General features: G+C 67.1%; 52 protein-coding genes, 3 tRNA genes, 1 pseudogene and 2 riboswitches (2 of these 58 running past the window's edge). Of the genes and pseudogenes, 31 read left to right on the top strand and 25 right to left on the bottom strand.

All coding sequences use genetic code 11. The features are described 5' to 3' along the window. Together FHR21_RS16745 and FHR21_RS16740 are read right to left on the bottom strand one after the other, a co-directional pair. A protein-coding gene (locus FHR21_RS16745; RefSeq protein WP_184100374.1) for an autotransporter outer membrane beta-barrel domain-containing protein crosses the window boundary here: on the bottom strand, window positions 1-2,566 show its 5' portion. It extends 638 nt beyond the left edge of the window; the window shows 2,566 of its 3,204 coding nt (coding positions 1-2,566); it begins with the start codon at window positions 2,564-2,566; its stop codon lies beyond the left edge, outside the window. 146 nt (window positions 2,567-2,712) lie between these two features. Beyond that, a tRNA-Ser gene (locus FHR21_RS16740) sits at window positions 2,713-2,802 on the bottom strand. 200 nt (window positions 2,803-3,002) lie between these two features. Here FHR21_RS16740 and FHR21_RS16735 point away from each other — a divergent pair. The 10 genes from FHR21_RS16735 (at window position 3,003) to mazG (ending at window position 12,456) form a co-directional block, all read left to right on the top strand. Further along, window positions 3,003-4,016 carry a lytic murein transglycosylase gene (locus tag FHR21_RS16735; protein ID WP_184100419.1) on the top strand — a complete coding sequence of 338 codons (1,014 nt, stop codon included), beginning with the start codon at window positions 3,003-3,005 and terminating at the stop codon, window positions 4,014-4,016. Then, a complete protein-coding gene (locus tag FHR21_RS16730; protein WP_184100373.1) occupies window positions 4,000-5,004 on the top strand; it encodes a septal ring lytic transglycosylase RlpA family protein in 1,005 nt (334 codons plus the stop codon). Before FHR21_RS16735 ends, FHR21_RS16730 begins: the two co-directional genes overlap by 17 nt. Window positions 5,005-5,096: 92 nt before the next feature. Then, window positions 5,097-6,281: a serine hydrolase gene (locus FHR21_RS16725; RefSeq protein WP_184100371.1), complete on the top strand. Its 1,185-nt coding sequence runs from the start codon at window positions 5,097-5,099 to the stop codon at window positions 6,279-6,281. Beyond that, window positions 6,275-6,904 (top strand): dTMP kinase, encoded by a 630-nt coding sequence (gene tmk, locus FHR21_RS16720; RefSeq protein WP_184100417.1) that lies wholly within the window; start codon window positions 6,275-6,277, stop codon window positions 6,902-6,904. Before FHR21_RS16725 ends, tmk begins: the two co-directional genes overlap by 7 nt. Further along, window positions 6,892-7,881: a DNA polymerase III subunit delta' gene (locus tag FHR21_RS16715; protein ID WP_184100369.1), complete on the top strand. Its 990-nt coding sequence runs from the start codon at window positions 6,892-6,894 to the stop codon at window positions 7,879-7,881. The genes tmk and FHR21_RS16715 overlap by 13 nt, the downstream gene beginning before the upstream one ends. 303 nt (window positions 7,882-8,184) lie before the next feature. Further along, window positions 8,185-9,768, top strand: a complete 1,584-nt coding sequence (gene metG, locus FHR21_RS16710; RefSeq protein ID WP_184100367.1) for a methionine--tRNA ligase — start codon at window positions 8,185-8,187, stop codon at window positions 9,766-9,768. A 109-nt stretch (window positions 9,769-9,877) separates the two neighbouring features. Next, window positions 9,878-10,654, top strand: coding sequence for a TatD family hydrolase (locus FHR21_RS16705; RefSeq protein WP_184100365.1), 777 nt, complete (start codon window positions 9,878-9,880; stop codon window positions 10,652-10,654). A gap of 13 nt (window positions 10,655-10,667) precedes the next feature. After that, a complete protein-coding gene (locus FHR21_RS16700; RefSeq protein ID WP_184100363.1) occupies window positions 10,668-11,435 on the top strand; it encodes an MBL fold metallo-hydrolase in 768 nt (255 codons plus the stop codon). After that, window positions 11,432-11,611, top strand: coding sequence for a hypothetical protein (locus tag FHR21_RS16695; protein ID WP_184100422.1), 180 nt, complete (start codon window positions 11,432-11,434; stop codon window positions 11,609-11,611). Before FHR21_RS16700 ends, FHR21_RS16695 begins: the two co-directional genes overlap by 4 nt. A gap of 62 nt (window positions 11,612-11,673) precedes the next feature. Further along, window positions 11,674-12,456 carry a nucleoside triphosphate pyrophosphohydrolase gene (mazG, locus tag FHR21_RS16690; protein WP_184100361.1) on the top strand — a complete coding sequence of 261 codons (783 nt, stop codon included), beginning with the start codon at window positions 11,674-11,676 and terminating at the stop codon, window positions 12,454-12,456. Window positions 12,457-12,574: 118 nt separating this feature from the next. On the opposite strand, the gene hflX is transcribed toward mazG, so the two are convergent. From hflX to dusB, 7 genes and pseudogenes are all read right to left on the bottom strand, one after another. After that, a complete protein-coding gene (gene hflX / locus FHR21_RS16685) occupies window positions 12,575-13,900 on the bottom strand; it encodes a GTPase HflX (RefSeq protein ID WP_184100359.1) in 1,326 nt (441 codons plus the stop codon). Between the two features lie 8 nt (window positions 13,901-13,908). Beyond that, a pseudogene (gene hfq / locus FHR21_RS16680) lies at window positions 13,909-14,478 on the bottom strand (RNA chaperone Hfq); the annotation flags it as partial. A 63-nt stretch (window positions 14,479-14,541) separates the two neighbouring features. After that, complete coding sequence (gene ntrX, locus FHR21_RS16675) at window positions 14,542-15,921, bottom strand: nitrogen assimilation response regulator NtrX (RefSeq protein ID WP_184100355.1); 1,380 nt, start codon at window positions 15,919-15,921, stop codon at window positions 14,542-14,544. Then, window positions 15,911-18,196 (bottom strand): sensor histidine kinase, encoded by a 2,286-nt coding sequence (locus tag FHR21_RS16670; RefSeq protein WP_246427282.1) that lies wholly within the window; start codon window positions 18,194-18,196, stop codon window positions 15,911-15,913. Before FHR21_RS16670 ends, ntrX begins: the two co-directional genes overlap by 11 nt. Window positions 18,197-18,327: 131 nt before the next feature. Beyond that, entirely contained in the window at window positions 18,328-19,746 is a 1,419-nt protein-coding gene (locus FHR21_RS16665) for a sigma 54-interacting transcriptional regulator (protein ID WP_184100353.1), read from the bottom strand. Continuing rightward, window positions 19,743-20,837, bottom strand: a complete 1,095-nt coding sequence (locus tag FHR21_RS21210) for an ATP-binding protein (RefSeq protein ID WP_184100351.1) — start codon at window positions 20,835-20,837, stop codon at window positions 19,743-19,745. Before FHR21_RS21210 ends, FHR21_RS16665 begins: the two co-directional genes overlap by 4 nt. Beyond that, window positions 20,834-21,832, bottom strand: coding sequence for a tRNA dihydrouridine synthase DusB (gene dusB, locus FHR21_RS16655; RefSeq protein ID WP_184100349.1), 999 nt, complete (start codon window positions 21,830-21,832; stop codon window positions 20,834-20,836). Before dusB ends, FHR21_RS21210 begins: the two co-directional genes overlap by 4 nt. A 98-nt stretch (window positions 21,833-21,930) precedes the next feature. Here dusB and ispF point away from each other — a divergent pair, with 98 nt between their 5' ends. After that, a complete protein-coding gene (gene ispF, locus FHR21_RS16650) occupies window positions 21,931-23,109 on the top strand; it encodes a 2-C-methyl-D-erythritol 2,4-cyclodiphosphate synthase (RefSeq protein ID WP_184100347.1) in 1,179 nt (392 codons plus the stop codon). A 1-nt stretch (window position 23,110) separates the two neighbouring features. Beyond that, complete coding sequence (locus tag FHR21_RS16645; protein WP_184100345.1) at window positions 23,111-23,668, top strand: CinA family protein; 558 nt, start codon at window positions 23,111-23,113, stop codon at window positions 23,666-23,668. Here FHR21_RS16645 and FHR21_RS16640 read toward each other — a convergent pair. Both FHR21_RS16640 and lipA read right to left on the bottom strand, forming a co-directional pair. Beyond that, the gene (locus FHR21_RS16640; protein WP_184100343.1) at window positions 23,611-24,090 is read right to left on the bottom strand and encodes a type II toxin-antitoxin system RatA family toxin; all 480 of its coding nucleotides are present in this window, start codon (window positions 24,088-24,090) and stop codon (window positions 23,611-23,613) included. The two genes, FHR21_RS16645 and FHR21_RS16640, sit on opposite strands and share 58 nt — an antisense overlap. Before the next feature lie 2 nt (window positions 24,091-24,092). Further along, the gene (lipA, locus tag FHR21_RS16635; protein ID WP_184100341.1) at window positions 24,093-25,025 is read right to left on the bottom strand and encodes a lipoyl synthase; all 933 of its coding nucleotides are present in this window, start codon (window positions 25,023-25,025) and stop codon (window positions 24,093-24,095) included. A 79-nt stretch (window positions 25,026-25,104) separates the two neighbouring features. On the opposite strand from lipA, the gene FHR21_RS16630 reads away from it, so the two are divergent. Continuing rightward, window positions 25,105-25,743: a carbonic anhydrase gene (locus tag FHR21_RS16630; protein ID WP_184100339.1), complete on the top strand. Its 639-nt coding sequence runs from the start codon at window positions 25,105-25,107 to the stop codon at window positions 25,741-25,743. 46 nt (window positions 25,744-25,789) lie between these two features. After that, on the top strand, window positions 25,790-27,247 hold the full coding sequence (gene putP / locus FHR21_RS16625) for a sodium/proline symporter PutP (protein WP_184100337.1): 1,458 nt from the start codon (window positions 25,790-25,792) through the stop codon (window positions 27,245-27,247). On the opposite strand, the gene FHR21_RS16620 is transcribed toward putP, so the two are convergent. After that, window positions 27,232-27,687 (bottom strand): PaaI family thioesterase, encoded by a 456-nt coding sequence (locus tag FHR21_RS16620; protein ID WP_338113194.1) that lies wholly within the window; start codon window positions 27,685-27,687, stop codon window positions 27,232-27,234. The two genes, putP and FHR21_RS16620, sit on opposite strands and share 16 nt — an antisense overlap. 5 nt (window positions 27,688-27,692) lie before the next feature. Beyond that, the gene (ettA, locus tag FHR21_RS16615; protein ID WP_184100335.1) at window positions 27,693-29,372 is read right to left on the bottom strand and encodes an energy-dependent translational throttle protein EttA; all 1,680 of its coding nucleotides are present in this window, start codon (window positions 29,370-29,372) and stop codon (window positions 27,693-27,695) included. Window positions 29,373-29,514: 142 nt separating this feature from the next. Here ettA and FHR21_RS16610 point away from each other — a divergent pair, with 142 nt between their 5' ends. Further along, window positions 29,515-30,897 (top strand): M28 family peptidase, encoded by a 1,383-nt coding sequence (locus tag FHR21_RS16610; RefSeq protein ID WP_184100333.1) that lies wholly within the window; start codon window positions 29,515-29,517, stop codon window positions 30,895-30,897. A 156-nt stretch (window positions 30,898-31,053) separates the two neighbouring features. Next, a complete protein-coding gene (locus FHR21_RS16605) occupies window positions 31,054-31,338 on the top strand; it encodes a hypothetical protein (protein WP_184100331.1) in 285 nt (94 codons plus the stop codon). Window positions 31,339-31,429: 91 nt separating this feature from the next. Here the strand turns inward: FHR21_RS16605 and FHR21_RS16600 are convergent, their stop codons facing one another. Both FHR21_RS16600 and FHR21_RS16595 read right to left on the bottom strand, forming a co-directional pair. Continuing rightward, on the bottom strand, window positions 31,430-31,597 hold the full coding sequence (locus FHR21_RS16600) for a peptide ABC transporter permease (protein WP_184100329.1): 168 nt from the start codon (window positions 31,595-31,597) through the stop codon (window positions 31,430-31,432). A gap of 2 nt (window positions 31,598-31,599) precedes the next feature. Continuing rightward, window positions 31,600-31,971 (bottom strand): PRC-barrel domain-containing protein, encoded by a 372-nt coding sequence (locus FHR21_RS16595; RefSeq protein WP_184100327.1) that lies wholly within the window; start codon window positions 31,969-31,971, stop codon window positions 31,600-31,602. Window positions 31,972-32,179: 208 nt separating this feature from the next. Between FHR21_RS16595 and FHR21_RS16590 the strand changes: the two genes are divergently transcribed. Continuing rightward, window positions 32,180-32,794, top strand: a complete 615-nt coding sequence (locus tag FHR21_RS16590; RefSeq protein ID WP_184100325.1) for an SRPBCC family protein — start codon at window positions 32,180-32,182, stop codon at window positions 32,792-32,794. Between the two features lie 36 nt (window positions 32,795-32,830). Here the strand turns inward: FHR21_RS16590 and FHR21_RS16585 are convergent. The 3 genes from FHR21_RS16585 to FHR21_RS16575 form a co-directional block, all read right to left on the bottom strand. Then, window positions 32,831-32,907, bottom strand: a tRNA-Pro gene (locus tag FHR21_RS16585). A gap of 99 nt (window positions 32,908-33,006) precedes the next feature. After that, window positions 33,007-33,372: a glycine zipper 2TM domain-containing protein gene (locus FHR21_RS16580; protein WP_184100323.1), complete on the bottom strand. Its 366-nt coding sequence runs from the start codon at window positions 33,370-33,372 to the stop codon at window positions 33,007-33,009. A 134-nt stretch (window positions 33,373-33,506) separates the two neighbouring features. After that, entirely contained in the window at window positions 33,507-34,958 is a 1,452-nt protein-coding gene (locus FHR21_RS16575; RefSeq protein ID WP_246427286.1) for a M20 family peptidase, read from the bottom strand. A 538-nt stretch (window positions 34,959-35,496) separates the two neighbouring features. Further along, window positions 35,497-35,717, top strand: a riboswitch (cobalamin riboswitch). A gap of 112 nt (window positions 35,718-35,829) precedes the next feature. Between FHR21_RS16575 and cobO the strand changes: the two genes are divergently transcribed. From cobO to cobU, 12 genes are all read left to right on the top strand, one after another. Next, window positions 35,830-36,438, top strand: coding sequence for a cob(I)yrinic acid a,c-diamide adenosyltransferase (cobO, locus tag FHR21_RS16570; RefSeq protein ID WP_184100319.1), 609 nt, complete (start codon window positions 35,830-35,832; stop codon window positions 36,436-36,438). After that, the gene (locus FHR21_RS16565; protein WP_184100317.1) at window positions 36,435-37,736 is read left to right on the top strand and encodes a cobyrinic acid a,c-diamide synthase CobB; all 1,302 of its coding nucleotides are present in this window, start codon (window positions 36,435-36,437) and stop codon (window positions 37,734-37,736) included. Before cobO ends, FHR21_RS16565 begins: the two co-directional genes overlap by 4 nt. 12 nt (window positions 37,737-37,748) lie before the next feature. Then, window positions 37,749-37,939, top strand: a riboswitch (cobalamin riboswitch). Between the two features lie 30 nt (window positions 37,940-37,969). Continuing rightward, the gene (locus tag FHR21_RS16560) at window positions 37,970-40,036 is read left to right on the top strand and encodes a TonB-dependent receptor plug domain-containing protein (RefSeq protein WP_476712846.1); all 2,067 of its coding nucleotides are present in this window, start codon (window positions 37,970-37,972) and stop codon (window positions 40,034-40,036) included. Window positions 40,037-40,068: 32 nt separating this feature from the next. Then, the gene (locus FHR21_RS16555) at window positions 40,069-40,614 is read left to right on the top strand and encodes a hypothetical protein (RefSeq protein WP_184100316.1); all 546 of its coding nucleotides are present in this window, start codon (window positions 40,069-40,071) and stop codon (window positions 40,612-40,614) included. Window positions 40,615-40,616: 2 nt separating this feature from the next. Beyond that, on the top strand, window positions 40,617-41,024 hold the full coding sequence (locus FHR21_RS16550) for a DUF1636 domain-containing protein (protein ID WP_184100409.1): 408 nt from the start codon (window positions 40,617-40,619) through the stop codon (window positions 41,022-41,024). Further along, complete coding sequence (gene cobT, locus FHR21_RS16545) at window positions 41,021-42,037, top strand: nicotinate-nucleotide--dimethylbenzimidazole phosphoribosyltransferase (RefSeq protein WP_184100315.1); 1,017 nt, start codon at window positions 41,021-41,023, stop codon at window positions 42,035-42,037. The genes FHR21_RS16550 and cobT overlap by 4 nt, the downstream gene beginning before the upstream one ends. Then, window positions 42,034-42,603 (top strand): histidine phosphatase family protein, encoded by a 570-nt coding sequence (locus tag FHR21_RS16540; RefSeq protein ID WP_184100314.1) that lies wholly within the window; start codon window positions 42,034-42,036, stop codon window positions 42,601-42,603. Before cobT ends, FHR21_RS16540 begins: the two co-directional genes overlap by 4 nt. Then, window positions 42,600-43,322, top strand: a complete 723-nt coding sequence (locus tag FHR21_RS16535) for an adenosylcobinamide-GDP ribazoletransferase (RefSeq protein ID WP_184100313.1) — start codon at window positions 42,600-42,602, stop codon at window positions 43,320-43,322. Before FHR21_RS16540 ends, FHR21_RS16535 begins: the two co-directional genes overlap by 4 nt. Further along, a complete protein-coding gene (locus FHR21_RS16530) occupies window positions 43,319-44,299 on the top strand; it encodes a threonine-phosphate decarboxylase (RefSeq protein ID WP_184100312.1) in 981 nt (326 codons plus the stop codon). Before FHR21_RS16535 ends, FHR21_RS16530 begins: the two co-directional genes overlap by 4 nt. Beyond that, complete coding sequence (gene cbiB / locus FHR21_RS16525; RefSeq protein ID WP_184100311.1) at window positions 44,292-45,227, top strand: adenosylcobinamide-phosphate synthase CbiB; 936 nt, start codon at window positions 44,292-44,294, stop codon at window positions 45,225-45,227. Before FHR21_RS16530 ends, cbiB begins: the two co-directional genes overlap by 8 nt. Beyond that, window positions 45,215-46,684 (top strand): cobyric acid synthase, encoded by a 1,470-nt coding sequence (locus FHR21_RS16520; protein ID WP_184100310.1) that lies wholly within the window; start codon window positions 45,215-45,217, stop codon window positions 46,682-46,684. The genes cbiB and FHR21_RS16520 overlap by 13 nt, the downstream gene beginning before the upstream one ends. Continuing rightward, a complete protein-coding gene (cobU, locus tag FHR21_RS16515; protein ID WP_184100308.1) occupies window positions 46,681-47,193 on the top strand; it encodes a bifunctional adenosylcobinamide kinase/adenosylcobinamide-phosphate guanylyltransferase in 513 nt (170 codons plus the stop codon). Before FHR21_RS16520 ends, cobU begins: the two co-directional genes overlap by 4 nt. 493 nt (window positions 47,194-47,686) lie before the next feature. Here cobU and FHR21_RS16510 read toward each other — a convergent pair. From FHR21_RS16510 to FHR21_RS16500, 3 genes are all read right to left on the bottom strand, one after another. Next, window positions 47,687-47,762: transfer RNA gene (locus FHR21_RS16510), tRNA-Ile, on the bottom strand. Window positions 47,763-47,818: 56 nt separating this feature from the next. Beyond that, window positions 47,819-48,838 carry a polysaccharide deacetylase family protein gene (locus FHR21_RS16505; RefSeq protein ID WP_184100307.1) on the bottom strand — a complete coding sequence of 340 codons (1,020 nt, stop codon included), beginning with the start codon at window positions 48,836-48,838 and terminating at the stop codon, window positions 47,819-47,821. Window positions 48,839-48,867: 29 nt separating this feature from the next. After that, a complete protein-coding gene (locus FHR21_RS16500) occupies window positions 48,868-50,574 on the bottom strand; it encodes a histidine kinase dimerization/phospho-acceptor domain-containing protein (RefSeq protein WP_246427281.1) in 1,707 nt (568 codons plus the stop codon). Window positions 50,575-50,670: 96 nt separating this feature from the next. On the opposite strand from FHR21_RS16500, the gene FHR21_RS16495 reads away from it, so the two are divergent. Beyond that, window positions 50,671-51,144 carry an Lrp/AsnC family transcriptional regulator gene (locus FHR21_RS16495; RefSeq protein WP_184100305.1) on the top strand — a complete coding sequence of 158 codons (474 nt, stop codon included), beginning with the start codon at window positions 50,671-50,673 and terminating at the stop codon, window positions 51,142-51,144. Between the two features lie 78 nt (window positions 51,145-51,222). Here FHR21_RS16495 and FHR21_RS16490 read toward each other — a convergent pair whose 3' ends face one another. Next, window positions 51,223-52,539 (bottom strand): tetratricopeptide repeat protein, encoded by a 1,317-nt coding sequence (locus tag FHR21_RS16490; RefSeq protein WP_184100303.1) that lies wholly within the window; start codon window positions 52,537-52,539, stop codon window positions 51,223-51,225. A gap of 154 nt (window positions 52,540-52,693) precedes the next feature. Continuing rightward, on the bottom strand, window positions 52,694-52,990 hold the full coding sequence (locus FHR21_RS16485) for an Hpt domain-containing protein (RefSeq protein ID WP_184100301.1): 297 nt from the start codon (window positions 52,988-52,990) through the stop codon (window positions 52,694-52,696). Between the two features lie 68 nt (window positions 52,991-53,058). Here FHR21_RS16485 and FHR21_RS16480 point away from each other — a divergent pair, with 68 nt between their 5' ends. Continuing rightward, window positions 53,059-55,431 carry a hypothetical protein gene (locus FHR21_RS16480; RefSeq protein ID WP_184100299.1) on the top strand — a complete coding sequence of 791 codons (2,373 nt, stop codon included), beginning with the start codon at window positions 53,059-53,061 and terminating at the stop codon, window positions 55,429-55,431. Window positions 55,432-55,582: 151 nt separating this feature from the next. Here FHR21_RS16480 and FHR21_RS16475 read toward each other — a convergent pair whose 3' ends face one another. Then, window positions 55,583-55,843 (bottom strand): DUF1467 family protein, encoded by a 261-nt coding sequence (locus FHR21_RS16475; protein ID WP_184100297.1) that lies wholly within the window; start codon window positions 55,841-55,843, stop codon window positions 55,583-55,585. Between the two features lie 16 nt (window positions 55,844-55,859). Continuing rightward, window positions 55,860-56,654: the 3' end of a ribonuclease J gene (locus tag FHR21_RS16470; protein ID WP_184100295.1), read on the bottom strand. It continues 840 nt past the right edge of the window; the window shows 795 of its 1,635 coding nt (coding positions 841-1,635); its start codon lies beyond the right edge, outside the window — the gene reads right to left on this strand; it ends in the stop codon at window positions 55,860-55,862.

Below are 56,654 nucleotides of genomic sequence, written 5' to 3'. Positions count from 1 at the left end.
GGCTCGTGCTCACCTCGTTATCGTTGAGCCCGTTGCCGTCCTTGCCCTTCAGAAAGGCGACCGAACCGCCGAAATTGCCGACGTCGCTCTTGATCTCGGCGCCCAGCGAAATGCCCCAGCCCGACACGTCATAGCTCGCCGTGTCGCCGAGGCTCTTCGACGTGCCCCAGACCGCCTGGTTGACCCAATAGCCCCACTTGCCCTCGTCCTGGAACGGCGCGTTGGGGTCCTGAAGATAGCGCGCCAGCGCGCGCGAGCCGGTGGTGACGGTTTCGAACACTCCGCCCTCATGCTCGGGCAGCATCTGCTGCATCTGGCCGCGGAACTGGTCGCCGTCGGTGATGCCCAGGAAGACGCCCTCGACCAGCTCGTCGGCGGCCGCCGCGTCGATCACCGCGTTGAAAGCGCTCGCCTCGGACCGGTTGAGGCCCAGCTCGTCCACATCCTTGCGCGACACGTCGACGATGAGCTGTGTTGCCGTCGACGACAACTCGCCCTTGTAGAGGAAGGGGAGGAGGGTCGTCTCGGTCGTCAGATTGTCGGCGCCCGAAAGCGAGCCCGCGGTGACGACGATATGCTCGCCCTCGGCCTCTTCGATGCTCGATAATTTGAGCTGGAGCTTCGAATCCTCGTCGAAGCTCGCATGGCCCGTCACGGTCAGCGCGGTGCCCGCCGCGCCGCCATCGAGCGTCACGGCAAGCACGCCCTTGTCGGTGACGTCGAGCGAGGCGATGGTCGCCGCGCCGCCGACGTCGAAAGTGCCGCCGTTCACGCCGACCGCCAGCCCCGCCGAATTGGCGAGCGTGCCGGTGAAGCGCGCGGTGCCGCCGATGGTCAGCGTGTCGCTGCCGCCGCCGAAATCGGCGACGCCGTTGAAAGTCGAACTGCCCGCCATCGCGAAGCTGTCATCGCCCGCGCCGAAGCTGGCGTTGCCGGCATAGGCGGCGTCGCCCGACAGTTTGAGCTGGTTGTCGCCGCCGCCGAAGCTCGTGTTGCCGGTCATCTTGCCGTCGGCGATGTCGAAGACATCGTTGCCGCCGCCGAAGCGGACGTTGCCGGTGATGCTCGGCGCGGTCGCGCCCGAAGCCACCGCGATCTGCTTCACCGTCGCGCCGCCATTATTGGCGCTGAGGTCGATGGCGATATTGTCGGCGGCGTCCTTGGCGCCCGTCGCGCTGATCGCGCCGCTGTTCTCGACCATGTCGACATGGCCCGAAAGGTCCACGATCGCGCGCGCCACCGCATCGTCGCCGCCGACCTTGGCGTTGATCGCGCCGCTGTTGCGGATCATCGCGACATCGCTGCCGGTCTCGATCAGGATCGCGGTCGCGACGTCGTCCGCCGCCTTGCCGCCGGTGGTCGCCTCGACCTTGCCAGAGACGCGGATTTCAGGGACGGTTGCGCCCGCGCCGATCCGCATCGCGGTTGCGGAGGCGTCCTTCGACATCGCGTTGACCGCGCCGCCGACGCGGACGCCGCCCGAGATGTCGACCGCGCCGCCGAGGCCCCCGATCTGGAGCCCCGTCGCATCCTTGCCGGCATAGACGCCGCTGCCGACGACGGTGCCGTCGATGATCAGCCCGAAATCGGTGCCCGTCCCGGCGACGGCGCCGATGGCGATATCGCGGTCGGCGGCGCCGATCCGCATCGCGGGCGCTTCGCCCAGCGAGCGCACGACCGCCGAGCCTTCATTGGCATCCTCGATGCCGTCGTCGTCCTCGTCCTTGTCGTCCTTGTCGGCGTCCTTCGGCGCCACGGCCAGAATGATGCCGCCGTCGACGTCGCCCTCGATCGACAGCGCCGGACCGCCCGCGAGCAGGTCGTCGGCGTCGAGCTTCGACGGATCGTCGGGCGCGCTGGCATAACGATAGCCGGTCGCCGTATATTCGCCTTGCACCTCCAGCGCGCCGTGGATGTCGCCGGCAAGCCGCGCTGCCATGGCATTTTCGCCGACCGCGGTGACCTTGCCGGCGAGGCGAACGTCGCCGGTCACGTCCTGCAGTCCGATGCCGAGCGCATTGTCGCCGAGCACCGAAACCGTGCCGTCGTTGGTGAATTGACCGGTCAGCGGTCCGCCGAGGCGGATACCCGCCGAATCATTGCCCTCGACCGTGATCGTGCCGGCATTGACGATGTTGCCGGTGAAGGCGCCGCCGGTCTTGATGCCCGCACGCCCGTTGCCGACCGCATAGGGTCCGTCCTTGTCGCCGTCCTTGTCGATATCCTCGCCTTCGTAGCTTTCGTCGATGACGATCTTGCCCGTCGCACTGTTGGTGATCGAACCGGTAACGCCGGCCTCGGCGAAGATGCCGGTGGCGCCATTGGCGTTGCCGATCTGGATCGTGCCGTCGTTCACCACCTTGTTGTCGCTGTCGATGGTGACCGCGGTGCCGCCGGTCGGCTTGATCGAGCCGTCCTTGCTGATCTTGATGTCGTCGCGCGTGCCCGATTTCACGGTCGATGTCTTGACCGGCGTCGTGGTGGCGGTGCTGATCGTCGTTTCGGCATGAAGGGGCAGGGCCGCCATCGCGGCGAGGCAGGTCGAAGCCAGCAGGGTCTTGCGCATGAAATTCCTCTTGTGATCGTTCGGGAACGTCCTCCCGGGACAATCGCAAGACGGAACGGCGCGCACGCGGCCTTGGAAAATATTTGGCGGGCCTTTCTCTCCATCGCCAACTCGCGTCATGCAGAGAGAAGCAGGGTTCGACAAAATGGCGGACAGGGTGGGATTCGAACCCACGGTGAGCTTGCACCCACGGCGGTTTTCAAGACCGCTGCCTTAAACCACTCGGCCACCTGTCCTTGTCCGCGCCGCCATAGCGCGGGTGCGGCGCTCGGCAAGCGAAACCTGTGCGACCTTCGGCCCGGCGCGGCTTTGACTCGGATCGTCGCAGCATCGCCTGTTCAAGGCTGGTGCATCCGTGGCATTCCTTGCCTATGGGTAAGCGATGACAGGCAGCAAGCAATTCGGATTCGGGCGTCTTTTCCGCTTTTCGGGCGTGATGCTGTCGGCGTGGCTGCTCAGCGCGTCGGCGCCGGTTCATGCGCAGGCGAGCGGCAATGCGGGTTTCGACGCCTATGTCCAGTCGCTGTGGCCCAAGGCACAGGCGAAGGGCGTGTCGCGCGCGACCTTCGACCGGGTGACGGCGGGGTTGCAGTATAACGCCCGCGTCGTCGCGCTCGATCGCGACAATCTGGGCGCGCCGTCCAACCCCAATGCGCCGATCCCCGCCTTTGCCCCCTATCGCATCAAGCATGTCGACGCGGCGCGGATCAACGGCGGGCGGCGGGTTCACGACCGGCTGCTGCCGCTGCTGTCGCGGATCGAGGCGCACACCGGCGTCCCGACCAGCATCATGATCGCGATCTTCGGGCACGAAACCGCTTATGGCGCGGTGACCGGCAATTTCGACCTGCCCGAGGCGCTCGCCACGCTGGCCTATGAAGGGCGGCGGCGCAGCCTGTTCGAGCCCGAATTTCTCGCGACGCTCCAGATGGTCGAACAGGGCGTGCCGCGCAGCGTGCTGAAAGGAAGCTGGGCCGGTGCGTTCGGCTATCCCCAGTTCCTGCCTTCCGTTTACCTGCAGGTTGCCGAGGACGGCGACGGCGACGGGATCGCGCGCATCTGGTCGAGCGAGGCCGATGCGGTCGAATCGATCGGCGCCTATCTGCGCCGCGCCGGCTGGCGGCCGGGGCAGCCATGGGGCATCCCGGTTCGGGTTCCCGACGGGCTCGACCGCAGCCGGCTGGCCAATCGGCTCGTCCCGACGCGCTGCCCCCGCGTGTTCGAACGTCACAGCCGCTGGCGCTCGATGGCCGAGTGGCGCGCTGCGGGGCTTCAGCCGCTGAACGGGCGCTGGCCCGACGGCGAAATCCAGGCGACCCTGCTCGAACCCGACGGTCCCGGAAAGACCGCTTATTTGCTCACCGGTAACTATCGTGCGATATTGGACTATAATTGTTCCAATTTTTACGCATTGTCGGTGGGGGTGTTGGCGGATGAGATCGATCGGTAGAAACGGGGTTTCGGCGGCGCTGCTTGGCAGCGTCGCATTGCTGATTTCGGGATGCGGGATGGTCGGTGGCAATCGCGACAGCGGCCCGGTGGCCGGCCCCGCGCCGGCGCCCGCTCCGCTGGTCGACGACCGCCCGGTTATGCTGGGCGTGCCCTACAAGGTCGGCGATACCAGCTACACGCCCGCCGATGTCGCCGATTATGACGCGGTCGGCTATGCAAGCCGCTATGGCGACGACCATGCGGGCAAGCCGACCGCCAACGGCGAGGATTTCGATCCCGCAGCCATATCGGCCGCGCACAAGACGCTGTCGCTGCCCAGCTATGTCGAGGTGACCGCGCTCGATACCGGGCGCACGATCCTGGTGCGCGTCAACGACCGCGGGCCGATGGCGAACGATCGGCTGATCGACCTGTCGCCTGCCGCCGCCGATCAGCTCGGGCTCAAGGACGGCGTTACCGGCGTGCGCGTGCGGCGCGTCCATCCGCCCAGGGCCGAACGGCTGCAACTGCGCGCGGGCCAGGCCGTGCCCGACCGGCTGGCGACGCCCGATTCGCTGCTCGCCATCCTGCGCCGCAAGCTCAGCGAGATGCCCAGGCCCGCCGTGGCCGCGCCCAAAGCTGCGCCGGCCGCTTCCATCCCTGCTGCCAAGCCGGCGACACCGGTCGCCAGCCCGCCGCGGACCAGACCGGGCGACGACCGCTTCATCGTCGAGGGCGAAAAGGCGCCGCCGACGGCTTCGGCTCCGCCCAAGCCCACGGCGGCAAAACCCGCCGCGACCGCCAGCCATTTCGTGCAGGTCGCGACCTTCTCGGCCAAGGCCAACGCCGAGGCGACCGCCAAGACGCTCGGCGGGACGGTGAGTGCGGCGGGCCGCTTCTGGCGCGTCCGCACGGGACCGTTCGCCAGCGAAGCCGAAGCGCAGGCCGCGCTCGCCAAGGCAAAGGCCAGGGGTTTCCGCGACGCGCGGGTCGAACGCGGGCGCTGAGGCGCGGCCCGGCCAACGAACGGCTTTTCATCGTGGCGATCGCACCCTAAAGCCGGGCCATGCGGTGGAACGGCTTGGCAAGGGGTGGATCGGTGGTCCTCGCGGCGGCGATGCTCGCCGTGACGGTGTCGGCGGCGCCGGCGGAAAGGGCGACGACGCACGCCCCCGCGAGCCGCCCGCTCTATACGACGCAGGCGCCCATCGCGATGCTCAAGGACATGGATTCGGGCGCGATCCTGTTCGAGCGCGGCACCGACAAGCGCTTTGCCCCCGCCTCGATGGCCAAGGTGATGACCGCCTATGTCGTGCTCGATCTGATCGACAGCGGCAAATTGTCGCGCGACGCCGTCTTCACCGTCGACCGCGACACCTGGAAAAAATGGAACGGCAGCAACGGCGGCTCGACCATGTTCCTGCGCCCGGGGGAGAAGGTTTCAGTCGATGCGTTGCTGAAAGGACTCATCACCGTTTCGGGCAATGACGCGGCAGCGGTGCTGGCGGTCGGCATCGACGGAAGCGAGGCCGCTTTCGTCAAGCGAATGAATGCTGTAGCCGTACAGATTGGTATGACGTCGAGCCGGTTCGGAACCCCGAACGGCTGGCCCGACGGCGGGGTGACCAAGGTCAGCGCCGCGGACCTGATCCTTCTGGCCGACCGGCTGATCCGCGACCATCCGGGCGGCTATGCCCGCTATTTCTCGCTCGCGAAGCTTCAGCACGGCACGGCGCCCGACGGCAAGCCGATCGTACAGCCCAATCGCGACCCGATCCTCGGCCGCGTCGAGGGCGTCGACGGGCTCAAGACCGGGCACACCAACGAGGCGGGCTATTGCTATCTCGGTTCGGCGAAGCGCGGCGGACGGCGACTGATCCTGGTCATCGCGGGCCTGCCCAGCGAAAAGGCGCGGCGCGACGAGGCCGAGCGGCTGATGCGCTGGGGCTTCGAGGCGTGGGAGGGACGCGAGATCGTTCCCTCCGGCACGAAAGTCGGTCGCCTCGACGTCGGGCAGGGCGATGCCTCCGTGGTGGCCGCCGAGGCCGCGCGCCCGGTGCGGATGACGGTGCCGAAGGGCTTTCAGGGCGGTTTCCGCGCGACGATGCGCGCCCGCGCGCCGCTGGCGGCGCCGGTGGCGCGCGGCGCGCGGATCGCCGAACTGGTCGTGACCCCCGACGGCCTGCCGCCGCAGGTCACGCCGCTGCTCGCCGCGCAGGATGTCGCGAAGGGCGGCTGGCTCGACCGCGCGCGCACCGGCTTCTATCGGCTGACCGGCTGGTGAGCGGGCGCTTCATCACGCTCGAAGGCGGGGAGGGGGTCGGCAAATCGACCCAGCTTCGCGCGCTCGCCGCCGCGCTGACCGCGCGCGGGGCCGAGGTGGTGGCGACGCGCGAGCCCGGCGGCAGCGCGGGTGCCGAGGCGATCCGCGCGCTGCTGATGGAGGGCGCCGACGACCGCTGGGACGCGCGCAGCGAGGCGCTGCTGTTCGCGGCGGCACGCGCCGACCATGTCGCGCGCACGATCCGCCCGGCGCTCGCGCGCGGCGCGTGGGTGCTGTGCGACCGCTTCGTCGATTCGAGCCGCGCCTATCAGGGCGGCGGCGGCGGCATCACCGACGCCGACATCATGGCGCTGCACGCTTTCGGGTCGGAAGGGTTGCTGCCCGACCGCAGCTTCCTGCTCACCTTGAGCGCGGAGGCGGCGGCGCGGCGATTGGCACGCCGCGACACCGCGGGGACGGACCGCATGGGCAGCAAGCCCGGCGACTATCAGATGCGCCTCGCCGCGCGCTTCGCCGAACTGGCGGCGGCCGAACCCGCGCGCTGGCGGGTGATCGACGCCGACGCCGATGCCGAGACGGTGACCGCCGCCATTCTCGCGGAGCTCGACCCATGGCTGCGATGATCGGCCATGACGCCGCGGAGCAGGCGTTCGTCGAAGCCTGGGCCGGAGGGCGGCTGCACCACGCCTGGCTGCTCGCGGGGCCGCAGGGCATGGGAAAAGCGGCCTTTGCGGCCCGCGCCGCGCGCTTCCTCGTCACCCACGGGCGCGGCGGGGAAGGGCAGACGGTGCCCCTCGACGACTCCGGCGACGCTGCGGCGGAACGCCTCGTCGCGGCGGGCAACCACCCCGAAATCCTGACCCTCGAGCGCCTGGTGAAGGACAAGGGCAAGGATCTCGCGCGCAACATCACCATCGACCAGGTGCGCGGGATGATCCGGCGATTGCATCTGTCGCTGTCGCTCGGCGACTGGCGCGTGATCCTCGTCGATGCGGTCGACGATCTGGAGACCGACGGCGCCAACGCGCTGCTCAAGACGCTCGAGGAACCGCCGGCGCAGACGCTGTTTCTGCTGGTCAGCCATTCGCCGGGCCGCCTGCTGCCGACGATCCGCTCGCGGTGCCGGACCCTGCGTTTTCAACCCGCTGAGCGTGACGCCATGACGGCATGGCTGCACGATCTGCGGCCGATGCTCGACCATGGCGAGGTGCGCGCGATCGTTGCGGCGTCGGGCGGCGTGCCGGGCAAGGCGCTGGCGCTGATCGACAGCGACGTCGCGGCGATGGAGAAAAAGCTGCTGGCGATCGCCGCGTCGGGCGATCCCGACAACCGGCTGCGCGAGGCGCTCGCGCGCGAGGTCGGCGGAACGAGCAACCGCGCGCGGCTCGAACTGGTGATCGACATCGTCCCGGCGCTGCTGTCGCAACTCGCGCGCGAGCGCCCGATCGGTGAGATCGCGCCGGTGCTCGCGGGGTGGGACCGCGTCCAGCGCACCGTGCGCGATGCAATCCGCGGCTCCTACGACGGCACGATGGTCGGGTTCGAGATCGGCAACTGCCTCGCCGAACTGGCGCCGCGCCGGGACCGTGGCTCAGTTTGAAGGCAGGAGCCCGATCTCGCTTTCCCTCCTCACCCCGGACTTGATCGGCGATCATACCCTTGGCATCCGTAAGCCTCCTTACTTCGTCATTGCGAGCGGAGCGAAGCAATCCAGAGTGCGCGCAAACCGCTCTGGATTGCTTCGCTCCGCTCGCAATGACGGGATGACGGATGCGAAAGCGATAAGCGCCGACTTGATCCGGGGTGACGAGACAGGGAAATGACCCCTTCCAAAGCCAGACTGCGCGCCCCTCGCGCTGACGCAATACTTCCCCTCCCGCCCCGCAGCCGCTAAGGCGCGCGCATGTCCACGGATAAGACCCCCTTCTACATCACCACCGCGATCAGCTATCCCAATGGTCGCCCGCATATCGGCCATGCCTATGAGGCGATCGCCACCGACGCGATGGCGCGGTTCCAGCGGATGCGCGGCCGCGACGTGCGGATGGTCACAGGCACCGACGAACATGGCCTGAAAATGTATCAGACCGCGCGCGATCAGGGCCGCGCGACGATCGACCTTGCCGACGAGATGTCGGGATATTTCCGTGACATGTATGCCAGGCTGAATATCAGCTACGATGTGTTCATGCGTACCTCCGACCCCGCGCACCATGCGGCGTCGCAGGCGATCTGGCGCGCGATGGCGGCGAATGGCGACCTCTATCTCGACCGCTATGAGGGCTGGTATTCGGTCCGCGACGAGGCGTTCTACGACGAAAGCGAACTGAGCGAGGGGGAGGGCGGCGCCCGGCTCTCGCCGCAGGGCACGCCGGTCGAATGGACGGTCGAGGAAAGCTGGTTCTTCCGCCTCTCCGCCTATCAGGACCGGCTGCTCGCGCTCTATCGCGACAATCCCGATTTCATCCGCCCCGAAAGCCGCCGCAACGAGGTGCTGCGCTTCGTCGAGGGCGGGCTCAAGGATTTGTCGGTCTCGCGCACCAGCTTCGACTGGGGCGTGCCGGTGCCCGAGTCGCCGGGGCATGTCATGTATGTGTGGGTCGATGCGCTCACCACCTATCTCTCGGGGCTCGGCTATCCCGATGCCGACGGTGATTTCGCGCGCTTCTGGCCCGCCGACATCCATATGATCGGCAAGGATATCGTGCGGTTTCATACGGTTTACTGGCCGGCCTTCCTGATGAGCGCCGGCCTGCCGCTGCCCAAACAGGTGTTCGGCCACGGCTTCCTGCTCAACCGCGGCGAGAAGATGTCGAAATCGCTCGGCAATGTCGTCGACCCGATGGAACTGGCCGAGCGCTTCGGGGTCGACGCGCTGCGCTATTATCTGCTGCGCGAGGTCAGCTTCGGCCAGGATGGCAGCTATTCGGCCGAAGCGATCGTGCGCACCGCCAACGCCGATCTCGCCAACAGCTTCGGCAATCTGGCCCAGCGCAGCTTGTCGATGATTTTCAAGAATTTGGGCGGTGAACTATCGATAGACTATCAGTCGGCGCCCGAGGATGAGGCTTTGCTCGCCGACCTGCTCGCTATGGCGCAGGCGCGGCTGCCGCGCGAATTCGATCAGCTCGCTTTCTCGATCGGGATCGAGGAGTGGATACGCGCCGTCTTCGCCTGCAACCAATATGTCGATGCCATGGCGCCCTGGGCGTTGCGCAAGACCGACCCCGAGCGGATGCGCGCGGTGCTGATGACGCTGTTCCGGGCGGTCCGCACCCTCGCGATCGCGATCCGCCCGGTCGTGCCGGCGGCGGCCGACAAATTGCTCGACCAGATGGGCATTGCCTCTGACGCCCGCGATTTCGCAGCGCTCGCCGACACCGACTGGTTCCTCAATCTCGTATCGAGCGGCTTCAAACTCGGACAGCCTGTCCCCATTTTTCCTCGTCTCGAACTGCCGGAGGGGGAAGGGGAATCAGACGCATGATGCTCACCCACTCCGTCATTGCGAGCGCAGCGAAGCAATCCAGAGCGGTTTACGCTCACTCTGGATTGCTTCGCTGCGCTCGCAATGACGCGCTTATGAAGAGCCGCTGATGCTCGTCGATTCGCACTGCCACCTCAATTACAAGGGGCTCGCCGAACAGCAGGACGCGGTGCTGGCCCGCGCGCGCGCGCGCGGCGTGACGGCGATGCTCAACATCGCGACGCGAGAGAGCGAATGGGACGATGTGCTGGCGGCGGCGCAGGCGAACGCCGATGTCTGGGCCAGCGTCGGCATCCACCCGCACGACGCCGATCAGCACCCCGACGTCGACACCGGCAAGCTGGTGGAACGCGCCGCGCATCCGCGCGTCATCGGCATCGGCGAGACCGGGCTCGACTATTACTACGACAAGAGCGACCGGGCGCGACAGCAGGACAGTTTTCGTCGCCATATCCACGCGGCGCAGGCGACGGGGCTGCCGATCATCGTCCACACCCGCGAGGCGGAGGCGGACACGCTCGCGCTGCTCGGCGAGGAGATGGGGAAGGCGTCCTATCCCGGCGTCATCCATTGCTTCACCGCAAGCGACGATTTCGCGCGGGGGGCGCTCGATCTCGGCCTCTATATCTCGATCTCGGGGATCGTGACGTTCAGGAATGCCGCCGACCTGCAGGCGACCGCCAAATGGCTGCCGCAGGACCGGTTGCTCGTCGAAACCGACTCCCCCTTCCTCGCCCCCGTCCCGCATCGCGGCAAGACCGGCGAACCCGCCTTCGTCGCCGATACGCTTGCCTTTCTCGCCACGCTGCGCGGCGAGGGGCCGGACGCGCTCGCCGCGGCGACGAGCGCCAATTTCTACCGCCTTTTCAGTAAGGCGGCGCCATGACGTCACGTCCGACATGAAGGTCCGCATCCTCGGATGCGGCACCTCGTCGGGGGTGCCGCGGATCGGCAATGACTGGGGCGCGTGCGATCCCGACAATCCCCGCAACCTGCGCAGCCGCGCCTCGATCCTCGTTTCGCTCGGCGGCTTCCGGCTGTTGGTCGACACCAGCCCCGACATGCGGCTCCAGCTTCTCGATGCCGGCGTGGGCGAGGTCGATGCGGTCATCTGGACGCACGAGCATGCCGACCATACCCATGGCCTCGACGACCTGCGCCAGATCATGCACCTGCGCCGCGGCGCGCCGGTGCCGGCCTATGCGCGCGATCATGTGCTCGAAACGCTGAAATGGCGCTTCACCTATGCCTTTGCCGGCAATGCCGGCTATCCGGCATCGGTCGATCCGATCGAGCTGCGCGATCATCAGGCCATCGGCCCGATCGAAGTGTCGGCGATCGACATGCCACACGGGCCGATCAAGGCCTCGGGCCTGATCTTCAGCGATGGTGCCCACAAGATCGCCTATGCTACGGATTTTTCGAAGTTTACCGATGGCATGGTCGACTTCTTCCAGGGCGTCGACCTGTTCGTGATCGACGCGCTGCGCCGCTATCCGCATCCGACCCATCCGCATGTCGCGATGACGCTCGAAGGGCTCGCCAGGGTCGGCCAGCCGCGCGCGATCCTCACGCATATGGACAATACGATGGATTATGACGAGCTGGCGGCCGAATTGCCGCCAGGCGTCGAGCCGGGCTATGACGGGCTGGAGGTGCAGCTATGAGCATGGGCGTCGGTGCGGAGATATTGTGGTTCGCCATGGCGTTCACGCTGGTGCTGAGCGCGCTGGTCGCGCGGCGACTGCCGATGCGCGACTGGCTGAAGATGGCGCTCGCATGGGCCGCAATCTTCGCGCTGCTGTTTCTGGCGATCCGGGGCTATCAGCTCGTCGCGGGATAAGAGGGGGCTTGGCCCCGACATTTTATCTAAATTTAACATAATATATATTATCGGATAAAAACATGCCCTCAGACGCGGCCAATTCCCCCGCATCCCCCATCGACCGTTTGCTCGCGATCATGCGACAGTTGCGCAATCCCGACGGCGGCTGCGAATGGGATCTGGCGCAGGATTTCGCGACGATCGCGCCCTATACGATCGAGGAAGCCTATGAGGTCGCGGACGCGATCGCCGGCGGCGATCCCGCGGCGATCTGCGACGAGCTTGGCGACCTGCTGCTCCAGGTCGTCTTTCACGCCCAGATTGCCGCAGACCACGGGCTGTTCGGCTTCGACGACGTCGCGATGGCGATTTCGGACAAGATGGAGCGGCGCCACCCGCACATCTTCGGCGGCGAAAATACCGGCGACGTGCGCCGGCAATGGGAGCAGATCAAGGCGGCCGAGCGCGCCGCCGACGGCCCGCAGGGCGCGCTCGCCGGTGTCGCGCTGTCGCTGCCGGCGCTGTTGCGCGCGCAGAAATTGCAGGCCCGCGCCGCGCGGGTCGGGTTCGACTGGCCCGACGCCGAAGGCCCGCGCGCCAAGATCGCCGAGGAACTGGACGAGGTGGCGACCGCGCCCGATGCCGATGCCCGCACCGAAGAGGTCGGCGATCTGCTGTTCGCGGTGGTCAATTACGCGCGCCATCTCGGCGTCGATGCCGAGGATGCATTGCGCGCCGCCAACGCCAAATTCACGCGCCGCTTTCAGTCGGTTGAGGAGCGCTGCGAAGGCCGTATTGCGGAATTGCCGCTCGGCGCGCTCGAAGTACATTGGCAAGCGGTCAAGGCGGCGGAGCGGGAATAGGCGCGACCGCCTTCATTCCAACCCGTTTGCCCTGAGCTTGACGTTCAGCACGAACAGGCTGGGGCGTGACGCCGATTATTATGCGACACGCTGCATCTCTGCCTTTTTCCGGCTCCGATCACCCCGCATCCGGCCACAGCCTGTCGAACCGCGCGCGGTCGGCGGGGTCGAGGCGCACCGTCAGCCGATGGCCGCCTTCCTCCGCCCGGTCCGCCAGCACCTCGCCGCGCGCGTGCAGCCATGCCATCGCCTCGCCCTGATCGAAGCGCAGGAAAATGTTCGCGATCTCGTGCCGCGCGGTCAGTTCGGCCGCCATCAGTGCGCGCGCCGCGTCGACGCCTTCGCCGCTTTCGGCCGAGATGACCGCGACGTCGGGCCGCCGCGCTGCCATCGCCTCGATCGCGGCGCGGCGTTCGCTATCCGCGGTATCGATCTTGTTCCATATCTCGATCTGCGGGACGACGCGGGCGGGTTCGCCGTCCTCCCCTTCCCCCTCGACGACGCCGAGCGAGGTCAGGATCGCGCGGACGTCGTCATATTGCGCCTCGGTGTCGGGATGGACGATGTCGCGGACGTGGACGATCAGGTCTGCGGTCGTGACTTCCTCCAGCGTCGCGCGAAAGGCGGCGACCAGTTCGGTCGGCAGGTCGGACACGAAACCGACGGTGTCGGACAGGATCGCCTTGTCGATTCCGGGCAGGCGGATTTCGCGCATTGTGGGGTCCAGTGTCGCGAACAGCATGTCTTCCGCCATGACGTCGCTTCCGGTCAGGCAGTTGAAAAAGGTCGATTTCCCGGCGTTGGTATAGCCGACGAGCGCAATGACCGGCCATGGTGCCCGCTGGCGCTTCGATCGCTGAAGCTGGCGCGTCCGGCGCGCATCGTCGAGGCTGCGGCGGATGCGCGCCATGCGGTCGCGGATCATCCGCCGGTCGGCCTCGATCTGCGTCTCGCCGGGGCCGCCGAGGAAGCCGAAACCGCCGCGCTGCCGCTCCAGGTGGGTCCAGCTCCGCACTAACCGGCCCGCCTGATAGTCGAGATGCGCGAGCTCGACCTGCAGCCGGCCCTCCGCCGTCGCGGCGCGCTCGCCGAAGATTTCCAGAATTAATCCTGTCCTATCAATGACTTTGGTGCCAAGCTCGGTTTCCAGATTGCGCTGCTGGATCGCGGTCAGTGCCGCATCGACGATGACGAGCTGCGCGGCACTTTCGCCAACTTCCGGCTTGATCGCCTCGATCTGGCCAACCCCGATCAGCGTCGCCGCGCGCGTCTGGCGCAGCCGCAGCGGATGCACCGCCACGACGTCGAGCCCGATCGCGAGCGCCAACCCCTTCGCCTCGGCCGCGCGCGCATCGAGGTCGCGCGACAGCCCCTGCCCGCGCCACTCGGGCACGATCAGCATCGCGCGCGCGCCGCGCGTCACGTCGTCCGAATTATCGTCCATGGGGCCGGTCAGGCGTCGTCGGCGTCCGCGTCGCCCCCACCATCGCCATTGTCGGTGAGGTTGATCGGGCCGTTCGGCTGCACCGTCGAGATCGCGTGCTTGTAGACGAGCTGCACCTGCCGCTCACGCTCGAGCAGCATGCAGAAAAGGTCGAAAGCGACGATATCGCCCTGCAGCATGACGCCGTTGACGAGGAACATCGTCACCGATTCGTCCGAGCGGCGCACGGCGTTGAGGAAGACGTCCTGAAGCGCCTTGCCCTTGCTGGGCGGGGCGTCGCGGACGTCGTCGCCGAGCAACGACAGATCGAAATCATGCGACGGCATCACCGTCGAGATCGCGTGCTTGTAGACGAGCTGCGACTGGCCGTCGCGGCGCAGCAACAGCGAGAAATTGTCGAACCAGGTGATGATTCCCTGGAGCTTGACCCCCTTGACGAGGAACATCGTCACCGGGGTCTTGTTGCGACGCAGAGCGTTGAGAAAAAGATCCTGAAGATTCTGGCTTTTATCGGACACATTGGCCTCCTGTTCTTGGCGGCGATCCCGCTTGGGCGCTCCGTTCGTCGGACCGCTCCGTCATTGTGGCGCGGGCATTATGCGGCAAAGCGCGTGCGCCGTCTAGGCCAAAGCCGTGCCTCCTCACCCCTCCCCGTCCGGATTGTCGGTCAATCCCAGCAGCTTCAGCTTGCGGTGCAGGGCCGAGCGTTCCATGCCGATGAAGCTCGCGGTGCGTGAGATATTGCCCGAAAAACGGTTGATCTGGATGCGCAGATACTCGCGCTCGAAATTCTCGCGCGCCTCCTTGAGCGGGATTGCGGTGATCGATTCGGCGTGTGGCAAGATGTCGGTGCCGCCGCGCACCAGCTCGGCGGGCAGCATGTCGGCGTCGATCCGCGCGAGCCGGTCGCTCGGCGCGAGGATCATGACCCGCTCGACGACGTTGCGCAATTCGCGGACGTTGCCGGGCCAGTCGTGCGCCTGAAGCGCCGCCATCGCCTCGGCGCTGATCTCGGGCGGCGGCACGCGGCGCTCGGCGGCGTAGCGGCTGACGAAATGGTCGCACAGCGCCGCGATGTCGTCGCGCCGCTCGCGTAGCGGCGGGATATGCACCGGCACGACGTTGAGCCGGTAATAAAGATCCTCGCGAAAGCGCTTCTCGGCAATTTCGGCGGTCAGGTCGCGCGCCGAGCCCGAGATGATGCGGACGTCGACGCGGATCATCGTACGTCCCCCGACACGGGTGAAGCTCTGCTCGGTCAGGACGCGCAGGATTTTGCCCTGCGTGGTCAACGGCATGTCGGCGACCTCGTCGAGGAAGAGCGTGCCGCCATGCGCCTGTTCGAGCAGGCCGACGCGAATCGACCCGTCGTCGGATTCGGTGCCGAACAGTTCGGCCTCGACCGTTTCCGGGTCCATGCGCGCCGAGGAGATGACGCGGAAGGGCGCGCTCTGGCGGCCGCTCCAGCCGTGGAGCACGCGCGCGGCGACCTCCTTGCCCACCCCCGGCGCGCCGGTGATGAGGACGCGGCTGCCGGTACCGGCGACGCGCTTCAGCGTCGCGCGGACATTGTTGATGGCGGCGCTGGTGCCGGTCAGTTCGTCGGCGGGGCCCGCCTTTTCGCGCAGCCGCTCATATTCGAATTTCAGCCGCTCGCTTTCGGTCGCGCGGGCGACGAGGTGAAGGAGCCGTTCGGCCTCGAACGGCTTTTCGATGAAGTCGAAGGCACCGCGGCGGATCGCGGCGACCGCAGTGTCCAGTCCGCCGTGGCCCGAAATCACGATGATCGGCAGGGTCGGGTCGAACGCCTTGATTGCTTCGACGAGGCCGAGGCCGTCGAGCCGCGATCCCTGGAGCCAGACGTCGATCAGTGCGAGCGAGGGGCGGCGCTGACGGATCGCCTCCAGCGCGGCGTCGCTGTCGCCGGCGGTGCGCGCCTCATAGCCTTCATCCTCCATGACGCCGGCGACCAGTTCGCAAATGTCCCGCTCGTCGTCGACGATCAAAATATCAAGCGCCATGATCTTCTCTGTCCTGTCGAATTCTGATGCGGCCAGGCACCGATTCGGCCTGACCCCGATTACTACTTTCTCCCCCTTCCCCGCCCTTGCCGGCCAGCGGCCGAAGCCGGTCGGGATGCAGGGTCAGCGTCACGCGCGTCCCCTGCCCCGCCGGATTATCCGTGAATTCCATCTCGCCATAATGCTGTTCGACGATCTTCTTGACGATCGCGAGGCCCAGCCCGGTGCCGCCCTGCCGCGTCGTCATATAGGGTTCGGCGATCGCGTCGCGCGCCTGCGGCAGCCCGATTCCGTCGTCGGTGACGATGATGCGGATGACATCGCCGGGGCCTACATCGAGTTGCGCGTCGATCGCGCCCGAACCGTCATGATCGGATTTTTTCGACTTTTCTTCGATAGCCTCGACGGCATTCTTGATAATGTTCGTCAGCGCCTGGGACAGGAGGCGGCGGTCGCAGACCAGCGGTTCGATCGCATCCGGCGTGCGGACGTGGAATCGGATGTCGGGCTTGGCGACTTCGAAGAGGAACACGGCCTGCTTCAGGATGTCGCGCACGTCCTCGACCCCGAAGGTCGGCTTGGGCATGCGCGCGAAGCTCGAAAATTCGTCGACCATGCGCCGCATGTCGTGAACCTGGCGGATCACCGTATCGGTCAGCCGCTTGAAGGTCGCGGTATCGCCCTCGACCTTGTCCCCGAAACGCCGTTGGAGCCGTTCGGCGGCGAGCTGGATCGGAGTGAGCGGATTCTTGATCTCGTGCGCGATGCGCCGCGCGACGTCAGACCAGGCGGCGCGGCGCTGATCGAGCAATTGCTGGGTGATATCCTCGAAACTGAGCACAAAACCGTCGCCCTGCGCGACCGCCTTGGCGGCGAAGGTCGCGGGTTCGGCGTCCTTGCGCGCGAGCTGGACGATCGCCTCATGCTCCTCGCCTTCGAGAAGATGGACGAGTTCCGGCGCGACCTCGGCGAGCGGCTTGCCGGTGAGAGTCTCTCCCGCGGTGCCGACCAGCCGTTCGGCGGCGGCATTGGCGAGGAGGATGCGATGATCCGCGCCGACCGAGACGACGGCGGAGGTGATGCCGCTGAGCACCGCCTCGATGAAGCTGCGGCGTGCCTCCAACTGCTCATTGGCATTGACGAGTGCGCCCGTCTGACCCTGCAACTGTTCGGTCATGCGGTTGAAGGCGCGCGTCAGCACGGCGATTTCATCGTCCCGTTCCGAGGGTTCGACGCGCACCGAAAGATCACCGCCCGCGGCGGTCCGCGTCGCGCCGATCAGCGTGCCGAGCGGCCGTACGATCCGGTCGGCGACGACGATCGCCGCGACCACCGCGAGCGCAAGCAGGAGCAGCGAGCCCAGATAGAGCGCACCGTTGAACTGAAGCTGCAGCTTCTGTGAACGATCGAATAGCGCGTTATAATCGGCCAGCACGTTGCCGGCGCGGATTGATTGCTGGAAGCCTGGTACGTTAAAGTCGCGCGAGGCGTAGAGGTAGGCGCTCCTGCTGCCAGGCATACGCGTGGCCGCCTCGATCCGGTTGGCCTCGCGTACGACCACCACGTCTTCACCCGCATTCAACCGCGCAATGATTCCTCGGGGAAGTCTCGTTTCGACATCGCGATTGTCTGGGTTAATCATCGCTGCGGTGCGCGCGATATTGTCCGCCCCGATTTCGATTATCGCTGACTCATTCAGGTTTCTGGACAAGACCTGAAGATAATAATAGTCTTGGAACTCGCGGCTTTCGATAGGGACTTGCATCAGCTTTTTACTGATGTCGCCAGCCATGACGGCCGTGTTGTCGCCGACCTCGCGTTGATTCTCCTGATAATAGCCTTCGGCAAGACCCGCGGCATTTTCGAACATCCCGCGCGAGCGATCCGAGTACCAAAAATCAACGCCATATTGGAATAGCAGCGACGCGAAGATCACCACAAGCAGCGTCGGTGCCGCTGCAAGCAACGAGAAGAGCGCAACCAGCCGGACGTGGAGGCGACCACTTCCTCCCGCCATCGATCGTACGGCGCGCGCGCGCGCGATGCGGCTGCCGGTCAGCACGATCAGCGCCATCGCCGGAACCAGGTTCGCGACCATGATCGCTGCGACCAGAGCTGGCGTCAGCAGTCGTTCGCTCTGCGCATCGCCGGTCACGAAGATATAGGTGGCGATGCCGATGCTGATCGCGAGGGCGAGCGCATAATATTCGGGGGCCGCAAAGCGCCAAAGGCCCGAGCGAGCGGTCTGTTCGTCGGAATCCCCATCAAAGGTCAAGGGTACGGTTTGCGCCATTGTTGCTGCGATACGACAAAGCTGTTGCATAGAGAACACACAATATGCGTTAACTTTGCAAATGGGCGGATTTCGTGCCGATGCCGGCCCTTGCCGGGCCGGGTGCGACGCCGTCAGGGCTGCGCGGGATCGATCGCGAGCTGCCCGAGCCGCTTGCGCAACGTGTTGCGATTGATGCCGAGACGCCGTGCCGCCTCGAGCTGGTTGCCGCGCACCTCGCGTAGCGTGCGGCGGAGCAGCGCTGCCTCGACGATCGCCTGGAGCCGGGCGTGGATATCGCCGTCGCCCTCGTTTCGCAGCAACTGCTCGCGCGCCCAATCGTCGATGGCGCGCGCGATCAGGTCGGCGGGCTCGGCAAGGCTGACTCCCTCGCCCCCGTCCCCGAGCACGGCCTCGACATCGCGCGCCGTCACCACCGTATCGCGCGAAAGCACCGCGAGCCGTTGCACGACATTACCAAGCTCGCGGACATTGCCGGGCCAGTCGTGGCGTTCCAGCCGCTGCATCGCGGCGGGGGCGAACTGGCGGTCGGGCAGCCCCGCATGGCGTCCCGCCTCGACGAAATGGCCGGCGAGCGCGGCGATATCGCTGCGCCGGTCGCGCAGCGGCGGCAACATCACCGGGATGACGTTGAGGCGGTAGAAAAGATCCTCGCGGAAGCGGCCATCGGCGACGAGATTGCGCATGTCGCGGTGGGTCGCGGCGATGACCCGCACGTCGGCCCGGAGCGCCTGACTGCCGCCCACGGTCGAATATTCGCTGGTCTGGAGGACGCGCAGCAACCGGGTCTGCGCCTCAAGCGGCATGTCGCCGATCTCGTCGAGGAAGAGCGTGCCGCCCGCTGCCTGCTCGAAACGGCCCGCATTGCGGCTGGTCGCGCCGGTGAAGGCGCCCTTCTCGTGGCCGAAAAGCTCGGCCTCGATCAACTCGCGCGGAATGGCCGCCATGTTGATCGCGACGAAGGGGCCGCCGCGCCGCAGCCCGGTCGCGTGGATCGCACGCGCGACCACCTCCTTGCCGGTGCCCGATTCGCCGAGGATCAGCACCGCGAGATCGTTGGTCGCGAGCCGCGCGATGGTGCGATAGACCGCCTGCATCGCTGGTGCACGGCCGACGAGGCCGTGGCTGTCGGCCGGGGCCGGGGCGGCGTGCGCGCTCGGCAGCGTGCGGCGCTGGAGCGCGGCGCGCACGCTGGCTGTCAGTTCGTCGAGATCGAAAGGCTTGGGCAGATAGTCGTAACTGCCGATGCCGGTCGCACGCACCGCAGTGTCGAGCGTATTCTGCGCCGACAGCACGATCACCGGCGTCAGCGGATCGACGCCCACGCCGGGCAGCGAGTCGATGCCGTCGCCATCGGGCAGCACGACGTCGGTGATGATGAGATCGGGGCGATTGTCGGCAAGCCAGGCGTTGCGCTCGGCGATGCTGGCGACCGACGCGAGTCGGCCGCATTCCGTCGCCAGCGTCTCGCGGATGATCAGCGCGATCGCCGGATCATCCTCGACGAGCAGGATGGTTTTGGCGTCGGTCACGCCGCCGCCTCCCGCCGGCCGGGGGTGGGCAGATGCACGCGAAAGCGCGTCCAGTCGCCGTCCCGGACATGCTGGACGGTGCCGCCCATGTCGCGCGCGAGCTTCGCGACCAGCGCGAGGCCGAGTCCCCGTCCCTCGCGCTTGGTGGTCACGAAGGGATCGAACAGGTCGCCGCGAATATCGGCGGGAACGCCGGGACCGTTGTCGCTGACGCTGAGTTCGATCGGCAGTGCGATGCGGCCGCGCCCGTCGTCATTGTCGATCGACAGGCCGTGGCGATAGGCGGTGGCGATGCGGACGACGGCGTCGTCGCGTCCGCCCAACGCCTCGCAGGCGTTGGTGACGAGATTGAGCAATATCTGCACCATGGCGTCATGGTTACCGAGCACGAGCGGCAGCGACGGATCGAAATCCTCGATGAAGCGGACGCTCGGCACCTGCCGCGCGCGCGCCGCCTCCATCGCCTGGTGGATCGGCGGATAGAGGTTGATCGCCGAGCAGGCGACCGGCTGGCCGCGCGAAAAATGCTCCATCTGGTCGATCAGTGTCGCGATCCGGTCGACCTCGGCGCAGATGAGCGTCGTGAAGCGTTCGCCGCCGGCGTCGGTCTTGCGCGCGAGGAGCTGCGCCGCCCCCTTGATGCCGGCGAGCGGATTCTTGATCTCGTGCGCGAGCATCGAGGCAGCGGCGCCCGCGGCGCGGCCCGGACGGCCGGTCACGCCACCCATCAGCTCGGCCTCGCTCTGCGACGGGATCAGCGCGAGGATGCGGTGGCCGCTCTGGCCATAGGGCACCATCTGCAGGTCGACGAAGATCGCCTTGCGGGCGCCAACCGAGATTTCGGTACGGTGCGCGAACAGGGCCGAGGTCGCGGGATTGCTCATCCGCTGGCGGTAGCCGCGATCCATGCGGATGACGTCATAGACGACGCGCCCGACCATGGCCGAGCGGCTGAGGTTGCAGAGCTGCTCGGCGGCGGCGTTGACGAACAGCACCACTCCGCCCCGGTCGATCAGCAGCGTGGCGACCGGGTGCGACTGGATGAGTTCCTCATGATCGAAGGCCGGAATGCTCGACGTGAGCGCGGTCACGCAGCAGCCTTGCTGAGGAAGGGGCCGTAGAAGCGGGCGAGCGCGTCGAGCACATCCCTGCTGCCCGGAATCTGGTTGACCTTGTTGCGGAACTCGGCCGAGCCCGGCAGACCCTTGACGTACCAGCCGAGATGCTTGCGCGCCATATTGACCCCGGTCATTTCGCCATAATGATCGATTATCGCGCGATAATGCGTTGTAATAATGGCATATTGCTCGTCAATGCCCGGATCGGGGCGCTCGCCCTCGCCGCGCAGTGCCGCCATGACCTGGCCGAGCAGCCACGGCCGGCCATAGGCGCCGCGGCCGATCATCACCCCGTCGGCGCCGCTCTGTGCCAGCGCGGTGCGCGCATCATCGACCGAGCAGATGTCGCCGTTGACGATGACCGGAACCGACACCGCGTCCTTGACCCGACGAACGAAGCCCCAGTCTGCGGTATCGCGATACATCTGGTTGCGGGTCCGGCCGTGCACCGTCACCAGTTTCGCGCCCAGATCCTCGGCGATATGCGCGAGTTCGGGGGCGTTCAGGCTGTCATGGTCCCAGCCCATCCGCATCTTGACGGTCACCGGCACTTCCACTGCCTTGACACAGGCTTCGATCAGCGCCGCGGCGAGCTTCGGCTCGCGCATCAGTGCTGATCCGGCGTCGCCGTTGGTGACTTTGCGCACCGGGCAGCCCATGTTGATGTCGATGATCGCGGCGCCGCGATCTTCGTTCAGCTTCGCCGCCTCGCCCATTTCATAGGGGGTGCAGCCGACGAGTTGCATCGACACCGGCTCCTCGATCGGGTCCCAGGCCGCTTTCTGGATCGACTGGCGCGTCTCGCGGATCGCCGCCTGGCTCGCGATCATCTCGGTGACGTTGAGTCCCGAGCCGTAACGGCGCACCATCTTGCGGAACGGCAGGTCGGTGACGCCCGTCATCGGCGCGAGGATCACGGGATCCGCGATGGTGATGTTGCCGATCTGGATGGGCCGCAGCGGCGCCATGGCGGGGAGCTTTCGTCGAAATTGCCTAAAATTTGAGCACGCCCCTACACGTTAAGGCGCTTTCCCGCAAGCCGATGCTGCGCTAACCGGCGCGGCTTATGTCCGACTCCGCGCCTTCCCCTACCCCGCGCGTCGCCGTGATCCTGCTCGCCGGCGGACGCGGAAGGCGCGCCGGTTTCACGCAGCCCAAGCAACTCGAACCGCTCGGCGGCAAGCCAGTGCTGCGCTGGTGCCTCGACGCCTTCGCGGCCCATCCGGCGATTTCAGCGGGCGTGCTGGTGGCCGGGGATGACGTCGTGGCCGCGACCGGCGGCTTGCCGGCAGGCTGGCTTGCGGCCGCACCCGGCGCCGAGCGGCAACAGTCGGTGGCGAGCGGCCTTGCCGCGCTGGCGTCGTGGGACGACGCGAACATCGTGCTGGTGCACGACAGCGCCCGGCCCGGCGTGACCGCCGCGGTGATCGACCGGCTGCTGGCGGCGCTCGACGCGGCAGAGGCGGCGATTCCCACCCTGCCCGTTCCCGACACGCTGGTCCGGGAAATCGAGGGCAAAGCCGGCGACATCGTCGATCGGGCTGCGCTCGCCCGCGTCCAGACGCCGCAGGCGTTCGGACTCGGCACGCTGCGCCGCGCCCATGCCGCGGCGGCCGGCGAGACGGCGACCGACGACGCGCAACTCGTGCGGCGGATCGGCGTGCCGGTGGCGACGGTCGCGGGCGACGCGCGGCTTCATAAGCTGACATATGCCGAGGATAGCGGTATCCTGTCGGGGCTGCTGGGAACGGAGAAGTCCATGCGAACCGCGGTCGGCATGGGATATGACGTCCACCGCCTGGTTGCGGGCAAGCCGCTGTGGATCGGCGGGCTGGAAATCGCGCATAGTCATGGACTTGAAGGGCATAGCGATGCCGATGTCGCGCTTCACGCGCTGACCGACGCGATTCTCGGCGCACTTGCCGACGGCGATATCGGCACTCATTTCCAGCCGAGCGACCCGGAATGGCGCGGCGCGGCGTCATGGCGGTTCCTGGAATTCGCCGGCCGGCGTGTCGCACAGGCCGGCGGGCGGATCGCCCATCTCGACCTGACGATCATCGCCGAGGCGCCGAAGATCGGCCCGTATCGGGACGCCATGCGCGCACACATCGCCGAAATCCTTGCGCTTTCGCCCGCGCGTATTAGTGTGAAGGCGACCACGACGGAGCGGCTGGGGTTCACCGGCCGCCGGGAAGGGATCGCCGCACAGGCCATCGCCACGTTACAGCTTCCGGAGATTTGAGTTGCTGCCCGATGCCGAAACGCGCCTTGCTGCGCGCGAAGCCGCCGCCACGGCCGTCCTCGACGCGAACCGCGCCGCCGAGCGCCGCGTCGCCGTCGCCGAAAGCTGCACTGGCGGCATGGTCTGCGCCGCGCTCACCGACATTGCGGGAAGCAGCGACGTGTTCTCGGGTGGCTTTATCACCTATTCGGCCGACGCCAAGAAGACCCAACTCGAAGTGAGCGGCGAAATCCTCGAAACCTTCGGCGAGGTATCGCTCGCCACCGCTTGGGCGATGGCCGCGGGCGCGCTGGCGAACAGCGATGCCGACGTCGCGGTCGCGATCACCGGCATCGCGGGCCCCGGCGGCGGGTCGGAAAAGAAGCCGGTCGGCCAGGTCGTCTTCGCGCGGGCCCTGCGCGGGCAGGACCCCGACGATTATTTCACCCAGCGCATCCAGTTCGATTCGACCGACCGCGCCGCGATCCGCCACGCGGCGACGCTCTTCGCGCTCGACCTGCTTCACCCCGACAGGGATTCGCTGCGCCCGTCCGAGGATATCGAGCTTCCCGCGCCATAAAGCACCGCGGCGCGTTCCTCGAACGCCGCGATCATGCGGCGCAGCCCCTTGTCGAACATCTGTCCCGCCAGCGTCTCGAACAGGCGGTTGCGGAACGAGAAATCGACCAGGAAGTCGACGCGGCAGCCGCCGCCGTCAATCGGCGTGAAATGCCATTCATTGTCGAGGTGGCGCATCGGCCCGTCGATATAATGCACCGCGACATGGTCCGGCCGCTGCTTTTCGACGCGGCAAGAGAAGCTTTCGCGCAGGCCCTTGAAGCCGACGATCATGTCGGCGACCGCTTCGCTTTCGGTGTCGCTGCGGACCCGCAATGCGACCACCCAGGGCAGGAAATCGGGATAGCGCGCGATATCCGTCACCAGCGCGAACATCTGTTCGGCGCTATAAGGTAGCTCGCGCGTTTCGTGATGACGCGGCAAGGTCAGTCCGCGACGCGGGCGAGTTGCGCTTCACGCGCGGCGCGCATCCGCTCGAAATCGTCGCCGGCGTGATAGCTCGACCGGGTCAGCGGCGACGAAGCGACCTGCAGGAAACCCTTGGCGCGCGCGATCTGCGCATAGGCGTCGAAGGCCTGCGGGGTCACGAAATCGATCACCTTGGCGTGCTTCGGCGTCGGCTGGAGATATTGGCCCATCGTCATGAAGTCGATGTCGGCGCTGCGCATGTCGTCCATCACCTGATGAACCTCCATCCGCTCCTCGCCGAGGCCGAGCATGATCCCCGACTTGGTAAAGATCGACGGATCGCGGCGCTTGACCTGTTCGAGCAGGCGCAGCGAAGCGTAATAGCGCGCGCCGGGCCGGATCGTCGGATAGAGCCGCGGCACGGTTTCGAGATTATGGTTGTAGACGTCGGGGCGCGCGTCGACGATCGCCGCAACCGCGCTTTCGGGCTTGTTGCGGAAATCGGGGGTCAGGATTTCGATCGTCGTCGTCGGGGTCTCGCGGCGGAGCGCCTGGATGACCTTGACGAACTGGCTCGCGCCGCCGTCGGGCAGGTCGTCGCGGTCGACCGAGGTGATGACGATATGCGTCAGCCCCATCTTCGCCGCGGCGATCGCGGTATGTTCGGGTTCGAGCAGGTCGACAGGACGCGGCATCCCCGTCTTGACGTTGCAGAAGGCGCAGGCGCGCGTGCAGGTGTCACCGAGGATCATCACCGTCGCATGCTTTTTCGTCCAGCATTCGCCGATGTTCGGGCAGGCCGCTTCCTCGCAAACCGTATGCAGATTGAGCTCGCGCATCAGCTTGCGCGTTTCGGCATAACCGGGGCTAGTCGGCGCCTTGACGCGAATCCAGTCGGGCTTGCGGGCGCGCGGGGCGCGGTCGGACACGGGTTGGACGGGAGCGTTCATCGCGCCCACATAGGCGCGCGCGTCACTCTTCTCAACCGTACTTGTTGTGCATGGGATCGGATCGGCGTAGGTCGCCGCTATGACTCACTTCGATGACCTGCTCGCCGGCTATGCCCGTTTCCGCACCCACGGCTGGCAGGAGCAGCGCACGCGATGGGAGGAACTGGCCGTGGGCCAGTCGCCCAAGGTCATGATTATCGCCTGTTCGGACAGCCGGTCGGAACCGGCCGATATTTTCGACACCCATCCCGGCGAAATCTTTGTCGTCCGCAACGTCGCCGCGCTGGTGCCGCCGTTCGAGACCACCCCCGGCCGCCACGGCGTGTCGGCAGCGCTCGAATTCGCGGTGCAGTTTCTGAAGGTCGAGGAAATCGTCGTCATGGGGCATGGCATGTGCGGCGGCTGCCACGCGGCGCTCCACCGCACGATGGACGGGGCCGAGCCGGGCCGCGGCGGTTTCATCGCCGACTGGATCGCGGTGCTGGACGAGGCGAGCGCCGGGGTGCGGGCCGAATTCCCCGACTATGCCAATCGCGAGGCCGGACGCGCGATGGAACTGGCCGGCGTCAAGGTCAGCCTTGCCAATCTGCGGACCTTTCCCTGCATCCAGGAACTAGAGCAGCGCGGCAGGCTGAGGCTTCGCGGCGCCTTTTTCGCGATCAACGAGGGGATTCTTTACGTTCTGGACGAGGAAAGCGGAGAGTTCGCCCCGGCCTGAGACGATAGGCTGGCGCTCGCGCTGAAAGGCGTTACACCCACCGTTCATGAACAATCTGACCCTGCTCGCGATTTCCGTTTATTTCGCGATGATGCTCGGCATCGGCATCTACGCCTGGCGCAAGTCGACCGCCGACAGCAGCGAATATCTTCTCAGCGGCCGCAGTCTCGGCCCCGCGGTCACCGCGCTCGCGGCGGGGGCGTCCGACATGTCGGGCTGGCTGATGCTCGGGCTGCCCGGCGCGCTCTATGTATCCGGGCTTGCGGAAAGCTGGATCGCGATCGGGCTGTTTCTCGGTGCCTGGGCGAACTGGGTGCTCGTCGCGCCCCGCCTGCGCGCGCAGACCGAGCAATATGATGATTCGCTGACCATCCCCGAATTCCTGGGCAATCGCTTCGCCGACGACAGCCATATATTGCGCATCGTCGCGAGCCTGGTGATCGTCGTATTCTTCGCCGTCTACAGCGCCTCGGGGCTCGTCGCAGGCGGCAAGCTGTTCGAGACCGCGTTCGGCTTTTCCTATCAGACCGGGCTGTGGGTCACGGCCTCGGTCGTCGTCGCCTATGTCGTGCTCGGCGGCTTCCTTGCCGTCAGCCTGACCGATTTCGTCCAGGGCACAATCATGATGATAGCGCTCGTCGCCTTGCCCATCGTCGCGCTCGCCGATTTCGGCGAGGGCGCGAGCGTCAGCGACATTCTTCGCGACATCGATCCGAACATGCTCAGCCTGTTCGGAGGCACCAGCGCACTCGCCATTATCTCGGCCGCGGCCTGGGGGCTCGGCTATTTCGGGCAGCCGCATATCATCGTGCGCTTCATGGCGATCCGATCGGTCAAGGATATCCCGACCGCGCGTTTCATCGGCCTCGCCTGGATGGGCATTTCGCTCGTCGGCGCGATCGCGGTCGGGCTGATCGGGCGCGCCTGGTTCAGCGTTCATGCGACGCCGCTGACCGATCCCGAGACGGTGTTCATCGTCCTCGGGCAGGTGCTGCTCCACCCGCTGGCGCTCGGCTTCCTGCTCTCGGCGATCCTTGCCGCGATCATGAGCACCATTTCGGCACAGCTTCTCGTCACCGGATCGTCGCTGACCGAGGATTTCTATCGCCTGTTCGTGCGGCGCCAAGCCGGCGAGACCGAGATCGTCACCGTCGGCCGCCTGTCGATCGTCGCGGTCGCGGCGGTCGCGATGCTGCTGGCGCAGAACCCCAACGGCAGCGTGCTCAAGCTGGTAGCCAACGCCTGGGCCGGGTTCGGCGCCGCATTCGGCCCGGTCATCCTGCTCGCGCTGATGTGGCCGCGCATGACGCGCGGCGGCGCACTTGCCGGGATGGTGACCGGCGCGGTGGTGGTGATAGTGTGGATTCAGGCGGGGTGGAGCGCCACGCTCTATGAGTTGGTGCCGGGCTTTGCCGCGGCGATGGCCGCGATCGTCGTCGTCAGCCTGCTGACCAAGACCCCGGCCGAGCGCGCCGATGCGCCGACCGTTCAGGGAATCGCATAGGTCACGTTGGCCTGCCCGACCGGACGGCTCGCGTCGTCGGTGTAGAGCCGCACGTCCATGACCGCGAGCCGCTTGCCGAGGCGCAGCAGGGTGGCTTCGGCGGTCAGCGGCTTGGGCAGGCAGGGGCGCAGGAACTGATAGTTAAGCGCGCTCGTCACCGCCATCGCAACCGGCCCGATATGCGCGAGGACGAGCGCATAGGCGGCCATGTCGGCGAGCCCCATCTGGGTTGGGCCGGAAATCAGCCCGCCTGGGCGCAGCATGGTCTCGATCGGCTCCTGCCGCGCGACGATGCGCCCCGGTTCGGCCGACACGACGCGGCCGCGCGTGCCCGACGCCGAATTGGGGAAAGCCTCCGCCAGAAAGGCGTTGAGCGCGTCCGCTTCCATGCGAATCGCGCTCGACGAGACCGGCGCCGGTGTCCCCTCCCCTTCGGCCACGGCGCTTACCGCGTCAGCTTCTTGTAGGAGGTGCGATGCGGGCGCGTCGCCTCGTCGCCGAGGCGGCGGATCTTGTCCTCCTCATAGGCTTCGAAATTGCCCTCGAACCATTCGACATGACTGTCGCCCTCGAAGGCGAGGATGTGGGTCGCGAGACGGTCGAGGAAGAAGCGGTCGTGGCTGATGACCACCGCGCAGCCCGCGAAATTCTCCAGCGCTTCCTCGAGCGCCGCGAGCGTTTCAGTGTCGAGGTCGTTGGTCGGCTCGTCGAGCAGCAGGACGTTGCCGCCGGCCTTGAGCATCTTCGCCATATGCACGCGGTTCCGTTCGCCGCCCGAAAGCATGCCGACCTTCTTCTGCTGGTCGGTGCCCTTGAAGTTGAAGGCGCCGACATAGGCGCGCGTCTGCATCTCGTGCTTGCCGACGCTCATCATGTCGTGGCCGCCCGAGATTTCCTCCCAGACATTCTTGTTCGGGTCGAGCGCGTCGCGACTCTGGTCGACATAGCCGAGCCGCACCGTGTCGCCGATCGCGATCGAGCCGCCGTCGGGCTGTTCCTGGCCCGTGATCAGGCGGAACAAGGTCGACTTGCCGGCGCCGTTCGGGCCGATGACGCCGACGATGCCGCCGGGCGGCAGGGTGAAGGACAGATCCTCGAACAGCAGCTTGTCGTCATAGGCTTTCGACAGATTTGCCACCTCGATCACCTTGCCCCCGAGGCGCTCGGGAACCTGGATGACGATCTGCGCCTTGCCGGGGGTGCGGTTTTCCTGTGCCTCGACGAGCTGGTCGAAGCTCTTGATACGCGCCTTCGATTTGGCCTGACGCGCTTTCGGAGATTGCCGGATCCATTCGAGTTCGTCCTTGATCGCCTTCTGGCGTCCGGCGTCCTCGCGCGCTTCCTGTTCGAGGCGCTTGCCCTTCTTTTCCAGATAGGTCGAATAATTGCCCTCGTAGACGAAATAGCGGCTGCGATCGAGTTCGAGAATCCAATTCACGACATTGTCGAGGAAATAGCGGTCGTGGGTGACGAGGATGACGTTGCCCGGATAGTCGACGAGATGCTTTTCGAGCCAGGCGACGCTTTCGGCGTCGAGATGGTTGGTCGGTTCGTCGAGCAGCAGGATCGACGGCTTTTCGAGCAGCAGCCGGGTCAGCGCGATGCGGCGCTTTTCGCCGCCCGACAGATTCTCGACGCTCCAGTCGCCCGGCGGGCAGCGCAGCGCTTCCATCGCGATTTCGAGCTGGTTGTCGAGCGTCCAGCCGTCGACGGCGTCGATCTTTTCCTGCAATTCGCCCATCTCGGCCATCAGCGCGTCGAAATCGGCGTCCTCGGGCGGGTCGGCCATCAGCGCGCTGATCTCGTTGAAGCGATCCATCATGTCGGCGACCGGGCGCACCCCGTCCATGACATTTTCCTTGACCGTCTTGGTCGGGTCGAGCTGCGGCTCCTGCGCCAGATAGCCGACGGTGATCCCCTCGCCCGGCCAGGCTTCGCCGGTGAAATCCTTGTCGATGCCCGCCATGACCTTCATCAGCGTCGATTTGCCGGTGCCGTTGGGACCGACGATGCCGATCTTCGCATCGGGATAGAATTGCAGGTTGATGTTGTTGAGCGTCGGCTTCTGCGCGCCGGGATAGGTCTTCGAAAGACCCTTCATCACGAAACTATATTGGGCGGCCATCGAAATGCTCCGAAAGACTGGCGGGCCGCGCGGGTCGCGGCGGCCGAAAGAGAATGGGGAATCGAGGGCCGGTTAGCGAATGGGCGCTCGCTTGGCAATCGGCGCTTGCCCCGCGCGGCGCTTGCTGGCTAGGACGGCGCCCATGACACAGCACCGCACCCCTGCCCGCCTCGCCGGGCTTGCCGCCGTCGGCTTCGCCGCGCTCGCCGCCACCAGCACCTTCGCCTTTCAGCAGATGAGCGCCGTCGACCTTGCGCAGCAGGGCGACGACCCCGCCTGGGCGATCACCGAGGGGCTGACCACCGAGATCGGGCCGCGCCCCGCCGGCAGCGATCGCGAGGCCGAGGCGCGTAAATGGGCGGTCGCAACGCTTCAGAAGATGGGCTTCGCCAACGTGCGCGAGGAACCCTATCAAATGCCGGTCTGGCAACGCGGTGAGGAGAAGGCATGGTTGACCGGGCCCTTCCTGCCACAATCGCTCGCGATCACAGCCCTCGGCAACAGCGGCTCGACCGGGCCCAAGGGCATCGAGGGCGAGATCGCCTATTTCGCAAGCTTCGACGCGCTCGTGGCCGCGGCCGACAGCGCGGTCAAAGGCAAGATCGTCTTCATCGACAACCAGATGGAGCCGACTCAGGACGGTAGCGGCTATGGCCTCTATGGCCGCGGCCGCTTCATGGGGCCGAGCGTCGCAGCCAAAAAAGGCGCGATCGGCATCGTCATCCGCTCGATCGGTACCGACAATCATCGCAATCCCCACGCGGGCGTGACCAATTTCGCCGATGGCGTGACGCCGATCCCTGCCGGAGCGATATCCAACCCCGATGCCGATCAGCTCGTCCGCCAGCGCCAGCGCGCGACCGGTCCGCTCAAGATGAAACTGCTGCTCACCCCGAAGACGATCGGCGACCAGACATCCGGCAATGTCATCGCCGAGGTTCCGGGCAGCGACCCGGCCGCGAGCCCGGTCATCATCGCCTGCCATCTCGATAGCTGGGATCTCGCGACGGGTGCGATCGACGACGCGGCGGGATGCGGCATCATCACCGCCGCGGCAAAGCACGTCATGACTGCGGGCCAGCCCCGCCGCACGATCCGCCTGCTGTGGGCCGGCGCCGAGGAAGTCGGCGTGTTCGGCGGCCAAGCCTATTTCGATAAGCACGGCAAGGAAAAGCATGCCGTCGCGCTCGAATCCGATTTCGGCGCCGATCGCGTCTGGCGAGTCGATTTTTCGCTGCCCGACAGCGCGGACGATCTCGCGAAGCGGATCGGAGTCGCGCTCGCGCCCTTCGGAGTCGTGACGGGGCATGGCGAAGCGCATGGTGGCGCCGATGTCGGCGCGCTGATTCAGGCCGGCGTGCCGGCGGTCGATCTGCAACAGGATGGCACCCGCTATTTCGACCTGCATCACACGCCGGACGATACGCTCGACAAGGTCGATCCCGCGCAATTGCGTCAAAATGTCGTGGCCTGGACCGCGACTCTGGGGCTGCTTGCGAATAGCAGCGATAGCGAACTGCCGTAGGAATTTTCCGGGTGCGGTCGAAATGACGGATTTCTGCCGCACCGCACCATCTCAATTATTTTTGTTGACGATTCCCGCGGAAAGACTAAATCCCGCCGCTCGCGCCGCAGGAAACTTTCCTCAGCGCGGAAAGGCATTTTAGGGAGCCCACACATCATGAAGAAGTTTGCTGCTATCGCCGTTGCTGCCAGCATGTTCGCCCTCGCCGCTTGCGGTGAAAAGGCTGCTGACGACGCCGCCACCACCGAAGCTCCGGCCGCCGACGCGACCGCCGAAGCCGGTGCCGACGCTGCCGCCGCCGGCGCCGATGCCGCTGCTGCTGGCGCCGAAGCTGCTGCCACGGGCGCCGAAGCTGCGACCGACGCCGCTGCTGCTCCGGCCGCTGACGCCGCCGCTGCTCCGGCTGACGCCGCTGCCGCTCCGGCTGAAGAAGCGAAGTAAGTCGCAGCCCTCCGGGGCTTTGACCGAAACGAAAAGGGCGGTCTTCCCGACGGGAAGGCCGCCTTTTTCGTTAGGCGCGTATCGCAGGCGATCAGTGGGGGGCCAGGATCGCCGCAATCAGCGCGAACAGGACGAAGGCGACGAGCCCGCCCAGGAAGACGAGCCGCCGTCGCCGCGTGGTGAGGATGATCTCCCCACCCCGCGCCGCTTCGGCCGGATAGTCCGGCTTTTGCGTGCGATGATCGGTTCGGCGGGCCATCCTCAGAGCATCGGATAGCTGAGGCCGTAATAGCCATAGATGGTGCGGCCATATTCGTCGCTATATTCGGGAGCCTCGTCGCGCGAATAGCGCGGCGCGCCAGAAACCTGATCCTTGGTCAGGTTCACGACATAGCCGCCCTTGTCGGTGTCATAGGTCAGCATCTCCCACGGAATGGGATAATGATCGCTGCCGATGCCGAAGAGCCCGCCGAATTCGAGCACGGCATAGTCGCTCTGGCCCGAGCGCTTGTCGATCATCACATTGACGATCGTGCCGAGCTTTTCATCTTCCAGATTATAGACCGCGGTGCCCTCGACCTTGTTCGAGGCGATCAGGCGATGGGTTTCGGTGCGTTCGATTGTGTCGGTCATGGCTTCTTCTCCTTGCTGGGATGAGGGCGGCGACACATGGCTGGTGGCACCGCCACCTTTCCGAGCAACGGATACGGGCGGTCGATGTTCCTCGATCCGTCGCATGTCGGCCACGGGCTCGCCCGGCCGCTGCAGTCAGGGCAATTGCGCCGCCCGTCCAGCCGTCGAGACACTTGACTCGGAACGGGTCCTTCCATCAATTGACGCCATGCAGGCGCAGCGACCCATGACGAGCAGGGTAATGCGCGGCGTGAATGCCGCGCTTCTGCTGCTGGCGGCATCGCCGGCCGCCGCGCAGCAGATCGATGTGAACCTGGCGAGCGAGACCGACGGCACGCGCACGCTTGTCCACGAAATTACGGTGCCGGCGTCGCTGGAAGAGGTCTGGACGGCGTTGGCCACCGTAGACGGCTGGCGGACCTGGGCCGTGCCGCTGGCACGGGAGGTTCCGGGGTTCCCGGATCATTTCGAGACCGGTTACGACGCCGGGGCGGAACCCGGTGCGGCGTCCACGATCGAACAACAGTGGCTCGAGCGGACGAAACCCTATCGTGTCGTCTTTCGAACGACGCGGACGCCCGAGGGTTTTCCCCATGCCGATGCCTATGTCCGGGTAACTAGCAGCTTTCTTCTCACGTCGGTCGGTGCCGCGGCGACCCGCGTGCGCCTGACGGGAAACGGCTATCCTGCGGGGCCGGCGGGCGATGCGCTGATCGCCTTCTTCCGCGAGGGAAATCGCGTGTCGCTCCGGCAGCTTCACAGGCGTTTCGCTGAGGGGCCGATCGACTGGACCGCTTCGCGCTCCCAGACCGACGAGAAATGATCGGCCGGAAGCCGCCGTGGCGGTTCGTCGCGAAAATGGTCGGGGAGACAGGATTCGAACCTGCGACATCCTGCTCCCAAAGCAGGCGCGCTACCGGGCTGCGCTACTCCCCGAACCGCCGATGCCCTTAGGTTTCGAGCGGGCGGAGGGCAAGCGGAAAGAACTGCCGGGACGCGGCGAGCGCCGCGTCCCGGAGCTTTCGATCGCTGCGATCAGCAGCGCCCGCCGCGATCGACCTCGCGACCAAGCAGCGCGCCCGCTGCAGCGCCGATGATCGTGCCGGGGGTGCGATCGCCGTAGCGGTCGACCTCGCGGCCAAGGAGCGCGCCCGCGGCGCCACCGACGATCAGCCCGGTCGTCCCGCTCGACCGGCACCGATACCGATGACGGGACCGATAATCGCGGCGGTTGTCGCGGTAATAGGAGCGCCGATAATCGCGGCGGTCGTCCCAGCGGTCATAATCGCGATGATGATAGGAGTGACGGTGATGGCGATCGCGCGCCTCCGCCTCTCCCGGCACGGCGGCCATGGCGCTCGCACCGAGCAATGCTGCCAGAGCCAGTTTCTTCAAGAACATCGTTCCACCTTCCAATCGAGGTCCCCGATGCAAAACTAGGGGATCGAAGATGGCGCTGTGCTGAATGCAGGGTTTCCCGCCGGTTCAGGATTGCGGCCCGGCGACGATATCGCACGTCTCGCCGCGTGGATATGTCAGCCGGTCGAGGTCGCGATGAGCCGCGCATAGAAATCGATCATCCGCTTGAAGCTGTCGATGGCTATATGCTCGTTGGTGCCGTGGATCATCCCGGCCTCCTTGAGCGTGAAGTGCATCGGCATGAAGCGATAGACGTCTTCGGATACCGGCTCCATGCTGCGGCTGTCGGTTCCCGCGACGACGAGCGTCGGGGTCAGCACGCCCTCGGGCGCGTCGGCGCGCGCGGCGGCGGCGATCCATTTCCACCCCTGCGAACTGGTCGAGGAGATGCGCGAGGGCTCGCGCGGCGGTTTGACCCAGCCCAGGTCGACCTTCGCGTCGCCGACCGCAGCCTTAGCGCGCGCCATCACGTCCTTCGAACTGTTCCACGGCGCGATGCGATAGTTGATCAGCGCATTGGCCGACTGGGGCAGCACATTCTCCTTCGGGCTTCCCTCCAGCATCGTCGGCGCGATCGTCGTGTGGAAGGCCGCGGCGGTCGAGGGCGAGTCGGCAAGCTGGCGCTTCAGCAGCGGCGCGAACAGCCAGCGGTTGGCGACCGCCATCTTGGTCGTTCCGCCCTTCTCGGCCGCGAGCGCCTCGATCATCGACAGCCCCGGGCCGCGCAGTTCAAGCGGGAACGGATCGTCGGCGATCGCGAGCACCGCCTTCGCTAGCACCGTCACGCCCGTTTCGGCGGGCGGCATCGAGCTGTGACCGCCGGGGGCGTTTGCCGTGACCCTCAGCGTGGCATAGCCTTTTTCGCCGATGCCGATCATGATCGCGGGACCGTCGATCACCGGAGTGTCGGTGAGGACAAGGCTTCCCTCGTCGATGGTGAAGATCGCCTTCACGCCCTCGGCCTTCAGCTTCGCGGCCGCGGCGATGGCGCCCGAGCCGCCGGCCTCCTCGTCATGGCCCGAGACGAGATAGATGCCGCGCTTCGGCTGGAAACCGGCCGTGGCGAGCGCCTCGAGGGCTTCGAACAGCCCGACCAATGAGCCCTTGTCGTCGACGGTGCCGCGGCCCCACACCGCCTTTTCGGCGATCTGGCCCGAGAAGGGCGGATATTTCCAGTCGCCCTCGGTCCCCTCGGTCACCGGCACGACGTCCTGATGCGCCATGACGATGATCGGGGCGAGCGCGGCATCGCTGCCCGGCCAATGATAGACGAGCGTGCGGTTGGGCAGGATCGTGCGCGTCATCGCGGCATGGGCGGCGGGATAGGTGCTGGCGAGCCAGGCGTGCAGCCGGTCCCATTCGGCGCTTTCGTTGTCGGTGGGGTTCTGATGCGAGATGGTGCGGATCTGCGCGGCGGCGCTCAGATGCCGGACCGCGGCGTCGAGATCATAGGCCGGTGCGGCCGCCAGCGTCACGTCGCTGCCATCGGCAAGGTTCGCGGGCGCGAAGTTCGCGGTGCGCACGGCCACAGCTCCCACGGCGACAGCGACAATCGCCAGGCCTCCCATCAATATCATCCGTGTCTTGGCCATCGCGCCCTCCCCTGTTCGTGAGGAGCCAATGGACCAACTTACATGCATGTTGGCAAGGAAAATGGTGGACCCGGCAGCTAACTTAGAGTTTAGGACTCATTGATCAGAGCCAGACGATGCCGGTTGCGGCAAGAGCGATGGCGCAGAAGAAGGCGCCTGGGCTCCTCGCCCGTGCGCCGCCGTTCCCGCCGCCACCATCCGGGAGCCAAGCGTCGTGATCCGGCACGGCCTATCGCCAACACCATCCAGGGCGGACCCGCGTGCGCACGCCCTGCGGATAAGCGGACGAAACTATATCAAAATCGGACCATCTGCTTATGCATGTCCGCTTTCGCGACCCAAATCCAGACGATCCGCTCTCAGGCGCGTCCGCTTTTGAGGTGCGAAGCGTTGGAAGCGGACGTTTGACAGCCGATCGAGCCGCGAAACGAGCCAGCCGCCATTATAGACGGAATCGTCGTATATGTTGATTAAGACGAACCATGCGCTAATTTCGGGCGAGTGAAGGCAATTGCCTTTGCGCAACCGCACCGGTGCCCGCGAGGGCATAATAGGGAATATGGTGGAGCCGTGTTCGTTCGCGGCCGAATCCATGGCTGTCCCTGCAACTGTAAGCGGCGAGCGCGATGCACAGGCCTGGGCGACAGTCCAAGGCGACCACTGGGTGAAACCGGGAAGGCGTGCATCGAGCGAAGACCCGTGAGCCAGGAGACCTGCCGGCGCGGGTCGCTCAATGCCTTAGGTCCAGGGATAGGCCAAGGCACGGATCACCCGTTCCGGCGACGAAAATCAGCGGTGCGGTGCCGGTCGGCGCCGCGCCAGAGCGACGTCGTACCCGGAGGGAAAGATGGCCGAAGACGAAATCAACGAACGCCATAATGAAAAGGCGCGCAAGCGGCAGGCCGCCAAGGCCAGGATCATGGCCGACAAGACGCAGGAGAAGGGCCTGCTGATCGTCCACACCGGCAAGGGCAAAGGGAAGTCGACCGCGGCCTTCGGCATGGTGTGCCGCGCGCTGGGCCACGGGATGAAGGTCGGCATCGTCCAGTTCATCAAGGGCGGCTGGGCGACCGGCGAGAAGGCGGTCTATTCGGCCTTTCCCGGACAGATCGAACACAAGGTCATGGGCGAAGGCTTCACCTGGGACACGCAGGACCGCGCGCGCGACATCGCCTGGGCGCGTGCCGGATGGGACGAGGTGAAGCGAATGATCGCCGATCCCGACATCGCGATGGTGGTCGCCGACGAACTCAACATCGCGTTGCGCTACGAGTATCTGCCCGTCGAGGAGGTCGTCGCGGGCCTGCGGAACCGAAGCGCGATGAAGCATGTCATCGTCACCGGCCGCAACGCGCCCGAGGCGCTGACCGAAGCCGCCGACCTCGTCACCGAGATGGTGCAGGTGAAGCACCCGTTCCGGTCGGGCGTGAAGGCACAGCGGGGCATCGAGTTTTGACCGGCCAGCCGGCGCCGGGGCTGCTGGTCGCAGCGCCGCGCTCCGGGGCCGGCAAGACGCTCGTCGCCATCGGGCTCCAGCGCGCCTTTCGGCACGCCGGGCTGCGCGTAGCGGCGGCGAAATGCGGACCCGATTATATCGATCCCGGCTTTCACGCCGCCGCGACCGGAAGGGCGTCGATCAATCTCGACGGCTTCGCGATGACACCGGCGATGCTGCGGGGGCTGGCGGCACAGGCGGCCGGCGGCGTCGACCTGGTCGTCGCCGAGGCCGCGATGGGATTGTTCGACGGCGCGGGCCGGGGCAGCACGGCGGCCGAGGTCGCGCGGCTGACGGGCTGGCCGGTGCTGCTCGTCGTCGACGCAGAGGGCGCGGGCCAGAGCGTCGCGGCGGTCGCGCATGGCCTTGCGACCTTTCCCGGCGCGCCGCCGGTGGCCGGAGTGATTGTCAACCGCGTCGCGAGCGACCGCCATGCCGCGATGATCGCCGAAGGATTCGGCGTCCTCGACCTGCCGCTGTGTGGCATGATCCGTCGCGATCCGGCGCTGGCGGTCGCCTCGCGCCACCTTGGGCTGGTGCAGGCGCGTGAGGATGGCGCGCTGGACGATCGCATCGATGCCGTCGCGGCGATCCTCGCGCGCGATTGTGACCTCGACGCGATCCGCGCGGCGGCGCATGCGACCTTTCCCGCCGCCCCTGCCCAGCCGCGCCTGCGTCCACCGGGGCAGCGCATTGCCCTCGCCGCCGACGATGCCTTCGCCTTCTTCTATCCGCATCTCGCTTCATGGTGGCACGCGGCGGGCGCGGAAATCCGCACCTTCGCGCCGCTGGCCGATGAACCGCCACCGGCGGACTGCGATGCCTGCTGGCTCCCGGGCGGCTATCCCGAACTGCACGCGGGCAGGCTCGCGAGCAATGCGCGCTTCATGGCGGGGCTGCGCGACTTCGCGGCGTGCGCGCCGGTGCATGGCGAGTGCGGCGGTTATATGCTGCTCGGCCGCAGCATCGAGGACGCAGACGGCATCGTGCATCCGATGGCCGGGCTGCTGCCGGTCGATACCAGCTTCGCCAAAAGGAAGATGTCGCTCGGCTATCGACAAGCGCGGCTGACCGAGCCGGCGCGCTTCGCCGATGCCGCGACGCCGCTGTGGGGCCATGAATATCATTATGCGACCGTCGTATCGGCCGACGAAGGCGCCCCCTTCGCCCTCCTCGCCGATGCGGCCGGCCGCGACCTCGGTCCCGCCGGACATCGCGCCGGCCATGTCACCGGCAGCTTCTTTCACTTGATCGCCTGACGCGATTTGCCTAACGAGCGGGCCGCGACAGGTTCCCCGAGAGGGGATTGAAAGGGAATGGGGTGCAAAACCCCGGCTGCCCCTGCAACTGTAAGCGGAGAGCCATCGGGCCATATGCCATTGGGACCAGCCGGTCCTGAGAAGGCGGCCCGGACCGGCCTTGACCCGCGAGCCAGGAGACCTGCCCGTCGCCGTCGTCTTTCGCGCGGACAGGGTGTTCCGAGCGGACGGGGGTGAACCCGAACGACGACAATGGTGGCCGTGCGCCTGCGCGGGCCGATGTCGTGCGTCCCTGGACGAACCGCATCGATCCCGCGGGCAGCGGCCTTGTCTATGGGGTCATCATGTTCGAACATTGTTTCCGAAGTTCGCTTTCGCTTGTCGCGCTCGCGGCGGCTTTTCCGGCCTGGGCCGAGGCGCCCGATATGGTCCACGCCATCGCCGACGATGACAGCGGGATTGTCGTCACCGCGACACGCTCCGCCGTCGCGCTCGACGAAGTGCCCTCGAGCATCACCGTTCTCGACAAGGCGGCGATCGACCGGTCGCAGGATATCGGCGTGACCGAAATCCTGCTCCGCACGCCGGGGATCACTGTGTCGCGCAACGGCGGCTACGGCACTGCGACGTCGCTCCGCATCCGCGGGGCCGAGCCCGATCATGCCGTCGTCGTGATCGATGGCGTGAAGCTCAACGATCCATCTGCGGCCGGTGGCGGTTATAATTTCGCGCATCTGCTGGTGGGCGACATAGAGCGGATCGAAATCCTGCGTGGCCCACAATCGACTCTGTGGGGCAGCCAAGCGATCGGCGGCGTCGTCAATATCGTCACTGCTATTCCCGAAAAGCCGCTGGAAGGCAGCTTCGACATCGAGGCCGGTTCGCGCAACACGGTCAGCGCGCGCGCCGCGGTCGGCGGCCGCACGGGACTGCTGAGCTGGCGCCTCGGCGGTCAAAGCTTCACCACCGACGGCATTTCGGCGATCGCCCCGGCCTTCGGCGGCGGCGAGCGCGATGGCTATCGCAACCGCAGCGTGACGGGCCGCGCCGAACTGGCGCTTGCCCCGAACCTCAGCGTCGAGGTGCGCGGCTATTATTCCACCGCGCGCGTCGATCTCGATTCGACGGGCGGCGACACCCCCGATTACGCGCTCAACGAGGAATTCGTGAGCTATGCGAGCGCCAACTTGGACCTGCTGGACGGGCGTTTCCGCAATCGGATCTCCTATTCCTACACCAACACCGACCGCACCAACTACGGGCCGCTACGCGCCCGTCCCGTCAGCCTTCAGGCCATGGGGGAAAATCGCCGTTGGGAATATCAGGGCAATATCGACATCACGCGCGGCGTCAGCGCTGTCTTCGGCTTCGAGAATGAACGGTCGAGGTTCCGGAGCCGTTCGCCTTCGGGTTCGCTGGCAACGCCCCTTCCCGACTTCACGATCGGCAAGGCGGACGTGACGAGCCTCTATGGCCAGCTCAGCATCGAGCCCCTGGACGGGCTGACGATCAACGGCGGCATCCGCCAGGACGATCACGACCGTTTCGGCGGGCGGACGCTGTTCGCGGCGGGCGGGGTCTGGCGGCTGCCGATCGGCACCGTCCTGCGCGCGAGTTACGGCGAAGGCTTCAAGGCGCCGACGCTGTATCAGATGTTCAGCGAGTATGGGAATGTCGCGCTCGACCCGGAGGAAGCGCATGGCTGGGAAGCCGGGGTCGAGCAGCAATTTCTCGGCCGCGCGCTGACCGTCGGCGCCACCTGGTTCGATCGCATCACGACCGGGCAGATCATCTTCAATGCCTGCTCGCCCACCACCCCCAATCCGCTCTGCTTCGTCCCCGGCGATTCGGCGCGCCGTTCGGGTTATTATTCCAACGTCGCGCGCGGCGAGGCGCATGGGATCGAGGCGGCGGCGGCGCTGACGCTGGGCGCGCTGACGCTCGACGGCAATTATGGCTGGATCGTGGCCGAGGACCGTTCGCCGGGCGCGACCAATTTCGGCAGGGACCTGCCGCGCCGTCCGCGCCACGCGGCGAATGCATCGGTCCGCTACGCCCTTCCCTTCGGTTTCGATGTCGGAGCGGCGCTGCGCTGGTCGGGCAAGAGCTTCGACAATGCGTCGAACAGCCTCGTGCTGGGCGATTACACGCTTATCGACCTGCGCGCCGAGTTGAGATTGTCGGAAAATATCCGCTTCTTCGCGCGGGCAGAGAACATCTTCGACGAGCATTATAGGACGGCCTACCGTTACGGCACGCTGGGCCGCAGCATCTATGCCGGTTTCCGGGGGCGTTTCTGATGCGCCGCGATTTTCAGCCAGAGGAGAAGAATATGAAGACGCCTTCGACCGCGCTCGCGCGGAACATGTGGGTCGGCACCATGGCCGGGGTCAGCACGATCGCCTCGCTGCTGTTGGCCTGCGCAACGCCCTTTCCGTCGCTTGCCGCCCTCGCCGCGACGCACGTGTCGCGGCGCGACGGGCTGATCCTGATGTTTGTCGCCTGGTTCGCCGCGCAGGCCGTGATCCTCATCACGCACGGCATGGGCAGCATGGCATGGCCCTTCGCACTCGCGACGGCCGCCGTCGCCTCGCTGCTGTCGGCCGACGCCGTCGCGCGCTCGATGCGCAGCCAGTCCCCGGCCGCGCGGATGAGCGCCAGCTATGCCGCCGCCTTCATCGGCTTCAAGCTCGGCATTCTCGCCTGGGTGGCACTGCTCGACCATGGCTGGTCGGCCTTTTCGGGCGAGGTGCTGCTGCGCCAGTTCGTCCGCTATGGCGCGATCTTCGCCGGTCTGCTCGCGGTGCAGGTCCTGCTGGCGCGCGCGGGCTTCGGCCTCGGAATGCCCGCGAACGAACCGAAGCCGCAGGCCGCATGACGATGCTTCGTCCCGCCGCCGACGGCCCTTCGGTCATCGCGTGCAATAGCTGCCGCCACAGCGGAGACGCGCGCGAGGATGGAGAGGGCGTGCGCGGCGGGGCGCGGCTCGCCGGGCTGCTGCGCGACCTTGCCGACAGCGAGCCCGTCTATGCGCGGATCGCGGTGGAAGAGATGCCCTGCCTGTTCGCCTGCAAGGACTTCTGCACCGTCCATATCCGCGCGCCGGGGAAGCTGGGCTATGTGCTTGGCCGCTTCGCGCCGGACGAAGCGGCAGCGCGCGCCATCCTCGATTATGCCGTGCACCACACCGCCAGCGCCGAAGGCCGCGTCGCCTATGCCGATTGGCCGGACGGCGTGAAGGGGCATTTCCTCGTCCGCGTCCCGCCCCCGGGATTCGTCGCCGCATGACCGCCTTTGCATCGATCGCGGATTTCGAGGCCGCTCTCGCGCGCCCGCGCAAGGCCGACGGCAAGGCGCAAGAGGCCGCCAGCGCGCGACAGATGTCGCTGACCAAGCCTGCCGGATCGCTAGGGCGGCTGGAGGAGATCGCTATCTTCTTCGCCGGCTGGCAATCGCGCGAGCGCCCGCGCCTCGACCGCGCGCGCGCCGCGATCTTCGCCGGCAATCACGGCGTCGCCGCGCACGGCGTCAGCGCCTTTCCCTCCGCCGTCACGGCCCAGATGGTCGCCAATTTCGAGACCGGCGGCGCGGCGATCAACGCGTTGTCGGCGACCGCCGGACTGGAGCTCGAGATCGTCGCGCTCGACCTCGACCGGCCGACCGCCGACTTTACCTCGGTGCCGGCGATGACCCAGGCCGAATGCCTCGACGCACTCAACGCCGGGGCGGAGGCGGTCGAGCCCGACCTCGACCTGATCGTACTCGGCGAGATGGGAATTGCCAATTCGACCGCCGCCGCGGCGCTATGCGCGCGCAGCCTCGGCGGAACGGCGGCCGACTGGGTCGGGCCCGGCACAGGCGTCGGAGCAGAGGGCGTGACGCGCAAGGTCGAGGTGGTCGAGCGCGCACTCGCCGTCCATGCCTATGCCGGACGTTCGGCATTCGAGACGCTGCGCCGCGTCGGCGGCCGCGAGACGGCGGCGATCGCGGGTGCGGCAATGCGGGCGCGGCAACTGGGGGTTCCCGTGCTTCTCGACGGTTTCATCTGCTGTGCGGCGATCGCGCCGATGGCGGCGGACAATCCGGCCATCGCCGACCATTGCATCGCGGGCCATTGTTCGGCCGAACGCGGCCACGCGTTGCTGCTCGACAAATTGGGCCTCGATCCTCTGCTGTCGCTCGGGATGCGGCTCGGCGAAGGGAGCGGCGCTGCGGTGGCGGCCGGTGTCGTCCGCGCGGCACTGGCTGCGCACGACCGGATGGCGACCTTTGCCCAAGCAGCCGTATCGGCGTCGCCATGAGCGGCTTCGCGCTCCACCTGCTGCGCCACGGCGCGCCCGAGCGACCGGGGTTGCTGATGGGCCGGACCGACGGCGCGCCGACCGCCGCAGGAATCGCCGCCTGCGTTGCGCAGGCCCGCACCGTCGGCGCCGAGCGGCTGATCGCATCGGACCTGCGACGCTGCCGCCTCGCGGGCGAAGCGATCGGAGCAGTCCTCGCCCGGCCGCTCGCCGTCGACCCCCGCTGGCGCGAAATCGATTTCGGCGCGTGGGACGGCAGAGCGGCGGACGCGATCGACCGCGAGGCCATGGCCCGTTTCCGGGGCGACCCCGACGCCAACCCGCCGCCGGGCGGCGAACGCTGGTCGGCGCTCGTTGCACGCGTATCGCGCGCCCTTGCCGAACTGGAGCCGGTCCCCACCCTCGTCGTCACGCACGGCGGCACGATCCGCGCGGCGCTGCACTGTCTCTGCGGTTTCGAGCGGCGCCGTTTGTGGTCGTTCGATCTGCCCTATGGCGTCCTCGTCTCGCTGCACCTGCGGCCGGGCGATACACCAGCCGCGCAGATCACGGGCTTGCGGCCATGAAAGGGTTGCTGATCGCCGTTCAGTTCCTGACGCGGCTGCCGACGCCGCGTCTGGCCACCGTTTCCAACCCGGAATTCGCGGCCTCGATGCGCTGGTTTCCGGCGGTCGGACTGCTCGTCGGCGCTATCGTCGCGGCGGGGGCATGGGGCGGCGCAAGGCTGGACGGCTGGTCGGGAGCCCTGCTCGCGCTGCTCCTGTGGGTGGGTGTCACCGGGGCGCTTCACCTCGACGGGCTGGGCGACATCGCCGATGCGCGCGGCGCGGCCCACAAGGACCACGACCGCATGATCGCCGCCCTGTCCGATCCCCATGTCGGCAGCTTCGCGGTCGTCGCGATCGCCTTGCAGTTGATCGCCAAGCTGGTGCTGCTCCATGCGCTGATCGACGCGCAGGCCTTCCTCGCCATCGCGCTCGCGCCCTTCGCGGCGCGAATGGGGCCGCTTCCGTGGTCGCGGTGGCTGCCCGATCTTCACGCGGGGCTGGGGTCGCGTTTTCGCGGCCTCGTCCGCGGCGCCGACCTCGTCCTGTGGGGCGGGCTTCTCGCGGCGGCCTCCGTCTGGTCGCCCGCGCTTCTGGCTACGCCTCTTTTCCTGCTCGGCTGGGGATGGTGGCTGCGCCGCGCAATCGGCGGCGTGTCGGGTGACGGCCATGGCGCCGGGATCGAAGTGACCGAAAGCCTGTCGCTGTTCGCCGCGCTGCTGTGGCTGCGGGCCGCATGAGCGAGCCTTGGACATGGCACGGCGGCGGCCTGTCGGCCGCGAAGCACCGGTTCGGTACGGGTAGCGAATCCTGGATCGACCTGTCCACGGGGATCAATCCCAATCCCTGGCCGGATGCGGACGGCGTCGAGATCGACTGGGGGCGGCTTCCCGAACATGACGCCATCGCCGGACTGGAGGCCGTGGCGGCCGCCTATTTCGGTGTCGCCGCGCACCAGGTCTGCGTGGTTCCCGGAACCGAGATCGGCCTCCGCCTGGTCGGCGCGCTGCTCGGCGGCGAGGCCCGATATGCCGCACCCGGCTATCGCACGCACGGCGAGATGATTTCGGGTGCCATGGCCACCGATCCCGACGGAATCGAACGGCACGGCGGCAGCATCATCCTCGCCAATCCCAACAATCCCGACGGCCGGATCGTCCCGCCCGCGATGCTCCGTGAACTGCTCGCGAGCCGGGGCGGAACCGGCTGGCTGCTGGTCGACGAAGCCTTCGCCGATTTCGATCCCGCGTTGAGCATTGCGCCGGCGGTGAACGACGACGCGCGCCTGATCCTCTTCCGTTCTTTCGGGAAATTCTTCGGACTCGCCGGGGTCCGGCTCGGCTTCGTGCTCGGCCCGGGGCCGGTGCTGCACGATCTGCGCGCCCTGCTCGGAGCCTGGCCGGTGTCCACCGCCGCCGTGGCCATCGGCACCGCCGCCTATGCGGATGCGGACTGGATCGCCGCTACGCGCCGCCGTCTGCCAGGGCAAGCCGCCGCGCTCGACGCGCTGTTGCGGGAGGCCGGATATGCACCGGTCGGTGCCTGTCCGCTGTTCCGGCTCGTCGAGACCACCGATGCGCGGGCGCTGTTCGAGCGGCTTGCGCGCCACGCCATTCTGACGCGCCCCTTTACGGACGAGCCGCAATGGCTGCGTTTCGGCCTGCCCACTGACGAGGCGGCGCTCCCGCGGCTGAAGGCGGCGCTTTCCGATGGCTGAGCCGATCATATTGGCGGCGCTGGGGCTGGACGCTGCGCTGGGCTGGCCGTGCGCCCTCTATCGGCTGGCAGGGCATCCGGTCGGATGGTTTGCATGGCTGATCGACGCCGCCGAGCGGCATTGGAACGGGCCGGAACGGCGCTTCGGCACGCGCCGCCTGCTGGGCCTGCTGACCGTCCTGTTGCTAGTCGGGTTGGCCGGGGGAACGGCCTGGGTCGTCCAGTCACTGCTGCTCAGGGCATGCGGCGCGTTCGGCTGGGCGGTCGCGGCACTGCTCGCCTGGCCGGCGATCGCGCAGCGCAGCCTGTTCGACCACGTCCGCGCCGTCGCCGACGCGCTCGACGGCGACGACCTGCCCGCCGCGCGCGCCGCCGTGGGCGCGATCGTCGGCCGTGACACCGCCGCGCTCGACGAGAGGGGCGTTGCGCGCGCCGCCATCGAAAGCCTCGCGGAAAGTTTTTGCGACGGCGTGGCCGCGCCCGTCTTCTGGCTGCTGCTCCTGGGGCTGCCGGGGGTCTGGACCTACAAGGCGATCAACACCGCCGACAGCCTGATCGGCCACCGCGAGGAACGCTGGCGCGCCTTCGGCTGGGCGGCGGCGCGCGCCGACGATCTGCTGAACCTCGTCCCCGCGCGCCTGTCCGCTCTGCTGATCTGCCTCGCGGGCGGCGGCTGGCGCATCCTGCGGCGCGACGCCGGCAAGCACGCCTCGCCCAACGCCGGATGGCCGGAGGCCGCCATGGCGGGCGCGCTCGACCTTCGCCTCGCCGGCCCGATCGCCTATGACGGCGTCATGCACGACAAGCCCTGGATCGGCGACGGAGCGCGGGCGCCGTCGAGCGACGACATCCGCCGGGCGCTGCGTCTCTATCTCGGCGCTTGCGCGCTGCTCTGGCTTTTCGCGGGGGGCGCCGAATGGGCGCTCTGATGCTGCAAGGGACCGGGTCGGACGTCGGCAAATCGGTGCTGGTCGCCGCCCTGTGCCGCCTGCTCGTCCATCGCGGGCTGACTGTCCTGCCCTTCAAGCCGCAGAATATGTCGAACAACGCCGCGGTCACCGCCGACGGCGGCGAGATCGGCCGGGCGCAGGCATTGCAGGCACTGGCCTGCCGCGCGGAGCCGCACACCGACATGAACCCCGTCCTGCTGAAGCCGCAGGCGGACCGAACGTCGCAGCTCGTCGTTCATGGCCAGGTGCGCGGCACGCTGGGCAGCAGCGATTTCCGCGCGGCGCGGGGCGCCCTGCTGGCCGAAGTGACGCAGAGCTTCGTGCGCCTGCGGGCGCGCTGCGACCTGGTGCTGGTCGAAGGGGCTGGCTCGCCTGCCGAGGTCAACCTGCGGAGTGGCGACATCGCCAACATGGGCTTCGCGCGCGCCGCCGATGTGCCCGTGGTGTTGATCGGCGACATCGACCGGGGCGGCGTGATCGCCTCGCTCGTCGGGACGCGGGCGGTGATCGACCCCGCCGACGCCGCGATGATCCGCGGTTTCCTCATCAACAAGTTCCGCGGCGACCCGGCGCTGTTCGAAGACGGGTATCGGGCGATCGAGGCACGCACCGGATGGAAGGGCTTCGGCGTCGTCCCCTGGCTCGCAGCCGCTGCCCGGCTGCCCAGCGAGGATGCGGTGGTGCTGGACCGCAGCGTCGGCGGACGCGAGGGGCGGCGGGTCATCGCCTGCCCGATCCTGCCCCGCATCGCCAACTTCGACGACCTCGATCCCTTCAAGCTCGAACCCGGCGTCGAGCTGGCGATGATTCCGCCGGGCCGTCCCATCCCGGCCGAGGCGGCGATCATCGTCCTGCCGGGGTCCAAGGCAACCATCGCGGATCTCGCCGCGCTGCGCGGCGAGGGCTGGGACATCGACATTTTCGCCCATCATCGGCGCGGCGGCCTGATCGTCGGACTGTGCGGCGGATACCAAATGCTCGGCCGCAGCATCTCCGACCCGCTCGGCCTCGAAGGCGAGCCATCGGACGTGGCCGGACTCGGCCTGCTCGACGTGGAAACCTTGCTGTCACCCGGCAAGCGGCTCCGCGCCGTGCGCGGCGCGGCGCTGGGCGCGGCGATCGACGGCTATGAAATGCACATGGGGGAAAGCCGCGGCTCGCGGCTCGCGCGGCCCTTCGCGACGCTGGAGGATGGAACGACCGATGGCGCCATCAGCGCGTCCGGCACGGTGATGGGGTCCTATCTGCATGGGCTCTTCGCGTCCGCCGATCTGCGCCGCGCGCTACTGGACCGTATCGGCGTCGCGGCGGGCGGGCGCGGCTATCATGCCGACGTCGATGCGGCGCTCGACGAGATGGCGGCCGAACTGGCCCGGCATGTCGATGTCGACGGCCTGCTCGCGCTGGCGAGGCCAGGGAAAGGGCGGAGCGCATGACCGGACAGAGTCTTTTCGTGCTGGGCGGCGCGCGATCGGGAAAGAGCCGATATGCGCAGGCACGCGCCGAGGCGATCGCGGGGCGGCACACCCTCGTCGCCACCGCCGAAGCCCGTGATGCGGAGATGCGCGACCGCATCGCACGCCACCGGGCAGACAGGGACCAGAGATGGCGAACGGTCGAGGCACCGCGCGATCTTGCCGCCGCAATCGACGCTGCCAACGGTGCAGACGCCGTCGCCCTGGTCGATTGCCTGACCATCTGGATTTCCAACCTCATGCTGGCGGAGGCCGATATCGACGCCGCGACGCGCGATCTTTGTGAGGCGATTCAGCGGTTCGAGGGTCAACTCATCCTCGTCGCCAACGAGGTCGGCCTCGGGATCGTGCCGGACAACGCACTGGCGCGACGCTTCCGCGACGAGGCTGGCCGGGCGAACCAGGCCGTCGCCGCAGCGGCGCAAGAGGTGCAGATGATATTCGCCGGCCTTCCGCAGCGCCTGAAATAGCCCGTCATGTGAGGGGATGAGGCCGCATACTAATCCTGGCAGCGTTGCCGAAGGTCCATTATAGCTGAGCCATATCTCGGTCGCCGGAGTGGCAGATTATTGCGCCCATTCGACCGAAACGATCGTGCTGACCGGCTGCTATTGATACCGGCTGAAGCTGGAGACGCGAGCGGCCGATGCTGTTGAAAAAGTCCCAAGGGTTTTTGGCGGGCAACATCGGAACGGGCCAGCGTGGCTCGCGTATCAATCATTCGCGTACAGCCCTCTCGAATCTGGAAGCTTGTAGTTTCGATCGCCAGCTTTGGCCTTCTTCACCTGCAAAGTGGTCAGAGTCATCGATACCCCGAAAAGCGGAGTCCGATACCCCAAAATACCCCCACGATTCGACGAGACGTCGTGGTCTCTCTTGAGACGATATGGACGAGGGATGCACAACAAGATCTTGTTAAACAAGGCATTATTGATACCATATCGACATCATGAAAAGAAGGGATGGTGGGCCCGGCAGGACTCGAACCCGCAACCTAGCCGTTATGAGCGGCCAGCTCTAACCATTGAGCTACAGGCCCCCGAGGGGATGTGCGGGCGATAGCGGAGCGCGCGCGACGTTGGCAAGCCGCTTCGCTCAGGCGGACGCAGGTTCCGCCATCGCCGCGATCGCGTCGGCATCGGTCGGCTCGACGCCGCGCCGTGCGAGATGGTCGAGCAGCACGTCCCACCAGCGATACAGATGGTCGAGATCGGCGGCGCTGCGCACATAGGGCGTATTGCCCGGTTGCAACGACGGCGAGTGAAAGGAGAAATTGAGCACCGGCAGGCCGAGGTCGATAGCGATGTCGACGGCGCGACACGCGCGCTCGGCGGGGATGCCCTCGGGTGTCAGCGCGATGCGCTCGACCAGGCCGAGCCGCGCGATCAGCGCCCGCGTCAAAGTCCCTTCGCGGGCGATGCGGTGATAGAAGCGCTGCCCGACCCGGCCAAGCAGTCCGCCGAACACCGTGGTCACGGGCATTTCGAGCAGCGGGCCCGCCGGCGTCCGCACGCGCCAGGGATGAAGCGGCGCGTCGCGATAATCGGGGCCGTGACCGGCACGATAGTCGAAACCGCTGCGCACCGACGTGTCGCAGCGAAAGCCGAGTTCGGCCAGCATCGACGCGCTGTCGGGACCGAGGCCATAGCGCCCGGCGCGATAGACCGTCGGGGCAACGCCGAACCGGTCGCGGATCGCATCACGCAGCGCGGTCATCTTCGCGCGCTGCAGGTCGGACGGGAGATTGCCGGTATAGCTGTTGCGCGCGTTCACCGCCTCCTCGTGCGGCGGGGTAACCCAGGGGTGGAGCTGGGCGCCGATATCGCAGCGCCCCGCCGCCTGCGCCGCGCCGAGGATGGCGAGCGCGCGGTCGTCGGCGACGATCGGCCAGTCGACCAGATAGATGGGACGCACCCCCGCCTGCTCGAAATAGGTCTGACAATCGGCGAGTGCCGGAACCGAGTCGAGCCGATAGCCGGTCCGCGCGAAGGGCGCCGACCAGTCGAAATCCTCCTCGGTATCGATCGTGACCCAGAAGCGGGGCCGTTCGCCCGCCGGAAGACCGATGAGGTCCGCCGCAGCCGGTCGATCGAACAGATTGCCCCCAGGCTGCACGCCATTTCCCTTCGCTGCGGGTCTCGTCGTCAGTCGCCCTGCCGGGCTCCCCGGTCGGCCCCGGCGCTGGGGTTGGCCGAGGGCAGGTGCAAGGTCAAGGCGTTATGCCCGATATCGAGACGTCCCCCGGCCGCTCGCGCCAGGCTGTCGACAAGCCGCAGCGAAAAGCCCAGGCTGAGGATCGCAGCGCCCGGCGCCTCGCCTTCGGGGCTGTAGCCGGGGTCGAGCAGCTCGGCCGCGCTGGCGAAACGGATGGCGGCGGGGCGGACCAAGCGCAGTTGCAGCATGTCGTCATGTGCCCGTTCGGTGACCAGTTGGCCGACGAGCACACTGCCCGGCTCGGATACGTCGACCAGCGCGGTCAACAGGCGACCGATCATGCGCCGTGCGTTCGCCTCACCCGTCTGCGCCAGAAAGGGGCCGCCGATCCGCGAGATGCTGAGGCCGACATAATGGTCGTTCGACAGGCCGGCGAGGTCGGCTTCGACCTGCACCAATATGGCGCCGATATCGGTGATGTCGCCGGAGGATACAGGCTCGGCGGTCGTCTTGGCGCCCGCCTTCGCGGCCGTTTCGAGGTCGTCGATGATCGCCTGGACCGCAGTGGCGTCGGCGACGATGGCCTGGGCCATTCCTCGATACCCCTGGTTCACGGGCCCGAACATTTGGCCCGAGATGATCTGCGCGAAACCCGAGATCGCGTTGAGCGGGCTGCGCAGTTCATGGATGAGCTGACGGATCGAATCGCCGGCGCCGCCGCCGAAGTCCTCGGCGCGCCGCCCATAAGGCGTCTCGTTGCGCTGCGGGCGCCGGGCGCTGCCGCGATAGCCGCGGAACTGCCCCGTCGCGGGCTCGAACCAGGGCAAGGCCGAAAAGCGCCATTCGCCGGCATCGGCGGGCGTGCCCTCCAGGATCATGCGCGCGTTGACGATCTCGGCGCGCTGGCGAAAGCCGCCGGCGGCGATGCCGTCGACGCCCGGTTCGCCGCCGAACGCGGCTTCGGCGATCGACAGCCCGACGATCGCACCGCGCGCGACGCCTTCGACCCAGCATATGACGCCGTCGGGCCCGGTCTCGAACAGGAAGGAATCGCGCGGCGCGCTGCGGATGGCCGGCTGCTGGCTGCGACTCGACTGGAATTTGTCGATGCGCCGGACAAGCTCGCTGATCTGGCTCGGTATCGTATCGACGTCCGCGGCAGGCTGGTCGGACTCGGCAAGACCGTCGGGTTGCGGCAGTGCGACCGATCCGCTGCCCATCGCGGCGAGCGCGCGGCGCACGGCGGTCGGCAGATCCTCGCGCCCGGCCAGGACCGAACGCGCCATCGGTCCGGTCGCGGGCAGCATCGCCAGCCAGTCGGCCTCCGAAAGCCGGGCCTTGCGCAGCATCGTCGCCGAGACAGCGGGAACGTCGTTGGCATAGAAGGCCACGAGCGGTGCGAAACGGCCGTGTCGGGCGACGGCTTGGGCGCAGTCGCGGCGGACCTTTTCCGGGACGTCGCGGCGCAGCACCGCGAGCGCGTGCAGCGACCGGCGAATATCGTCATCCGCCAGTTGATTGCCGCGCTGCGCGAGAATATCGGAGATTTGCCGCCACGCCGCGACGCTGGCGCGCGCGTCCGTTGGCGCCTGGCGCAAGATCGTCGCGATCATCGTGTCAACAGTCACGCGGAGCGGCCCCACACCCGGTTCATTGGTTAGCGTATCCTTGTCGGCTAGCGTGAATCCGCCGGTCATGAAAGTGTCTTAACCATCGCGTCGCATTGTGGGACAATTGCAATCGGCTGAAATAATATTATGGTCGCCGCAAGCTTGGAAAGCGGAAGTTACAAAATGGCGAGCCAAAAATTCGATCAGATCGACTTGCAGATTCTCGGCGAACTCCAGAAAAACGGCCGGATCACCAATGTCGAACTGGCGCAGATGGTCGGGCTGACCGCCCCGCCCTGCCTGCGCCGGGTCCGCGCCCTCGAAGAATCGGGGGTCATCCGGTCCTATCATGCCGACCTCGACGCCTCGAAGCTCGGCTACGGCATCACCGTGTTCGCGATGGTCAGCCTGCGCAGTCAGGCCGAAGCCGACCTCAAGGCGTTCGAGGATTATGTCGGAAGCCTCGCCGAAGTGCGCGAATGCTATATGCTGAACGGCGAGATCGACTTTCTGCTCAAGGTGGTCGCGCGCGATCTGCAGAGCTTTCAATCCTTCCTGACCGCGCATCTGACGTCGGCGCCCAATGTCACCAGCGTCAAGACGTCGTTGACGATTCGCACCGCCAAGCAACTGGCCGGGATTCCCGTCGAACTCTGACGCGCTCTATCCGCCGAATCGAAAAGGGGGCGCCATCCTTTCGAGTGGCGCCCCCTTCCCTTTTGGTCGGTCGCGACCTCAGCCCCCGGTGGTGGGCTGTGCCGGAGCGGCGGGTGCCGCAGCCGCGGGGGCGGCGGGAACCGCATCGAGCTTGGCGACCCAGAAACGGCTGAGCAGCTTGTAGGCTCCGGTAATCTGCCCGAAACCCGCCTTGGCGGCGGCGGTGTCGCCGGACAACGCCTGAGCCACCGCAAGACGATAGGTCCACGTCTCCTTGTCCGCACCGCCCGCCGACGCGGCAGCCTGATAGAGCGGAATCGCCTGAGCATAATGGCCGTAGCCGATGAGCGCATCCCCGGTAGCACCCGCAACCTTGGGGTTCGAAAGCGTGGACGGCTTCTTCGCATAGGCGTCGAGCGTCGACTCCTCGTCGCCGGCGCGCTCGGTCTGTGTTTTCAACATGTCGTTGAGCTGCGAATCGCTGGCTTTCACGATTCCGCTCTGCTTGCTGTCGCGGATAACGGAGACGGCTTCGCCGGGCAGCGCCCCCTCGGTCGCGAGCGCTGCATATTCGGCGACTTCATTCCGGTTGAGCAGCGAACCGGTTGCGCGCATCAGGCGGAAGACGTCGAGCGACATGGCTTTGTTGCCGCTGGTGGTGCCGAGCAGCAACCGCAGCGTCTGGTTCCAGGTCTGCGGGTTCGGATAGGCCTGGACGCGCAGCGCCAGCATATCGAACATCTCGTCGTTGCGGTTCGCTTCCTGCAGCGCGCGCGCGGGGATGACGAACATTTGCTCAGACGGCCGCTGGCCGGCGGCGAGCGCCTTGGTGATCGTGTCCTTGGCGAAGGCGACGCCCTTGTCGACCTGACCCGATTTCACATAGCTGTCGAGCAGCACGTCGGGCAGCGCCGCTTCGGTGGACCCGGCGGCGTGCGCCGCTTCGAGCCGCTGGGCCGCTTTGGCATAATCCTTCGCCTGATAGGCGAACTGGCCGGAGAAGAAATTATAGACCGCCGCGTCGGTCGCCGGCACCACCCCCGATTCGAGCGCGGTGTCGAGCCCCTGCGCCTGCAGCGCCTGATCCTTCGTCAGAACGCCGAGCTGCAACGTATAGAAACCCAGGAAATATTTATCGTCGTTCGACGTCGCGGCGCTCTGACCTTCGGTGACGGCCGCTTGCAGGCCCGCCGCATCCTTCTTCTTCAGCGTCTCGTCCATCTTCTGGGCGATGGGCATGAAGCCTTTGCTCGGCGAAAGCTTTGGCCCTTGGGCAGTGTCTTCCTTCTTCTGCTTTTCACGGGCCACGGCAGGGGTCGCGGCGGTCGCCATCAGCGCACAGCCCAGCACGGCCGCCATCGCCGTCGCGGGCATCGAGCGGAAACGGTGAAACATCAAAATCTCTCCTCTGAAGCGGTCGCTGTCGGGGCGACCGCAATTCGGTAACGCGGCTAGACCGCTCGCGTTGCCAAGGCAAGACAGCCAGGATCGATTCGCACTGGCGCCGAACGGCTGAACGGGGATTGAACCCGGTTCGTCGAAGACGGGGTCAGGAGATGGCGTCGAGCGCGGCCGTAATACGGCGCAGCACCGCCGGATCGCCGGGGGCACCCGCGATGGCTTCTTCGGCGAGTTGGATCAGCGGCACGATACCGAAGGTCGCCGCCAGGCCCTTCAGGCGCTCTGCGGCGACAGCCCAGTTCGCATCGCAGCGCGCGCGGCGCATCAGGTCGGCCAGATCGCGCGCGCTGCCAACAAAGGCGCGACGCAAATCTTCTGCCATGGCGGCATCGTCGCCGAAGGCGGCGCTCAGATAGCGATCGATGGGGCCGCTGTCGAAGGACATCCCGCTGCCTTGGCAGGCCATGGTTAAGTTTGGGTTTCGCGACCGTCATTTGCTGGTAAGATGGGGGCATGACGGGGCATAAGAAAATCGTCGGTTTGTGGCGGGATTCCGCGACGAGCTCGGATGCGACCGAAACGCCGGCGGCCGAGGCCGCGACGGCCGAACCTATGGGCGCGGACGAAGCGGGCGAAAGCCGCGCCGAACCGTCAACCGAGCGCGAATGGCTCGACATGTCAGCACTTGCCGAAAGCGACGAGGCCGACGAGGCCCCCGCCGACACGCCATGGCGCGACCGCACGGGCCCCACGCTGCTGGGTCTTCTCGCGACTGGCTGGACCCTTTTCGCGGCATTGGCCGCGACCGACGGCTTCGCGCACATCCCTGCGCTGGCCGACTGGCCCGCGCTGATCGCGACTATCGCCATGCCGTTGACGTTGCTCGCGGTTTTGTGGATGGCCTGGCTGCGGTCGGGACGGTCGGAGCAGGCCCGCTTCGCGAGGGTCGCGGCGGCGCTGCGCTCCGAAAATGCGACGCTCGGGGAATCGTTGCGCTCGCTCGGCCAGCATCTCGCCGATGCGCAACAGCAGCTTTCGGATCAGGCCAGGATCGTCCAGCAACTCGGCCTCGACGCCGCGGCCCGGCTCCACGAAAGCAGCGACCGGCTTGCCAGCAACGCATCAGTGATCGCCAATGCGAACGACCAGCTCGCGCGCTCGGGCGACGTCGCGATGCAGCGCATGGACGGGCTGCTCGCCGGCCTGCCCCGGATCGACGATGTCGCGCAGCGCCTTGCCGTCAATTTTCGCGAGGCCGGACTGGTTGCGCATCAACAGGGCGCCAACCTCGAGGCCAGGCTTGCCGCGCTCGCCGAGGAAGCGACCAGGGCGGCCGAAACCGGGCAGGCATCGGCCACCAGCCTCGATGAGGCGATCGCGGCGTTGCAGGCTCGAACCAAAACGACCGAGGCTGAACTGCTCGCCGCCTCGGCACAGGTCACGGGCGCGCACGGCAAGACCCTGGCCCAGATCAGCAGCGCGGCGGCGACCGCGCGCGACGACATGACCGCGACGGTCGCGGCACTGTCCGACCGCATGGACGAGAGCCTGCGGCTGTTCCGCGAGGGCGTCGACGGCGCTGCATCGCAGCTCGATGCGCGGCTCGCTGCGGCGCGCGAGGCCGGCGATGCAATCGGGGCCGGGATCTCGGCGCATGGCGAGGCGAGCGAGGCGCTGGCGCAGCGGATCAAGGGCGATGTCGCTGCCGTCCAGGAACAGCTCGAACTGCTTGACGTCAGCGTCTCGGCGTCGAGCGGCGTCATCGGCAAGGCGATCGAGGACACCAAGGGACAGCTCGAGGCCTTCATGGTCGAAACGACCAAGGGTAACAGTTCGGCGCATCAGCTCATCACGCACGCCGAATCGCTGCTGCTGGCGCTCGACGCGGTCACACGCGAACTCGACGAGACGCTGCCGCGCGCGCTCGATCGCATGGACGCGCACGGCAAGACGACGCGGTCCGCCCTCGCCCAGATGAAGCCGATGCTCGAAGCGTCGGAGATGGTTGCCCAGTCGACCCTGTCGCACGTCAATGCGGTAAAGGCGACGCTGCAGACCAACGAAGCGCAGATGACGGGTCACGCCGAAACGCAGCAGGCATTGGTGGAGCGGATCAACGGCGCGCTCGGCGAGGCTGACGCCGCGCTCGCCAGGCTGCGCGCCGGGGCCGACGAATTCGCCGAACAGGGCGGCGCGAAGATGGCCGCGACGCTGGGCGAGGTGCGCGGCACCGCCGAAGCCGCCGCCGCCGATGCGCGCAAGACGCTCGATGCGCTGGTCGCCGGCGCCCGCGAAGCGATGGAGGCAACCGCGACCGAAGCGATCGACGCCGCCTTCAAGACCGAGGTGACGACGCAGCTCGCCGCGATCGAGGCGGCGTCGCAGCGCGCGGTCGAGGCCGCGAACGGCGCCGCCGACCGGCTGATGCGCCAGATGATCACGATCATGGACACGAGCGCGAGCGTCGAGCAGCGCGCGATCGAGGCCGAACAGGCGATCGCCGCCTCCGACCGCGATTCGCTCGCCAAGCAGGTCGGCCTCCTGACCGAGGCGCTCAAATCGACCGCGATCGACGTGACCAAGATCCTGTCGCAAGAGGTCAGCGATACCGCATGGGACGCCTATCTGAAGGGCGACCGCGGCGTCTTTGCGCGGCGCGCGGTCAAGCTGGTCGAGAGCGGCGAGGCAAAGGAAATCCTGCGCCTCTATCAGAGCGACGACGGCTTCCACGCCGCGGTCAATCAGTTCATCCACGATTTCGAGGCGATGCTCCGCCTGCTGATCGGCGCGCGCGACGGTTCCGCGATCAGCGTGACCCTGCTCTCGTCCGACATCGGCAAGCTCTATGTCGCGCTCGCCCAGGCGATAGACCGGCTGCGGGGCTGATCGGGTTTCTGCGATGACGGCTGTTCCCTCCCCTTTTTCATTCCCGCGAAAGCGGGAATCCAGCGTGGGATCAGCCGAGGCTCGCTCTGGATTCCCGCTTTCGCGGGAATGACAAGGGTGCCGGCGGTACTTCTGACGGAGGCTGCCCGTATCACGCCCGCCCGGCGATGACGTCGGGGTCGACCCAGCCCAGATGATAGGCAAGATAGAAGGCGAGGAAGACGATCGCGCTGACGATCGTCATCTGGAGCAGAATGCGCAATGGCCGGATGCGCGCCGGCGCGCCCGGCTCCTGCCCCCTGACCTGTGGCACCGCGTCGTCCTCGGATCGGCGGCCGTGGAAAGGCAGCACGAAGAAGGCGCTGAACACCCACAGCAGGAAATAGATGGCGAGTGCCGACGTCCATTTCATCGCCCGATCCTCCGCATCAGATATCGACGATCAGCACGTCGACGATCGGCTTCTTGCCGGTCCATTCGGTTGCGACGCGCCGCACGCCAAGGCGGATCGCCTCACTCAGCGCGTCGCGGTCGCGCGCCTTGCCCGTCGCGGCCTGCTCCGCCGCCTCGTTCAGCTCCTCGAGAAAGGTCTCGCGGTCATCCTCGACCGGCACGCCGCGATAGCGGATTTCGCTGTCCTCGAAGCGCCCGTCGCGCAAGACGACGGCGACCGACATCTGACCGTTGAGCGACAGCTTGCGCCGCTCGTTCAGCGTCTCGCCATCGGCGGGAAGGATTACGTCGCCGTCGAGGACGAGGCGCCCCGAGCGGACGCGCTCGACGATCTTCGCCGGTCCCGGCGCGAGGCGGCAGAGGTCGCCATTCTCCTGCACCAGCGCCGTTCGCACGCCGCGTTCGACCGCGAAGCGCGCCTGCTCGTGCATATGGCGGATTTCGCCATGCACCGGCACGATCAGCTTCGGCCGCAGCCAGCCGTAAAGCGCGGCGAGTTCGGGCTTGCCCGGATGGCCGCTGACGTGGATATGCGCCTGCTTCTCGGTGACGGTGAGCACGTCCTTCGCGGCGAGCTGATTCATGATCCGCCCGATCGCGATCTCGTTCCCCGGAATCTGCTTCGATGAAAAGACGACCGTGTCGCCCGCCTCCAGCTTGATCTGGTGAACGTCGCCCGCCATGCGCGCGAGCGCGGCGCGCGGCTCGCCCTGCCCGCCGGTCGCGATCACCATGACCTGGTCGCGCGGCAGCCGCATCGCCTCGTCGTA

Origin of the sequence: Sphingopyxis panaciterrulae (genome assembly GCF_014199295.1) — a bacterium.
GTDB classification, from domain to species: domain Bacteria; phylum Pseudomonadota; class Alphaproteobacteria; order Sphingomonadales; family Sphingomonadaceae; genus Sphingopyxis; species Sphingopyxis panaciterrulae.
This window is presented reverse-complemented; position numbering and strand designations above follow the sequence as displayed.

Bases quoted from the DNA above. Each gene is read 5' to 3' on its own strand.
- FHR21_RS16550 (WP_184100409.1), top strand. From the start codon at position 40,617: ATGCTTCGTCCCGCCGCCGACGGCCCTTCGGTCATCGCGTGCAATAGC.
- FHR21_RS16500 (WP_246427281.1), bottom strand. From the start codon at position 50,574: ATGACCGGCGGATTCACGCTAGCCGACAAGGATACGCTAACCAATGAA.
- hflX (WP_184100359.1), bottom strand. From the start codon at position 13,900: ATGGACGATAATTCGGACGACGTGACGCGCGGCGCGCGCGCGATGCTG.
- cbiB (WP_184100311.1), top strand. From the start codon at position 44,292: ATGGCTGAGCCGATCATATTGGCGGCGCTGGGGCTGGACGCTGCGCTG.
- cobU (WP_184100308.1), top strand. From the start codon at position 46,681: ATGACCGGACAGAGTCTTTTCGTGCTGGGCGGCGCGCGATCGGGAAAG.
- FHR21_RS16735 (WP_184100419.1), top strand. From the start codon at position 3,003: ATGCTGTCGGCGTGGCTGCTCAGCGCGTCGGCGCCGGTTCATGCGCAG.
- FHR21_RS16520 (WP_184100310.1), top strand. From the start codon at position 45,215: ATGGGCGCTCTGATGCTGCAAGGGACCGGGTCGGACGTCGGCAAATCG.
- FHR21_RS16575 (WP_246427286.1), bottom strand. From the start codon at position 34,958: ATGGGAGGCCTGGCGATTGTCGCTGTCGCCGTGGGAGCTGTGGCCGTG.
- FHR21_RS16540 (WP_184100314.1), top strand. From the start codon at position 42,034: ATGAGCGGCTTCGCGCTCCACCTGCTGCGCCACGGCGCGCCCGAGCGA.
- FHR21_RS16705 (WP_184100365.1), top strand. From the start codon at position 9,878: ATGCTCGTCGATTCGCACTGCCACCTCAATTACAAGGGGCTCGCCGAA.
- FHR21_RS16700 (WP_184100363.1), top strand. From the start codon at position 10,668: ATGAAGGTCCGCATCCTCGGATGCGGCACCTCGTCGGGGGTGCCGCGG.
- FHR21_RS16595 (WP_184100327.1), bottom strand. From the start codon at position 31,971: ATGACCGACACAATCGAACGCACCGAAACCCATCGCCTGATCGCCTCG.
- FHR21_RS16695 (WP_184100422.1), top strand. From the start codon at position 11,432: ATGAGCATGGGCGTCGGTGCGGAGATATTGTGGTTCGCCATGGCGTTC.
- FHR21_RS16590 (WP_184100325.1), top strand. From the start codon at position 32,180: ATGCAGGCGCAGCGACCCATGACGAGCAGGGTAATGCGCGGCGTGAAT.
- FHR21_RS16600 (WP_184100329.1), bottom strand. From the start codon at position 31,597: ATGGCCCGCCGAACCGATCATCGCACGCAAAAGCCGGACTATCCGGCC.
- FHR21_RS16605 (WP_184100331.1), top strand. From the start codon at position 31,054: ATGAAGAAGTTTGCTGCTATCGCCGTTGCTGCCAGCATGTTCGCCCTC.
- dusB (WP_184100349.1), bottom strand. From the start codon at position 21,832: ATGGCGCCGCTGCGGCCCATCCAGATCGGCAACATCACCATCGCGGAT.
- metG (WP_184100367.1), top strand. From the start codon at position 8,185: ATGTCCACGGATAAGACCCCCTTCTACATCACCACCGCGATCAGCTAT.
- FHR21_RS16730 (WP_184100373.1), top strand. From the start codon at position 4,000: ATGAGATCGATCGGTAGAAACGGGGTTTCGGCGGCGCTGCTTGGCAGC.
- FHR21_RS16495 (WP_184100305.1), top strand. From the start codon at position 50,671: ATGGCGAGCCAAAAATTCGATCAGATCGACTTGCAGATTCTCGGCGAA.
- ntrX (WP_184100355.1), bottom strand. From the start codon at position 15,921: ATGGCGCTTGATATTTTGATCGTCGACGACGAGCGGGACATTTGCGAA.
- FHR21_RS16490 (WP_184100303.1), bottom strand. From the start codon at position 52,539: ATGTTTCACCGTTTCCGCTCGATGCCCGCGACGGCGATGGCGGCCGTG.
- FHR21_RS16555 (WP_184100316.1), top strand. From the start codon at position 40,069: ATGAAGACGCCTTCGACCGCGCTCGCGCGGAACATGTGGGTCGGCACC.
- FHR21_RS16715 (WP_184100369.1), top strand. From the start codon at position 6,892: ATGGCTGCGATGATCGGCCATGACGCCGCGGAGCAGGCGTTCGTCGAA.
- cobT (WP_184100315.1), top strand. From the start codon at position 41,021: ATGACCGCCTTTGCATCGATCGCGGATTTCGAGGCCGCTCTCGCGCGC.
- FHR21_RS16580 (WP_184100323.1), bottom strand. From the start codon at position 33,372: ATGTTCTTGAAGAAACTGGCTCTGGCAGCATTGCTCGGTGCGAGCGCC.
- lipA (WP_184100341.1), bottom strand. From the start codon at position 25,025: ATGAACGCTCCCGTCCAACCCGTGTCCGACCGCGCCCCGCGCGCCCGC.
- mazG (WP_184100361.1), top strand. From the start codon at position 11,674: ATGCCCTCAGACGCGGCCAATTCCCCCGCATCCCCCATCGACCGTTTG.
- FHR21_RS16535 (WP_184100313.1), top strand. From the start codon at position 42,600: ATGAAAGGGTTGCTGATCGCCGTTCAGTTCCTGACGCGGCTGCCGACG.
- FHR21_RS16475 (WP_184100297.1), bottom strand. From the start codon at position 55,843: ATGAAATGGACGTCGGCACTCGCCATCTATTTCCTGCTGTGGGTGTTC.
- FHR21_RS16485 (WP_184100301.1), bottom strand. From the start codon at position 52,990: ATGTCCTTCGACAGCGGCCCCATCGATCGCTATCTGAGCGCCGCCTTC.
- putP (WP_184100337.1), top strand. From the start codon at position 25,790: ATGAACAATCTGACCCTGCTCGCGATTTCCGTTTATTTCGCGATGATG.
- FHR21_RS16480 (WP_184100299.1), top strand. From the start codon at position 53,059: ATGACGGGGCATAAGAAAATCGTCGGTTTGTGGCGGGATTCCGCGACG.
- FHR21_RS16610 (WP_184100333.1), top strand. From the start codon at position 29,515: ATGACACAGCACCGCACCCCTGCCCGCCTCGCCGGGCTTGCCGCCGTC.
- cobO (WP_184100319.1), top strand. From the start codon at position 35,830: ATGGCCGAAGACGAAATCAACGAACGCCATAATGAAAAGGCGCGCAAG.
- ettA (WP_184100335.1), bottom strand. From the start codon at position 29,372: ATGGCCGCCCAATATAGTTTCGTGATGAAGGGTCTTTCGAAGACCTAT.
- FHR21_RS16630 (WP_184100339.1), top strand. From the start codon at position 25,105: ATGACTCACTTCGATGACCTGCTCGCCGGCTATGCCCGTTTCCGCACC.
- FHR21_RS16530 (WP_184100312.1), top strand. From the start codon at position 43,319: ATGAGCGAGCCTTGGACATGGCACGGCGGCGGCCTGTCGGCCGCGAAG.
- ispF (WP_184100347.1), top strand. From the start codon at position 21,931: ATGTCCGACTCCGCGCCTTCCCCTACCCCGCGCGTCGCCGTGATCCTG.